The following is a 49,723-nucleotide window of genomic DNA, read 5'->3' on the forward strand; positions in this document are numbered from 1 at the left end:
CCCCCCCGCGCCAGGCCCCTGCCCAGCGCCCCGCTCCCGCACCCATGGCTCCCCCGCCGCAGCGCGCAGCCTCGGGCTTTGACGACATGGATGACGACATTCCGTTCTAAATCCGACAAGGATTGTTTTTGTTGATTCGGGCCCGCCTGCTCTTCGGAGAGGCGGGCTTTTTCTTTGCCTGTCGCATGCCGACCCCGCTGAAGCGAACCGAGACCCAGGCCGCAGCGGATGTGCCGCAGCTGTGCAAGCCAGCCAGACCTTGATCATCTCCCGTATAAAGAATAAAATATTTATCTTTGTATGAGCATTTAATATTTAAAGACAAAAATAATGAATCTTGGGCTTTACTCTTCCTCACAAATCGCGGCAGAGCTATCGTTACGGCTGCGCAAGCATCGCATCGCCCAAAAGTTCACTCAGGCGGAACTGGCTAGCCGTGTAGGCGTATCCAAGGCCACCATCGTCAACATGGAGGCAGGCAAGAACGTCTCATTCGAGACCGTGATTGCCGTTGTACAGGTGCTGGGCCTTGCCATTCAGCTTGAAGAGCTGTTTCTTTATCAACCACGCACGATTGAAGAGCTTGAAAGGATTTCAACTCTTCCTCAGCGAGTGCGTTCCCCGAAAGCTTCACATGGTTCAGAAGATTAATGTCTACTACGAAGGCTGGGGCGACAAATTCCATTGGGCTACCCTGGGTGCAGCCGACGCCAGAAGCAGCATTATTTTTGAATATACCGACGAGGCTTTTGCCAAGGGACTGGAGCTATCGCCCTACCTTTTTCCGCTTGTAAAGGGACGAGATTTCTCCAGATCTCTACCAAGACACCAATTAGGTCTACCAGGCCCTGTCTACGATTCTTTGCCGGATGGATGGGGTTTGCTCCTGATGGACAAACTATTCCAAAAGCGTGGTTTGGATCCTGCTCGGTTATCTGCGCTGGATCGATTGGCATATGTCGGTGACAGCGCATTAGGTGCAATGACATTTGCACCTGCTGATAGTTTCATGAAACAGCCTCAAGCAGATATTCCTATGGCAATGCTTGCACAAGAAGTGCAACAAGTGCTTGAGGACAAGGACACAGCTCTGCTCGCGCAACTTGCCCTGGTGGGTGGTTCGCCTCATGGGGCTCGGCCCAAGGCGCTGGTCTATCTGAATAGCGAGACACATCGCGCGAGCACCGTACCCATGGAGGGCGCTGAACCTTGGCTGGTGAAATTTCCCGCAATGAATGAACACTCCGAGGTTTGTGCCATTGAGGACCTCTACGTCAAGTCTGCCAGTGCATGCGGGCTTGAGGCGCCGCCTACCGTCAGCTTGGATTTGGGACAGGGTCTGTCTGCCTTTGGCATCAAACGCTTCGACAGAGAAGGCAAGTACCGCGTTCCTGTCCACACCTTGGCTGCATTTGTTGGCGCTGATTTCCGGGTGGCCGGGTCCATCGGCTATATCACCTTGATTCAGGCAACACGATTCCTGACCAGAGATTCAAGGGAAGTGAAAAAAGCCTTTGAACGCGCTGTGTTCAACGTGATTTTCAACAATCGGGATGACCACGGAAAGAATTTCTCCTTCAGGATGGGAAAGGATGGCCATTGGAAGCTTGCCCCGGTTTATGACATAACCTTCAATCGAGGGCCGGGCGGCTACCATCAAATGGACGTGGCAGGCGAGGCATCCATTATTAGATTGGCGCATCTGCACCAGCTCGGCAAGGAAGCTGGAGTCAGCAAAAAAGAAACAATGGAAGTCATTTCGAGAGTTGCGCAGGAGGCATCTTTATTCTCTGCACGAGTGCAGGAATACGATGGCGCCATCCGCAGGCAAACAGAACAGAATATCTCGAGAATTCTTCAAGCGAATATCAAAGCGGCCACATCATAGGCGCCGCATCCATGGCGCCTTCATGATCGGCGCGGCGCTTCCCGCCCCCCCGAACACCCACCCTCGTACAATCGCGCCCGTGATTTCAGTCCACCGGCACCGTCAACCCGAGGCTCGCCAAGCGCGCAGCCGCGATGCCGCACGCCTTCACAGCTTCACGCTGGCCCGCATCGCGCGCGGCTCGCAGAGCCGGCGCTCGGGCTGCACCCGCCTGGCGCCGCCGTAGCACGGTCGAACCGTACAAGCCGCCAGGTTGTTTCGGGCATCGCCCGACGCCCGGCATGTTCATTCCCGTCTACAAAATCCTGCCCCGCCCTGTCACATCCAGCGCGGCGGGGCTGGCCATTTCCATGTCGAAACACCCCCATCCCTTTCGCGCCGAGTGGGCGCCCAGCATTCCGCGCGAGCTCATGGCCGGCGCCGTGGCCACCTTTGCGCTGATCCCCGAGGTCATCGCCTTTTCCTTCGTGGCTGGCGTCGATCCTGCCGTCGGGCTGTTCGCCTCCTTCATCATCAGCATCGTCATCGCCTTCACGGGCGCGCGCCCGGCCATGGTGTCGGCGGCTGCGGGCTCGGTCGCCCTGGTGGCCGCTCCGCTGGTGCATGCCCATGGCGTGCAGTATCTTTTTGCGGCCGGCATTCTTGCGGGGGCCGTGCAGATCCTGTTCGGCCTGCTGCGCCTGGGCGTGCTGATGCGCTATGTGTCGGGCTCGGTGCGCACGGGCTTCGTCAATGCGCTGGCCATCCTGATCTTCTCGGCCCAGATGCCGCACCTGATCGGCGCCAATGCCGCCACCTGGGCCATGGTGGGCGCCGGCCTGCTGATCATCTACGGCCTGCCCCGGCTGACCACGGCCGTGCCCTCACCCCTGGTCTGCATCGTGGTGCTGACGGTGGCGGCGAATTGGCTGGACCTGCCCCTGAAGACGGTCGCCGACCTGGGCCTGCTGCCGGACGGCCTGCCCAGCTTCGGGCTGCCGCAGGTGCCGTGGTCGCTGGAGACGCTGCGCCTGATCGCCCTGCCCGCGCTGGCGATCGCCATGGTGGGATTGCTGGAGTCCCTGATGACGGCCAGCGTGGTCGATGAACTCACGGACACGCCCAGCTCCAAGAACCGCGAGTGCAGCGGCATCGGCGTGGCCAACATCGCGGCCAGCCTGTTCGGCGGCATTGCCGGCTGCGCCATGATCGGCCAGACCGTGGGCAATGTGCGCTACGGCGGCCGCGGCCGGCTGTCCACGCTGTTCGCGGGCGCCTTCCTGCTCATCCTGATGGTGCTGCTCAAGCCCTGGGTGTCGCAGGTGCCGGTGGCGGCGCTGGTGGCCATCATGGTGATGGTGTCGGCCTCCACGCTGGACTGGGGATCGGCCCGCGCCCTGCTCAGGCACCCCAAGCTGTCCAGCGCCGTGATGCTGGCCACCGGGGTGGTCACCGTGGCCACGGACAACCTGGCCGCCGGCGTGGGCGTCGGCGTGCTGCTCAGCGGGGTGTTCTTCACCTTCAAGGTCTCAAGGCTGCTGTCCGTCGAGAAGACGCAGGACGATGCAGGCCTGACCTACCGCGTCTCGGGCCAGGTCTTCTTTGCCTCGGCCGATCAGCTGGTCGATGCCTTCGACGTGCGGGACATCGAAGGCCGGCCCGTGCGCATCGAACTGACCAACGCCCATTTCTGGGACATCACGGCCGTCAATGCGCTGGACAAGGTCTGCCAGCGCCTGCGCAAGCACGGCAGCACGGTCGAGGTGACGGGCCTGAACGAACACGGCCGGGCACTGGTGTCGCGGCTGGATATCGGCATCGAGTAGGAAACCTGCCCCGGGCATGGTTTCCCTGCGCTGGCAGACCGCTTGCTTTCCTGGGGCAGACGCGGTCTGCTCTTTCGCAAAGAGAAATCCGTCAAATATCGAATGGGTCATTCAGAAAATTCTCTATTTCAAAGAGTTACTCTTTTGAAATAAAGATTTCAGCCCGCTCATTTAGGATCTGGACCGCTGCCACCTCCCCGAACCCGTTCCATCTCTTCCATGCGACTCAGATCCGTTATCTTGGGCCTTGTCCTCCTGGTCTTTGCCGCATCCGCATCCTGGTTGGCCGTGTATGGGTTTCTCATCTCCCAGGAGGACTACTCGCCTGAGCGGGGATCGCTCAGATATTACGTAGGCATCTCTTCCCTGATACGCAATGCGCCAGCGACAGGGACGATGGCGCAGCCCACCTACTTCGGCTCCGTCGGTGATGGCAACAAGCCACCGCAGTCCGAGATGACTTTCGAGACCAGCGCCAAGGACATCACCGAGGCCACTGCGGCCCTCACCAGCTACCTGCGCCAGAAGGATTTCCACCAGAGATCCATCGATGCCGGAAATGCCGCCGCATCGTTTGTCCCCGAGGGAGAGCGCCTTGTCCAATACGCGCAATACGCGTCATCGGCCGGCGAAGTTGCCGTACTGGCGGTCACCCAGGCAATCGCAACAGGCCTGTGCAAGGTCACGCTCACCCATTACGACTGAACATGTCCAGCAGATCCCACATACCCCGAAGACTCATCTATACCTGCAACTGCGGATGGATTGACCTGGGCCACCTCCAATCGGTCGAGAGCCATCGCAATCGCTACGCCAGTGCGGCCTATCTCTGGAAAGACATACTGCATGAGCGTGGCATCGGGATTCCCGGTCACTCCGACAGCCATCTGATTCAATACAAGCAATCCATGGGGCGCTTTGGCCTGACCCAGGAATTTGCCAAGTTCTATCTCGTCAAGAAAGGCCTGTCTCTTTCAGCGAAGCGCTCCGTGGCCCTGGCCATATTCATGGAGGTTTCCATGGGCTTCGAGAGCCTGCAGGCATCCATGTCGCTCCTCACAGACAGTGGATTCAGCCAGGAAGACCTGGTTTCCAACCTGATTGGCTTCTACATGGTCGTGCACGGGGCACTGGACTGGAAGAATCTGTGCAAGCCGGTTTCCACCGAGGCATCGCTGGCCGTCTGGGATGCCAACGGTCCCGTGGGAAGCCATAAAAACAAAGTCTTCCAGCCGCAGTTCCACGCCTGCGAGGAATGCAAGAGCAAGCACCATGTGCAGCTGCCGCGCTTTCCTTCCGCGTTTCAGTCCATACAGCCCGCATCCAAGGGTCTGCATTTCATCGAAGCATCTGATGGGCTGCCAGTGCCAAAGCACATGCTTTCGACACTGTTTCCCTGAGTCTTCCTGCCCTGCGCCAGAACGCAGGCGCCCTCACCGCTCATCGAACGACAGCACCACGCGCTCGGTCAGCGGATGCGCCTGGCAGGTCAGGACAAAGCCGCAGGCGACCTCGTTCTTGTCGAGGGCGAAGTTGCGCTCCATGCGCACCTCGCCCTCGACCACCTTGGCGCGGCAGGTGCCGCAGACGCCCGAGGTGCAGGAATAGGGCACTTCCAGCCCGGCCGAGGAGGCCGCGTCCAGGATGCTGGCCTGGCCGCGCGTGAAGGGGATCTCGCGCGAGAGGCCGTCGCGCACCAGGGTGATGCGGGCGGTGGCGGCGTCGCCGGGCTGGGCCTCGTGCACCACGGCGCCCACCGTGCCCTGGCCTGCGGCCGGCAGGGCCACGCCGAAGCGCTCGATGTGGATGCGCTCCTCGGCCACGCCGGCGGCCAGCAGGGCGGCCTCGGCCTCGTCGTTCATCTGGAAGGGTCCGCAGATGTAGACATGGTCGATGTGCGCGGCCGGCACCACGCCCTGCAGGAATTCGGCGATCTTGGCTCGGTCCATCACACCCATGTTCAGCGGCAGGTCGGTGTGCTCGTCCGAGAACACATGCTGCAGCGACAGCCGCGACATGTAGCGGTTCTTGAGGTCCTCGATCTCCTCCTTGAACATGGTGGACTGCAGCTGGCGGTTGCCGTAGATCAGCGTGAAGCGGCTGGCGGGCTCGCGCGCCAGCACGGTCTTCATGATGGACAGGATGGGCGTGATGCCGCTGCCGCCGGCGATGCCCACATGGTGGCGCGCGGCCCCGGGCTCGATGGGCACGAAGAAGCGGCCCTGGGGCGCCATGACCTGCAGCGTGTCGCCGGGGCGCAGATGCTCGTTGATCCAGTTGGAGAACTGGCCGCCGCGCACCTTGCGCACGCCCACGCGCAGCTCGCCGTCATCCACGCCTGCGCAGATGGAGTAGCTGCGGCGCAGGTCCTGGCCGTCGATCTGGTGGCGCAGGGTGAGGTACTGGCCCTGGGTGAAGCCGAAGACCTCGCGCAGCGCGGGCGGCACGTCGAAGGAGACGACCACGGCCTCGGCCGTGTCGGGCGCAATGCTGCGCACGCGCAGCGGGTGGAACATCGTGGTCGTGGTCATATCGGCTTGAAGTGTTCGAAGGGTTCGCGGCAGTCCAGGCAGCGGTGCAGGGCCTTGCAGGCCGTGGCGCCGAAGGCCGAAAGCCGCTCGGTGTGCACGCTGCCGCAGTGCGGGCAGGCAACGGGCTCGGGCACGGCAATGCCCTGGCGGCGGCGCACCAGGCGGATGGGCGAGGTGCCTTCCGGCAGGCCGGAGTCGCCACAGCGCCCGGGCGGCGCGATGCCGTACTCGCGCAGCTTGCGCCGGCCGTCGTCGCTGATCCAGTCCGTGGTCCAGGCGGGGGCGCGGCGCAGCACGGCGCGCGCGGGGCCCAGGCCCGCGGCCTCGATGGCCTCGAGCACGCTGCGCTCGATGACCTCGGTGGCCGGGCAGCCCGAGTAGGTGGGCGTGAGCACGATCTCCATGCCCTGGCCTTCGGGCAGGGCATGGACCTCGCGCACGATGCCCAGCTCGCAGACCGAGATCACGGGCACCTCGGGATCGGGCACGTCCTGCAGCGCGGCCCAGGCCAGGCGCTCGCGCTCGGCCGAGGCAGATGTGACGGCCACAAGCCGTGCGGCAGCCATCACCACACCCCGCCCGGATAGGCGCGCTGCAGGTGCTGCATCTCGGCCAGGATGAAGCCCATGTGCTCGCTGTGCACGCCGTTGCGGCCCGTGCTGCGGAAGGCGGATTCGGCCGGCATGTCCAGCGTGGCCTCCTGCAGCAGGGCGGCCATTTCGGCCTGCCAGGGCTCGCGCAGCTCGGACCAGGCCGGGCCAAGGCCGCTGGCGCGCGCGGCGGCGTCCGTGGCGTCGTCGGTGAACAGCTCGGCCGCATAGCGCCACAGCTGGGCCAGCGCTGCCTCCATGCGCTGGCGCGATTCCTCGGTGCCGTCGCCCAGGCGCACCACCCAGTCGCCCGCGTGCTGCTCGTGGTAGCGCGCTTCCTTGAGCGCCTTGGCGGCGATGGCGGCCAGCTCGGCGTCGCTGGATTGCACCAGGCGCTCCCACATCAGGCGCAGCCAGGTGGCGGCCATGGCGTTGCGCAGCACGGTGAAGGCGAAGTCGCCGCGCGGCAGCTCGGCCAGCGTGGCGTTGAAGTAGTCGCGCTCGTCGCGCAGAAAGGCGAGCTGGTCCTCGTCGTGCGCGCGGCCTTCGAGCTGGCCGGCGCGGGTGAGCAGCGCACGCGCCTGGCCGACCAGGTCCAGCGCCATGTTGGTCATGGCGATGTCCTCTTCGAGGATGGGCGCGTGGCCGCACCACTGGCCCAGGCGCTGGGCCAGGATCAGGCAGGTATCGCCCAGGCGCAGCAGGTACTGCACCTCGGGCCGGGCGTCGATGGCGATGGAGGAGGCGGAGGCATTCATGGCAGCACCCCGCTCACATGTGGTCCACCGAGGGCGGCAGCTGGTAGAAGGTCGGATGGCGGTAGACCTTGTCCTGGGCCGGATCGAAGAACATGTCCTTGTCGCCGGGGTCGCTGGCCACGATCTGGTCCGAGCGCACCACCCAGACGCTCACGCCCTCCTGGCGCCGCGTGTAGACATCGCGCGCCATCTGCAGCGCCATCTGCGGGTCGGCCGCATGCAGGCTGCCGCAGTGCTTGTGGTCCAGGCCGGCCTTGCTGCGGACGAAGACTTCCCACAGCGGCCATTCGTTGGTGATGTTCTGTTCGACGGTGGTCATGCGGCCTCCTTGCGGGTCTGGTTTCTCTGTGTCTGCTTGCGGGCATGGGCCAGGGCAGCCTCGCGCACCCAGGCGCCCTCATCCCAGGCCTTGACGCGGGCGCCCAGGCGCTCGCGGTTGCAGGGACCGTCTCCGGCGATCACGCGCCAGAACTCGTCCCAGTCGATGGGGCCATGGTCATGGGCCTGGCGGGCCTCGTTCCATTTCAGGTCGGGGTCGGGCAGGGTCACGCCCAGCACCTTGGCCTGGTCCACCGTGGCGTCGATGAACTTCTGGCGCAGCGCGTCGTTGGAGATGCGCTTGATGCCCCAGCGCATGGACTGCGCGCTGTTGGGCGACTGGTCGTCGGGCGGGCCGAACATCATGATGGACGGCCACCACCAGCGGTTGACGGCGTCCTGCACCATGGCCTTCTGCGCCTCGGTGCCCTGCTGCATCATGGTCAGCAGCGCCTCGTAGCCCTGGCGTTGGTGAAAGCTCTCCTCGCGGCAGATGCGCACCATGGCGCGCGCGTAGGGCGCATAGGAGCAGCGGCAGATGGGCACCTGGTTCATGATGGCCGCGCCGTCCACCAGCCAGCCGATGGTGCCCATGTCGGCCCAGGTCAGCGTGGGGTAGTTGAAGATGGAGCTGTATTTGGCCTTGCCCGTGTGCAGCGCGTGCAGCATCTGGTCGCGGCTGCTGCCCAGCGTCTCGGCGGCCGCGTAGAGGTACAAGCCATGGCCGCCCTCGTCCTGCACCTTGGCCAGCAGGATGGCCTTGCGCTTGAGGGTGGGCGCGCGGCTGATCCAGTTGCCCTCGGGCAGCATGCCGACGATCTCGCTGTGCGCGTGCTGGCTGATCTGGCGCAGCAGCGTCTTGCGGTAGTTGTCGGGCATCCAGTCCTTGGCCTCGATGAATTCGCCGGCATCGATGCGCTCGTCGAAGCGCTGCTGCAGGCGCATTTCGTCGGCCGAGCGCACGGCCTTGCCGCCATCGCCCGCTTCCTTGCCCATGGTGTCCATGGCCTGGGTATACATGTGCGATCTCCTTCAATGAAATGGTTGACGACGGCCGGCGGTGCCTCAACGCGGCCGCTTGTCGTACACGCGCCGGGCCTTGCCGGTCTGCGTGCGCTCGATGGTGTCGGGATCGAAGACGCGCACCGCCGTGGAAATGCCCACCAGGGTCTTGATGCGCTGCTGCACCCACTGCGCGATCTCGCTGCGTTCGGCATCGCCCAGGCCGCGCCGCTGCGGCTGCAGCTCGCAGTGCACCTCGACGGTGTCCAGCAGGCCTTCACGGCTGATGTGCATCTGGTACAGGCCCGTGAGGCTGGCATTGGCCAGCACGATTTCCTCGATCTGGGTCGGAAAGACGTTGACGCCGCGGATGATCATCATGTCGTCGCTGCGCCCCACGATCTTGCCCATGCGCCGGAAGCTGCGCGAGGTCGGCGCCAGCAGCCGCGTCAGGTCCCGCGTGCGATATCGCACGATGGGCATGGCTTCCTTGGACAGCGACGTGAAGACCAGCTCGCCCTCGCTGCCATCGGGCAGCACCTCGCCCGTGTCGGGGTCGATGATCTCGGGATAGAAATGGTCTTCCCAGATCACCGGCCCGTCCTTGCTCTCCGCGCATTCGCTGGCCACGCCCGGGCCCATGACTTCGGACAGGCCGTAGATGTCCACGGCATCCAGCCCCGCCTTGCCCTCGATCTCGCGGCGCATGGCTTCGGTCCAGGGCTCGGCGCCGAAGATGCCGATCTTGAGCGAGCTCTCGCGCGGGTCCATCCCCTGGCGCTGCATCTCCTCCACGATCACCTGCATGTAGCTGGGCGTGACCATGATGATGTCGGGCCGGAAATCCTGGATCAGCTGCACCTGCTTTTCGGTCTGCCCGCCCGACATGGGCACCACGGTGCAGCCCGCGCGCTCGGCACCGTAGTGCGCGCCCAGGCCGCCCGTGAACAGGCCGTAGCCGTAGGCCACATGCACCATGTCGCCAGGCCGCCCGCCCGCCGCGCGGATGGAGCGCGCCACCAGGTTGGCCCAGTTGTCGATGTCATTCAACGTGTAGCCCACCACGGTGGGCTTGCCCGTGGTGCCCGAGGAGGCATGCACGCGCGCCACCTTCTGGCGCGGCACGGCGAACATGCCGAACGGATAGTTCTCGCGCAGGTCCTTCTTGGTGGTGAAGGGAAAGCGGGCCAGGTCGGACAGCGTGCGCAGATCGGAGGGGTGCACGCCCTTCTCATCGAAGGCGCGGCGGTAGTGCGGCACGTTGTCGTAGGCATGCTGCAGCGACCGGCGCAGGCGCTGCAGCTGCAGCGAGGCGATCTCGTCGCGGCTGGCGGTTTCGATGGCGTCGAGGTCGCCGGGGGCGGGGCGCAGGTCTTTGTTCATCGGGGTTCTGGCGTCGTGAGGCAAGGGGTTCAGAATAATTGACCGACCGGACGGTAGGATTATAAGATGCAGCTTTCTTGAGCAACAAGGCTTGTTGTCCGGTACTAACCCTGATAGCGACGCCACATTCCAACCCAGGAGACATCCCATGCCCGCCCACGCCCTCTACGAACGCCACCGCCCCCTGCTCGACGACGCGCTGCAGGCCCTGTCCCGCCGGGGCCACTGGTCGCCCTTTCCCGAAGCGCCTTCGCCCAAGGTGTATGGCGAGACCGCCCAGGCCCAGGGCCACGCCGCCGTGCAGGCGCTGTTCGGCAAGGACTATCCGCTGCGCCAGCCCGGTGAACGCGCCCGCGTGGCCACCGAGCAATCGCCCTATGGCGTGGCCCTGGACATCCGCTACCCCGAGTGCGATGCCCAGGCGCTGGTGGATGCCGCCCAGGCGGCCGAGCCCGCATGGCAGGCGCTGGGACCCCAGGGCCGCACCGGCGTGCTGCTGGAGGCGCTGACGCGCATCCACCAGCGCAGCTTCGAGATCGCGCATGCCGTGATGCTGACCACGGGCCAGGGCGCGATGATGGCCTTCCAGGCCGGCGGCCCCCATGCCCAGGACCGCGCCCTGGAAGCCATTGCCGTGGCCTGGAAGGCCATGGCCGACGTGCCTGCCGAGGCCGTCTGGGAAAAGCCCCAGGGCAAGCATGCGCCCGCCGTGCTGCACAAGCGCTTCGAGATCGTGGGGCGTGGCGTGGCCCTGGTCATCGGCTGCGCCACCTTCCCGACCTGGAACACCTACCCGGGCCTGTTCGCCGCGCTGGCCACGGGCAACCCCGTGATCGTCAAGCCCCACCCCAACGCCGTGCTGCCGGCCGCGCTCACCGTGAGCGTGCTGCGCGATGTGCTGACCGAGCAGGGCCTGGACCCCAACCTCGTGACCCTGGCCGTGAGCGACAAGCCCGAATTGACCCAGGCCCTGGCCACGCATGCGGCCATGGCCTCCATCGACTTCACGGGCGGCAATGCCTTCGGCCAGTGGCTGCAGTCCAACGCGCCGCAGGCACGCCTGTATGCCGAGATGGCCGGCGTGAACCTGGTGGTGATCGAGTCCACCGATGCCTACGCAGGCATGCTGCGCAATCTGGCCCTGTCACTGTCGCTGTACAGCGGCCAGATGTGCACCACCACGCAGAACCTGCTGATTCCGGCCGGCGGCATAGAGACTGACCAGGGCCACAAGAGCTTCGAGCAGGTCGGCGCCGATCTGGCCGCCGCCATCGACCAGTTGCTGGCCGATCCCAAGGTGGCCTTCACCGTGCTGGGCGCCATAGGCTCTGCGCAGACCGTGGAGCGCGTGGAACAGGCGGCCACCGTGGGCCGCACCGTGCGCGCCTCGCAAAAGCTCACCCATCCCGAGTACCCGCAGGCCGAGGTGCGCACGCCCGCGCTGCGTGCGCTGGACGTGGCGGACGCCGCCATCTACGAGCGCGAATGCTTCGGCCCCGTCTCCTACCTGGTGGCCGTGCCCTCGGCCCAGGCTGCGCGCGAGCTGGCCGAGCGCAGCGTGCGCGCGCATGGCGCGATGACGCTGGGCCTGTACTCCACGGATGCGGCCTTCGTCGATGCCGTGGCGGCCTCGGCGCTGCGCTCGCGCGTGGCCCTGTCCATCAACCTCACGCAGGGCGTGATGGTCAACCAGTCGGCAGGCTTCTCGGACTTCCACGCCACGGGCGGCAATCCCGCGGCCAATGCCAGCTACACCACGCTGGCCTTCGTGGCCGACCGCTTCGTGGTCGTGCAGCGCCGGTGGTAAGGGACCGGGCCGAGCCTAGGCCTGGCGGGCCTTGCGCGGCTTCTTGCCGTCCGGCACGCTGACCGCGCGCACGCCGCCGAAGAACAGCTGGGACACCATGGTGCCTATGGCGTCATGGTCCAGCGTGCCGCCCGGCTTGAGCCAGGTGAAGGTCCAGTTGATCATGCCGAACAGCAGCATGGCCAGGGGCTTGCCCAGGGCGCTGTCGGCGGGCTCGCCGCGCACCTGGGCAATGGTCTGCGCAAAGGCGGCGACCACGCGGCGCTCCACGTCCAGGATGCGCTGCTGGTCTTCCTCGCGCAGGAAGCGCACGTCCTCGGTCAGCACGCGGTGGGCATTCTGGGCCTGGGCGTACTCCTGGCCGAAGCCGCGGATCAGCGCATGCAGGCGCTGCTCGGGATCGGCATGGGCCTGCAGGGTGTCGTTGACCAGGGCTTCGAGACGCAGCACATGCTCTTCGGCAATGCGCACGGCCAGGTCGTGCTTGTCGATCACATAGTGGTAGAGCGTGGCCTTGGAGACGCCGCAGGCCGCAGCCACCTCGTTCATGGAGGTGCCCGCATAACCGCGCTGCGCGAACAGCTGGGCGGCGTGGGAGAGGATCATTTCACGCTGGCCATCGTAGCCAGCAGGGTCACGTACGCGTGCCATGCGGCGGCGTCCTTTCGGTAGGTGTCGTTGCCAGGGTCCGCCCGTGCGGCCCGGGCCGGAATTATGGACGGCGCAGCGGCACGCGCCCCCGCGATTACCAGTTTTCAGGGATATGCAAAGATGCGGGCTTCGCCCACAGTCGGGCGGCCATCCTGCCCCTTTTTACGCCCGCCGCTGCGCACGCCTTTTCCATGCCCGCCCACCTGCTTGTCCCAGAGTCCACGCTTCCGGCCCCGGTGCTGGTGGTGGAGGACGAGCCGCTGATCCGCCAGCGGCTGCAGTCCGTGCTGGGCCAGCTGGGCTACACGCCCGATGCCCTGCTGTTCGCCGGCTCCCTGGCCCAGGCCCGCGCCTGCCTGGCCGAGCCCGTGGCGCTGGCTCTGGTGGACCTGGGCCTGCCCGACGGCAGCGGCATCGACCTGATCGCCGAGATGCGCAGCGCAGACCCGGCCGTGGGCATCCTGGTGATCTCGGCCTGGAGCACGGAGGACGCCATCCTCGCGGCGCTGCGCGCAGGCGCCACCGGCTATGTGCTCAAGGAACGCGACGACCTGGAAGTGTCGCTGTCCATCCGCAGCGTGCTGCGCGGCGGCGCGCCCATCGACCCCTTCATCGCGCGCCGCGTGATCGCCGAGCTGCAGGGCGCGGCACCGGCCACGCCGGAGAGCAGCGGCACCGAGTCCACGCTGAGCGCGCGCGAAAGCCAGATCCTGCGCCTGGTGGCCGATGGCCTGACCAACCGCGAGATTGCCGAGCAGCTGCACCTGTCGCGCTACACGGTGGAATGCCACATCAAGCACATCTACCGCAAGCTGGCCGTGTCCTCGCGCACGCGCGCCGTCAACACGGCACGCGTGCGCGGATTGCTGGGCTGACGGCCATGGGCGGGTGGCGCCGGTGGTTCGGCCCGGTGCGGCGCCTCGCCCTGGGCCAGGCCCTGGCACTGGGCCTGGCGGTCCTCCTGTGCAGTCCCTGCGCCTTGGCCCAGGCCTGCCTGCCGCAGATCCTGTCCATCCAGTCCGCCAAGGCCGCAGGCCAGGGACCGCCGCCCATCGCCAGCGCGGTACGCGACTGGCACAACGTGACCCTGCCCGACCACTGGCTGGACCGCTGGCCCGGCTACAGCGGCGCCGTCTGGTACCGCATCGACTGGCAGCGCGGCTGCGCTCACCCCCCTGCCGCTTCTGCCACCGCCGCCGCCGATCCCGTGGCGCTGGCCCTGCACTCCATGGTCATGGCCGGCGAGGTCTTCGTGAACGGCGACCTGCTGTGGCGCGACCGGCACCTGGTCGAGCCCCTGTCGCGCAGCTGGAACATGCCGCGCTTTTGGCTGCTGCCCGAATCCGCCCTGCATGCGGGTACCAACAGCGTGTGGATACGCGTGCACGGCCTGGCCGAGCAGACGCCCGGCCTGGGCGAGGTGCGCCTGGGCGAGCCCGAGGCGCTGCGCCGGTGGCACGCGCAGACCTGGTGGAACCAGCGCACGCTGTTTGCCATGAACATCGTGGTCTCGCTGGTGCTGGGCGTGCTGTTCGCCTTTGCCTGGCTGCAGCGGCGCGCCAGCAAGGCCTTTGGCTGGTACGCGCTCAATGCCTTCTGCTGGGCGCTGTTCCTGGCCAATATCCTGGCCACCGAGGCCTGGCCCTTCCCCGACACCCTGGCCGTGGCACGCGGCAACCTGCTGGTCTTTTTGCTGTTCGGCCAGAGCTTTTGCCTGTTCACCTGGCGCTTCGGAAAACTGCACCTGCCCCGGCTGGAAAAGCTGCTGTGGGCGCTGACGCTGGCCGGCATGGCCGCCGCCATCTTCGCGCCCTGGCCGCTGGTGGACGGCGTGCTGCACATCGGCCTGGTGTACTTCGGCATCTGCGTGGCCGTGTCGCTGCACTTTCCGCTGCACGCCTGGCGCACGCGCGAGCCGGGCCACCTGGTTTATGCAGCCTGCCTGCTGGTCTTCCTGTGCGCGGGCCTGCACGACATGCTGGCGCTCAAGAAGGTGATCGGCCCCGCCACGCCCTGGATGCCCTATACCGCGCCGCTGACCATGCTGGCCCTGTCCATGGTGCTGGGCCGGCAGTTCGTGCTCAGCATGCGCCGCATCGAACAGTTCAACCAGGAGCTGACCGACAGCGTGGCGCGTGCCTGCGACGAGCTCGGCGGCACGCTGGCGCGCGAGCATGCGCTGGCGCTCAGCCACTCGCGGCTGCAGGAACGGATGCAGCTGGCGCACGACCTGCACGACAGCCTGGGCGGCTCCCTGGTGCGCTCCATCGCCATGGTGGAGCAGGCGGGCACCCCCATGCACAACCGCCAGTTCCTGTCCGTGCTCAAGCTGCTGCGCGACGACCTGCGCCAGATGATCGACAGCGGCACCAGCGTCTCCGTCACCGTGCCGGACACGCCCCAGGCCTGGATCGCGCCGCTGCGCCACCGCTTTGCCAGCCTGTTCGACGCGCTGGACATGCAGTCCGACTGGCAGGTGCCGGCCGCCTGGCCGCAGCCGCCCGGTGCGCTGCAGTGCCTGGCGCTGACGCGCGTGCTGGAGGAAGCGCTGGCCAATGTGATCAAGCACAGCCGCGCCCAGTGCGTGCAGGTGCAGTTGCAGTGGCCCGAGCCGCATTGGCTGATGCTGCGCATCACCGACGACGGCGCAGGCTTTGACGTGTCCGCCGTGCAGCAGGCCGGCATGGGAGTGGGCCTGCGCAGCATGCAGGCGCGCCTGCAGCGCCTGGGCGGCCATCTGGACATGGATTCGGAGCCCGGCGCCACCGTGCTGGCCGCCTGGCTGCCCGTGCCCGGCGATCACCTGCACGACGGCACGGAGCAGGCCACCCTCAGCGCGAAAAGCGCCCTATCCCCGCACTGACGCCGGCCGGGGTCAGCACATCGTCGAAATACTCCAGCGTGAGCTGGTTGCCGTCGAACGTGGCCTTGGACAGGCTGCCCGGCGAATCGCCCTCGGGCACGAAGCTGAAGACCTCGCCATCCCAGTGGCTGAGCAGCATGCGCTGCGAACCCAGGCTGACCTGCAGCCCCCCGCCGCCCGTCTGCAGGCTGACCTGGGCCGGCCCGTAGAAGCGGTTGGCGTAGCTGCCCACATAGGCGCCCAGCGGCCGGGGCGGTCGGGGGAAAGGAGGCCGGGTCTTGCCTGCCAGCTCGCCATGCGGCTGCATGATGGGTGCCAGCCGCTTGGTCCAGATGCTCTCCCAGTCCTGGCGCTGGCGGCCCCATTCGACCTGGTCCAGGAACTGCGAGACCACGATCTCGGGCACGCCGATGGGCATGCCGTTGGTCAGCACCACGATGCCCAGCTTGAGCTCGGGCATGACGGTGAAGCTGGTCGCGCTGCCCGTGCCGAAGGCGCCCGAGTGGCTGTAGGTGGTGCGCCCCGCCTCGGACACGCCCACGTTGAAGCCGAAGCCGTAGTAGCGCGCAGGCTCGCCGTTGCCGGCCGGCGACTGCAGCATCTGCGGCGACAGCGCCGTGCGCAGCGCCTGCGCATCGACCACCTGGCGGCCCTCGAAGCGGCCTTCGTCCAGCAGCATGGTCATCCAGCGCGCCATGTCGCGCACCGTGGAGCTGACGCCGCCGGCGGCCGACTGCGCATCGGGCCGGCGCACCGGCCCCGTCTGCCACACGCCATTGACGCGCAGGTGGCCGGCCGCGCGGTTGGCGCGCGCCTCGAAATCGGCAAACAGCGAGCTGGTCTGCGTCATGCCCAGCGGGCCGTAGACGGCCTGCTGCGACAGCGCCGCCCAGGACTGGCCCGCGATGGCGGCCACCGCCTCGGCACCCGTGGTCAGGCCGAAGTTGCTGTAGGCGTACTGGGTGCCCACGGGCCGCAGCGGCAGGTAGCGCAGGCGCTCCAGGATCTGGCGCTGGCTGTAGCCCAGCTCCTCCAGCGCATCGCCGGCCTGGCCGGGCAGGCCCGAGCGGTGGGCATACATGTCGCCCACGGTGATGCGCTGGGCGGCATCTGCGTCCTCCAGCGTCCACCAGGACAGGCCCTGCTGCACGCGCGTGTCCCAGGACACGCGGCGCTGGCCCACCTGCTGCGCCACCACGGTGGCGCCCACGGATTTGGAGACGGAGGCGAGCTGGAACACCGTGTCCGCATCCACGGCCAGCGACGAGCCCAGACGGCGCACGCCCATGCCCTGGGCATAGACCAGGCGGCCTTCATGCACCACCGCCACGGCCACGCCGGGCACGCCCGTGCGCCGCATCTGCGCGCGCACCTGGCCGTCGAGTTGATCGAGCGCACGCTTGACGCGGTCCGTCACGGGCGGATCGATGGGATCGCCCCAGGACACCTCGCCGTTGCATCCGGCCGTGGCCACGGCGCCAAGGGCCGCTCCCAGAAAATGCCGGCGCGCAAGAATCGATGAAGCCATGGGGTCTCCTGTGGTGCTGTCGTGAAGAACAAAAGGAAAAAGAAAAAGGGGCGGTTGTGCCGCCCCCCGTGACGATAGCAAAACGCGACGGGCCGAATCCTGCCCGGCATCAATGCCGCATCAGTGCCGCGTCAGTGCTGCATCAGTGGGGATCCACCGCCGCGATGATGCCGCCGCCCAGGCACACGTCGCCGTCGTAGAGCACGGCCGACTGGCCGGGCGTGACGGCCCATTGCGGCTCGGGAAAATCCAGCCGGAAGCCCTCGGGCGTGGCGCCCGAGATCAGGGCCGGCGAGTCGGGCTGGCGGTAGCGCGTCTTGGAGCCGTAGGCCTTGCCCTCGGCGGGCGCGTGGCCGGCCACCCAGCTGACCTGGTCGGCCAGCAGCGACTGCGACAGCAGCCAGGGGTGGTCATGGCCCTGCACCACGCGCAGCGTGTTGGTGTCCAGCTCCTTGCGCGCCACGAACCAGGGCTCATGGTCGCCGCCGCCGCGCGGCGCGCCCTTTTCCTTGACGCCGCCGATGCCCAGGCCCGAGCGCTGGCCCAGCGTGTAGAACGACAGGCCCACATGCTTGCCCAGCTTGCGGTTGCGGTCGTCGAGGATGTTGCCGGGCTCCTTGCTGATGTAGCGGTTCAGGAAGTCGCGGAACGGCCGCTCGCCGATGAAGCAGATGCCCGTGGAGTCCTTCTTCTTCGCGTTGGGCAGGCCGATCTCCTCGGCAATGCGGCGCACCTCGGTCTTCTTCAGCTCGCCCACGGGGAACATGGCCTTGGACAGCTGGGCCTGGTTGAGGCGGTGCAGGAAGTAGCTCTGGTCCTTGGCCGGGTCCAGCCCCTTGAGCAGCTCGAACAGCTGCGTGCCGGGGTTCTGGCGCACGCGGGCGTAGTGGCCCGTGGCGATCTTCTCGGCGCCCAGGCGCATGGCGTGGTCCAGGAAGGCCTTGAACTTGATCTCGGCATTGCACAGCACATCGGGGTTGGGCGTGCGGCCGGCCTGGTACTCGCGCAGGAACTCGGCGAAGACGCGGTCCTTGTACTCGGAGGCGAAGTTCACATGCTCGATCTCGATGCCGACCACGTCGGCCACGGCGGCGGCATCGACGAAATCGACATTGGACGAGCAGTATTCGCTGTCGTCGTCATCTTCCCAGTTCTTCATGAAGATGCCGACCACTTCATGGCCCTGTTGCTTGAGGAGATGGGCCGTGACAGCGGAGTCCACACCGCCCGACAGGCCCACCACGACGCGGTGTTTAGTCATGGCATCGATTATCCCAGCGCCCTTCAAAGGCTGCGCGCCACGGGCTTTGCAGCCCTGCGCCAGCAGGAATAATGGCCCTCCTGCTCCCTAGGAAACGCCCGCATGCGCTACGACCTGACCGATCTGAAGCTGTTCATGGCCATCGCCCAGGCCGGCAATCTCTCGCGTGCCAGCCAGGCGCGGCACCTGACGCCCTCGGCCGCCAGCCAGCGCCTGCGCAATCTGGAGCAGGCCCTGGGCTGCCAGCTGTTCACGCGCGAACACAAGGGCATGCGGCTGACCGAGGAAGGCCACGCCATGCTCGAGCATGCGCGCGGCGTGTTCGCCGCCATCGACGGCATGGAGGCCGAGGCCGCCCTGCTGGGCAGCAGCCTGCAGGGCAAGGCAACGCTGGCGGCCAACAGCTCCTCGCTGCACGGCTTCATCGGCCCGCACATCGGCGAGTTCCTGACCGCCTTTCCCGAGGTGAACCTCACCCTGGTGGAGCAGACCAGCGAGACGATTGCCGCCAGCGTGGCCGAGGGCGAGGCCGACCTGGGCGTCTACGCGGGCGAGCCCATGGCGGGCGCCGTGGCCTGCGAGACCTTTGCGCTGGACCGCCTGGTGGTGATCGCCCCGCCCAGCCATCCGCTGGTGCCCCAGCCGGGCGAGAGGCAAGACGACGGCGAAGGCCCTTCCTGCCGGTTCTTCGACACCCTGTCCCATGCCTTCGTGGGCATGGCGCTGACCAGCAGCAACTACGCCTTTCTGCGCGAGCTGGCCAAGCGCCATGGCCGGCCGCTGCGCTGCCGCATCCACGTGGACGATTTCACCTCCATCGTGCGGCTGGTCTCGCAGGGCGTGGGCCTGGCCATCATTCCGCACAGCATCTACCGCAGGCTCGGCACCGCGCATGCGGTGGCCTGCCTGCCGCTGGAGGAAACCTGGGCACGGCGCCCGCTGCAGCTGGTGCGCTCCAGCGAACGGCCGCTGACGCCCACCGCGCAGCGGCTGCGCAGCTTTCTGAAAGGGCTGGCCGACAAGGCCTAGCCCGGCCCGGCCTGGGTTCAGTGCTGGGCCTGGGCCTTGGCCTGCTTGCGCTCCAGGAAGGCATTCATGTGGTGCTGCGGCTCGCCCGTGTTGAAGGCCGCGCCGAACTCGGCCACGCTGTCGGTGATTGCCGAGTCCACGCCCATGCCCTCCCAGCGGCGCAGCAGGCGCTTTTGCTGGCGCAGCGCCTCGATGCCGATCCCGCCCAGCCCCTCGGCAATCTGCGCGATGCGCGCATCGAGCTGGTCGCCGGGCACGCATTCGTTGAGCAGGCCCCATCGCTCGGCCTGCAGGGCGCCGATGTTCTCGCCCGTGAGCAGCAGCCAGCTGGCGCGCGTGCCGCCGATCTGCGCGGGCATCATGGCCGCGTGGATCACCGAGGGAATGCCGACCTTGACCTCGGGCATGCCCACCACGGCATCATCGGCCGCGATGCGCAGGTCGGCCGCCATGGCCAGCTCCAGCCCGCCGCCCAGCGTATGGCCCTGCAGCCTGGCGATCACGGGCACGGGGAAATGCCGCACCGCGTTGCACAGGTCGCGCAGCCCGCTGATGAAGGCGCGTGCCGAGGCGGCGTTGAGCGACGCCATCTCGCGGATGTCGGCCCCCGCCACGAAGGCGCGCGTGCCCGATCCGCGCAGCACCAGGCAGTGCAGATCGGGGCGCTCGGCCAGCTCGGCCAATTGCGCGGTCAGCGCGCGGATCACGGGCGTGCCCAGGATGTTCAGCGGCCCGCCGCCGGTGATGGTGAGCACGGCGGTCTGCGGGGTGGGAAAGGTCACTTGTGCATGCACGGCAGATCTCCTCAAAGTTTCTCGAATCCGATGTCGCGGATCAGCTGGGACCAGGCCCGGTTGGAGCGCTCCACCGTCTGCCTGAACTGCGCAGGCTCCTGGAAGTCCACGACGGCGCCCTGCTGCTCTATGGTCTTGATCAGCTCGGGCTTTTGCAAGGTCTTGCGCATGGCTTCGCTGAGCCTGGCAAGAATGGCGGGATCGAGCCTGGCAGGCGCGCCCAGGCCGTACCAGGACATGTCGTTCATGGGCTTGAGCCCGGCCTCGGCATAGGTGGGCACGCCGGGCAGGGCCGGCAGGCGCACGGGGCTGGACACGGCCAGCGCACGCAGCTGGCCGCCCGCGATCAGCGCACCGGAAGACGGCATGTTGTCGAACACCACATCGAGCTGCCCCGCCATCAGGTCGTTGAGCGCCGGCCCCAGGCCCTTGTAGGGCACATGGGTGAGGGTGGTGCCCGTGGTGCTGCCGAACAGCGCACCGCTCAGGTGGCTGAGCCCGCCATTGCCCGAGGAGCCGTAGTTGAGTTTGCCCGGTGCGGCGCGCGCCGCGTCGCTGACGTCCCTGGCGCTCTTGTAGGCCGAGCCTGCGCTGACCACCATCACGCCCGGCACGTTGGCGATGTTGGTGATGGGGGTGAAGTCCTTCACCGGGTCATACGCGGGCTTGGCGTAGACGTTGGGGTTCACGGCATGCGAGCTCTCCACCATCATCACCAGGGTGTAGCCGTCGGCCGGCTGCTTGGCCGCATAGGCCGAGCCCGTGCTGCCGCCCGCGCCGGGGCGGTTTTCCACCACCACGGGCTGGCCCAGCGTCTCGCCCAGGTAGCGGGCCGCCACGCGCGCGATTACATCGGTGGCGCCGCCCACCGCATAGGGCACGACCAGGCGTACGGGCCGCTCGGGATAGCTTCCTGCCCCTGCCGCCCCCGCTGCCCCCGCTGCATATGCCAGCGGCATCCCCGCCAGCGCGGCGGCTGCCACGGCGGCCTTCAGTGCTTTCATGCGTTTCGTCATCCTTGTCTCCTTCTTGGCTTGTCGATGTCTAGGGATTCAGAGGTCCTGCGGCGCCGCACCGAGCACGGGCGGCGGCGGCACCTGGGCGCCGCTGCCGGCCGGCACCATGGGGTTGCGCACCAGCTTCAGCGTGCCCAGCTGCGGGTGCTCCACCGTCTGCAGCATCTGGCGGTGCCGCACCTGCGGATGGGCGAAGACCTGCTCCATGGTGTTGATGCAGCCCCAGGGCACCTGGGCGGTGTCCAGCGCATCGGTCAGGGCCTGCAGCGGCCAGCGGCCCAGCGCCGCGCGCAGCAGCGGGCGCAGCTGCGCCTTGCCGGTCAGGCGCGCGGCATTGGTGGCAAAGCGCGCGTCCAGGTGCCAGTCCGTGCCCAGCACGGAGCACAGGGCGGCGAACTGCCCGTCATTGCCGATGGCCAGGATGAAATGCCCGTCTGCGCAGGCAAACACCTCGTAGGGCGCGCAATTGGGATGGGCGTTGCCCGTGCGGCGCGGGTTCTCGCCGCTGACCAGGTAGTTGGCCGCCTGGTTGGCATTCATGGCCACGGCCACGTCCAGCAGGGCCAGGTCGATGTGCTGGCCGCGCCCCGTGCGCTGGCGCTGCACCACGGCCGCCAGCACGGCGCTGGTGGCATACATGCCCGTCATCAGGTCCACCACGGCCACGCCCGTGCGCAGCGGGCCCGCGCCCTCCTCGCCATCGGCCACGCCCGTGTAGCCCATGAGGCCGCCCAGCCCCTGGAACACATAGTCGTAGCCGGGCTTGTGCGCAAACGGGCCGCTCTGGCCGAAGCCCGTGATCGACAGGTAGATCAGCCCGGGGTTGATGGCGGCCAGCGCCGCGTAGTCCAGCCCGTGGCGCGCCAGCGCGCCGGCCTTGTAGTTTTCCACCAGCACGTCGGCATCGCGGATCTGGCGCAGCAGCCAGGCATGCGAGGCCGGCTCGGTGAAGTCCAGCGCCACCGACTGCTTGCCACGGTTGCAGGACAGGAAGTAGGCCGACACGGCCTCGCCACCGGGGGCCTGCACGAAGGGCGGGCCCCAGGCGCGCGTGTCGTCGCCCGTGACGGGACGCTCGATCTTGAGCACCGATGCGCCCAGGTCGGCAAGGTTCTGGGTGCACCAGGGTCCCGCCAGGATGCGGGACAGGTCCACCACGCGCAGGCCGTCGAGGGCGCCGGACAGTCCATGGGTTTGTTGCATGGACTCCATGCTCGCGGCATGGCGCGCGGTGGTCCATCGGTCATTGCTTCACGCAGCGTTCGCGGAAACTGCATGCCCCGCGTAGGGGATGGCTTCCTCCACCGTTTCCCAGATGAACCGGCCCGACGGGCTTTGCTGCTCCTCCACCACATGCGCCACCAGCCCGGCCGCCCGCGAGATGACGGCAAAGCCGCGCATCACGGCCGTGGGCACGCCGATCTCGCCCAGCAGGGCGGCCACGGCCCCCGTGGCATTGATGGTGATGGGCCGGCCCGCTGCGGCGTCCACGGCGGCGGACAGGGTTTCGAGCGCGCGGATTCTGCTGCCCGCCAGTTCGGGTTCGGCACGGCCCATGTCCAGCAGCTTGTAGGCGCGCGGGTCCACGGGCTTGTGCAGGTGGTGGCCGAAGCCGGGCACGGGGCTTTTCAACGCCTTGTGGTGCCGGGCGATGGCGCGGGCCTCGGCCTCTGGGTCGGCGGCGGCGGCAATGCGGTCGAGCAGCGCGGCGCAGTTCTCCATGGTGCCCACGAAGGAGCTGCCCACGGCCAGCAGGCCGGCCGAGACGGCGCCCTGCAGGTTCTCGGGCGCGCTCATGTAGATGAGGCGCGTGGCGATGGCGCTGGGCGTGAGGCCATGCTCCATGAGCACGATGAGCACCACATCGGCGATGCGCAGGTCCACGGGGCGCGGCGTGCGGCCCAGGATCTGCATCAGCATCACCTCGGTGAATGTCTTCTTGCCCATCAGGTCCTCGACCAGGTCGGCATCGCGGTAATGCAGGCTGGTGAGGGTGTGGGTGCACAGGCGGGTGACGGGGGGTTGGGGGGTTGCCATGGCCAGGGTCTCCTTGTGATGGTGTGCGGGATCAACGGGGTGCCAGCGCAAGCTCGCGCACGGCCGTCTTGAGCAGCTTGCCCACGGGCGAGCGCGGCAGGCTGGCGTGAAAGTGGATGCGCTTGGGTGTCTGCACGGGGCCCAGGCGCTGGCGCACGAAGGCGATCAGCTCGGCCTCGCCCGGGCGCTGGTCGGGGCGCAGTTCGGCGCGCAATTGCACGGCGGCCTGCACGGCCTCGCCCCAGTGGTCGTCGGGGATGCCGAAGACCACGCACTCGTGCACGGCCGGATGCTGGCCCAGGGCGTTTTCCACATCCACGGGATAGACGTTGAAGCCGCCCGTGATGACCAGGTCCTTCAGGCGGTCCTTGAGGTGCAGGTAGCCCTGCGCATCGATCAGGCCCCGGTCCCCCGTGTGCAGCCAGCCGTTCACCAGGGTCTCGGCCGTCTTGCCGGGCAGGCGCCAGTAGCCGCTCATCAGCAGATCGCCGCGCGCCACGACCTCGCCCACCTCGCCCCGGGGCAGCAGGCGGCCGTCGGGCGCCATGATGGCCAGGTCGCTGAACCAGGTGGCCCGGCCCACGGAGGTCCACAGGCCTTCGTCCTCGAAGTCCTCGGGCCGCATGGCCGTGAGGATCTGCGGCGCCTCGGTCTGGCCATAGGTGGTGGCCAGCACGGGGCCGAAGAAGGCGCGCACCTGGCGGATTTTCTCGGGCGGCATGGCGGCGCCGCCGTAGATGAGGCGGCGCAGGGCGGGGAAGTCCGCACGGCTGGCGCCCGGCAGCGCCATCAGCATGTAGATAAGGGTGGGCGGCATGAAGCACACGGTGCCGCCGCGCAGGGCAAAGGCGCTGCGCACGGCCTCGGCACCCGCACCGTCCAGCAGCACATGGCAGCCGCCCTGCGCCAGGATGGGCAGCAGGTAGGTGGACGTGCCATGCGTGATGGGCGCGGCCATGACGTAGCGGTCATGCTCATCGAACCCCCAGGCCTGGATCTGGTTGGCAATGCCGGCCATCCAGGCGCGGCAGGGCTGCATCACGCCCTTGGGCAGGCCCGTGGTGCCGCCCGTGAACTTGATGGCCTGGATGGCATCGGCGGGCAGGTCGGGCATCACCGGCAAAGCGCCGGTCTGCGCCTGCTCCAGGGCCGCCGTGCCCTCGCCCAGCACCAGGTGGATGCCCGGCGCCCCTTGCACCAGCGCAGCGCCACCCGCATCGCACAGCACGATGGAAGGCTCGGTGGCATCGATGATGCGGCGCACCTCGGACTGCGTGCTCTTGGGATTGAGCGGCACCCAGACCTTGCCGCTGGCCATCACCGCCAGCAGGGCGGCGACATGGTCTGCGCTGTTGCCCGCGCAGATGCCCACGCGGCTTTGCACGGCGGGCTCCAGCGCCTGCAGGCCGGCCGCCAGCGCGGCCACCTTGCGGGCCAGCGCGTCATAGCGGATGCAGCCGCCCGGCGCGTCGATGGCGATGCGCTGCGGCCAGCGCTCGGCCGCGCGCCAGAAAAAATCAATGGGTTGCATGGGGGTCGTCTCCTTGTGGTGCGGTTGTGTCGAGCTTTTGCCGAACGTGTGTCGAACTACTGGGCGGTGGCGCCCGAGGCCTTGACCACCTCGCGCCAGCGCCTGATCTCCGACGCCGCAAAGCTGCGCATCTGCGCCGGGGTGCCGGGCTCGGGCGTGGCGGCCATCTCGCCCAGGCGCTGGCGCAGCTCGGGTGCGGCCAGGGCGGTGTTCAGGGCATGGTTCAGGCGCTCGATCACGGCGGGCGGCGTGCCCGCAGGGGCGGCCAGGCCGAACCACGACTGCACGTCGAAGCCCGCATAGCCCGACTCCGCCAGCGTGGGCACATCGGGCAGCAGCGCCGAGCGCCGGGCGCTGGTGATGGCGATCGCGCGCAGCTTGCCGGCCTGCACATGGGGCAGGGCCGAGGGCGCGTTGTCGAACATGGAATCCACCTGCCCGCCGAGCAGGTCGGTGATGGCCGGTGCGCTGCCCCGGTAGGGCACGTGCAGCATGCGCAGGCCCGACAGCTGCCGGAACATCTCGCCCGACAGGTGGATCGACGAGCCGCTGCCCGACGAGGCGAAGCTGATGCCCTGCGCACTCTGCCGGGCATGGCGCACATAGTCGGCCACGTTCTGTATGGGCAGGCGCGGGTTGACCACGAGGATGTTGGGAATCTTGGCGATCAGGCCGATGGGCTCGAAGTCCTTGACCGGGTCATAGCCGAGCCGGGGGTAGAGCGAGGCATTGATGGTGTTGGCAATGGTGTAGACATACAGCGTGTAGCCGTCCGCAGGCGCCCGCGCCACGGCCTCGGCGCCCACATTGCTGTTGGCGCCCGTGCGGTTGTCCACCACCACGCTCTGGCCCAGCTGCTCGCCCATCCTGGCGGCCACCAGGCGTGCGATCACGTCGGTGGCGCCACCGGCCGCATAGCCCACCACGAGCCGCACGGGCCGGGCCGGCCAGGCCGCCGGCTGCGCCAGCACGGGCGCGGGCGCCAACGCCACGGTCGCGACGGTCGCGGCGGCCATGCCGGCCAGTGCGCAGGTGAAGGAACAGGCCAGCAGGCGCCGGCGCGCCCACGGATTGAAACGGGCAGGGGTTGTCATGTCTTGTCTCCAGGTGATCGTTCTGATGTCCGCTGATGTCTGCTGATGTCCGCTCATGTCTGCCTGTGTGGGCTTTCGACGGCCTGCGGCACACTGCGCGCTGCACGCAGGCCCTTTTCTGCCCTGCCTGCAATCACCGGGAAATTCTTTTCCATGCCTTCGCGCAGCACCAATCCAAACGTCCGGCCAGCGGACATTCCAGTCTCCGCCGACGATGCCGGCAGCCGCACCCTGCGCCGTGGCCTGCAGGTGCTGGACGCCGTGCTGGCCGCTGGCCGCGAAGGCCTGCGCGTCGCCGACCTGTGCCGCGCCACGGGGCTGGAGCGCGCCACGGTGTACCGCCTGCTGTCCACCCTGGTGGACAGCGGCTATGTGGCGCACAGGGGGCGCTTCGCCTATGCGGCCGGCCACCGGCTGGCGGCCACGGCCGCCAGCGCGGGCCAGCCCAACATGGCCGTGCGGCTGCAGCCCGTGCTGGAGCGCGTGAGCGCGGGCTGCGCGGACGCGGCCTTTGCCATCGTGCGCGAAGGCGCGGCATCGCACTGCATCGCCCGCCATGTGGGCACGCATCCGGTGCAGATCCTGGTGATCCAGGTGGGCACGCGCCAGCCGCTGGGCGTGGGAGCGGCGGGCCTGGCCCTGCTGGCCGCCCTGCCCGATGCCGAGGTGCAGGCCGCGATGGCGGCCAACGCGCCCGTGCTGGAGCAGTACGGCGGCATGACGCCCGAGCGCATGGCCCTGCTGGTGAAGGCCACGCGCCAGCGCGGCTGGTCCGTCATCGGCAACCATGCCACGCGCGGCGTGCTGGCCGTGGGCATGGCGGTGCGCAATGCCGAAGGCGAGCCCGTGGCCGCCGTCAGCGTGGCCTCCACGCTGGAGCGCATGCCCGGCGAGCGCCAGAAGCTGATTGCGCGCTCGATAGGCGAGGCCCTGGCGGCCCTGCTGCCGCGCGGCATCTGAGGCCAAGCCCCCGGTGCAGCGGCCCGACCGGTCTGCACCGAGAATCTGCACCGACAATCGCCGCTGCCATCCACAAGCGCCGCCCCCATGGAACTGAGACAACTCCGCTACTTCGTCCGCATCGTCGAACTGGGCTCCATGAGCCGCGCCGCCCTGGACCTGGACATGGTCCAGTCCGCGCTGAGCCAGCAGGTCAGCCGCCTGGAAAGCGAGCTGTCCACCCGGCTGCTGCAGCGCACGCCGCGCGGCGTGGTGCCCACCGAGGCAGGCGTGGCCTTCTTCCGCGAGGCCCAGCTCACGCTGCGCCATGCCGAGCAGGCCGTGCGCAGCGCGCAGCAGGCGCGGCTATCGGGCTCGGTCAGCGTGGGCCTGGCGCCCACCACCTCGGCCATGCTGGGCCTGCCCATGATGCAGGCCATGCGCGCGCGCTACCCCGATGTGCGCCTGCACATGGTGGAGGGCATGTCAGGCCACCTGACCGACATGCTCAATGCGCGCGCGCTGGACATGGCCGTGCTGTTCGACGCCCGCCTGCACGGCGGTCAGGCCCGCGCAGGCGGGCGGCGCTGGCAGGTGCACCCGCTGATCGAGGAAGAGCTGTTCCTGATCCGCGCGCGCGGCCACCACCCCGAGCCGCTGCCGCCGCAGATGGCGCTGGCCGACCTGGCCGGCGAATCGCTGATCCTGCCCACGGGCCTGCACGGCCTGCGCAGCACGCTGGACACGGCCTTCTCGCAGGCGCGCTTCACGCCGCATCTGGTGCTGGAGGTGGACTCGCTGTCCATGGTCATGGCGGCCGTGGATGCGGGCCTGGGCAGCACGGTGCAGCCCTGGGCCTCCATGGGCCGCTATGCCGATGCCGCGCAGCGCTTCGAGTGGTCGCGTATCACGGACAAAGATGCCCTGCGCACCAACCTGCTGTGCAGCCTGTCCGAGGATGAGCTGTCGCCCGCCGCCCTGGCCGCGCGCGTGGTGCTGATCGACTGCGTGCGCCAGCTGCTGCGCGGCGGCGCCTGGGCCGGCACGGCCCTCATCCATCACGAAGACTGATACCCCCATGCCGGCGGGCCCCTGCCCGCCGCGCTGCGTTCTCCCTACATTCGCAATCCCCACGATGGCGAATGCAAGGAGAACTCCATGGACCCCGATGTCCTGGTCATAGGCGGCGGCAATGCCGCCCTGTGCGCGGCCCTGATGGCGCGCGAGGCAGGCCGCAGCGTGCTGCTGCTGGAGGCGGCGCCGCGCGACTGGCGCGGCGGCAATTCCGGCCACACGCGCAACCTGCGCTGCATGCACGACGCGCCCCAGGACGTGCTGGTCGAGGCCTACCCCGAAGAGGAGTTCTGGCAGGACCTGCTCAAGGTCACGGGCGGCATCACCAACGAGCACCTGGCGCGCATGGTGATCCGCGCCTCCTCCACCTGCCGCGACTGGATGCGCCGCCACGGCGTGCATTTCCAGCCGCCGCTGTCGGGCGCTTTGCACGTGGCGCGCACCAATGCCTTCTTCATGGGCGGCGGCAAGGCCCTGGTCAATGCCTACTACCGCAGCGCCGAACGGCTGGGCGTGCAGGTGCGCTACGCGTCGCCCGTGGACCGGCTGGAGATCGAGGGCGGCGAGTTCAAGGCCGCCTGGGTGGGCGAGCAGCGCATCACCGCAAAGACCTGCGTGCTGGCGGCGGGCGGCTTCGAGTCCAACCGCGAGTGGCTGCGCGAGGCATGGGGGCAGAACGCGCGCGGCGAGTGGCCGTCCGACAACTTCCTGATCCGCGGCACGGCCTTCAACCGCGGCGTGCTGCTGCGCCACCTGCTCGAAGACTATGGCGCCGACCGCATCGGCGACCCCACCCAGGCCCACATGGTGGCCATCGACGCGCGCGCGCCGCTGTACGACGGCGGCATCTGCACGCGCATCGACTGCGTCTCGCTGGGCGTGGTGGTCAACCGCGAGGCCGAGCGCTTCTATGACGAGGGCGAGGACTTCTGGCCCAAGCGCTATGCCATCTGGGGCCGCCTGGTGGCCCAGCAGCCGGGCCAGACCGCCTGGTCCGTCATCGACGCCAAGGCCATAGGCCGCTTCATGCCGCCGGTCTTCCCGGGCGTGCGCGCCGACTCACTGCCCGAGCTGGCACGCAAGCTGGGCCTGGACGAGGACCGCTTCATGCAGACCCTGGATGCCTACAACGGCGCCTGCCGCGTCGGCCACTTCGACCACACGGCGCTGGACGACTGCCATACCGAGGGCCTGGCCCCCGCCAAGACCCACTGGGCCCGCCCCATCGACACGGCGCCCTTCTACGGCTACCAGCTGCGCCCCGGCGTGACCTTCACCTACCTGGGCCTGGAGACCGACGATACGGCGGCCGTGCGCTTTGCCGGCCAGCCCAGCACCAACCTGTTCGTGGCCGGCGAAATGATGGCCGGCAACGTGCTGGGCAAGGGCTATACGGCCGGCGTGGGCATGTCCATCGGCACGGCCTTCGGCCGCATCGCGGGCCGCAACGCAGCCCTGGCCGCCGCCGGACAACCTGCCGTGCGCGGCGCAGTGAGATGAAGACCCCCCTGAGTCGCTGCGCGCCATCCCCCAAGGGGGACGACAGCCTCGCTGCGGGGCGGCCCTTGCTCGCTGTCCCTGGTCAGGAGCAGGCCTACTTCAAGCGCTGCGGGCGGCAAGCCAACCCCATGGACGACACATATGCAAAACACAATTAGCGCCCTGGCCCAAGAAGCCCAGGACCTGGCCGCAGGCCGGGTCATCCCCATCCTGCCGGTCTCCACCGAAACGGCCGCCGAAGGCGAGGTGGCGCGTGCCCTGCAGATCTGCAACGCCTGCCGCTACTGCGAAGGCTTTTGCGCGGTCTTCCCGGCAATGACGCGGCGCCTGGAGTTCGGCAAGGCCGATGTGCACTACCTGGCCAACCTGTGCCACAACTGCGGCGCCTGCCTGCATGCCTGCCAGTACGCGCCGCCGCATGAATTCGCCATCAACATCCCCAAGGCCATGGCCGAGGTGCGCGGCCAGACCTATGCCGACTACGCCTGGCCGCCCGCCCTGGGGCGCCTGTACCAGAGGAACGGGCTCACGCTGTCGCTGGCCCTGGCCGCAGGCCTGTCGCTGTTCCTGGTGCTGGCCGTGGCCCTGCAGGGCGGCCCGGGCCGGCTGTGGGGCGCCGACCTGGGCGCCAACTTCTACAACCTGTTCCCGCACAACCTGCTGGTGGGCATCTTCGCGCCCGTGTTCCTGTTCGTGGTGCTGGCGCTGGCCATGGGCGTGCGCCGCTTCTGGAAGGACGTCAAGCCCGCCACCGGCGGCGTGGACGTGGGCACGCCGGCGGCGGCCGAGGCCGCGCAGGACGTGCTGCGCCTCAAATACCTGGACGGCGGCCACGGCGAGGGCTGCCACAACGAGGACGATGCCTACACCCTGAGCCGCAGGCGCTTTCACCACCTGACCTTCTACGGATTCATGCTGTGCTTTGCGGCCACGGCGCTGGCCACGGTCTACCACTACGTGTTCGGCTGGGCCGCGCCCTACGAATTCCCCAGCCTGCCCAAGCTGCTGGGCGCCGTGGGCGGCACCAGCCTCATGCTGGGCACCGCAGGCCTGTGGCACCTGAACCGCAGGCGCCACCCGCTGCATGGCGACGCGCGCCAGAAACCCATGGACCTGGGCTTCATCGCCCTGCTGTTCCTGGTCGCGGCCAGCGGCATGGCGCTGTGGCTGGGCCGCGGCACGCCGGCCCTGGCCCTGCTGCTGTGCCTGCACCTGGGCGCGGTGATCGCCCTGTTCGCCACCCTGCCCTACGGCAAGTTCGCGCACGGCGTGTTCCGCACGGCGTCCCTGCTGCGCCACAACACCGAAAAGCGCCAGCCCAGCCCCATCGGGCTGGGTGCCGACTAGCCGCATCCGCCCCGATTCCCAGCCAATGACGGAGACAACCCCATGATGAACAAGCGCAACTTCCTGCACGCCAGCGCCCTGGCCGCCTCCCTGCTCGCACTGGCCGCCAGTGCGCAGGCCCAGGACTTTCCTCCCAAAAAGCCCGTGTCCCTGGTCGTGGGCTTCGCCGCCGGCGGCGCTGCCGATGCGGCCGCGCGCCTGATCGCCAAGAAGCTGGGCGAGAACATCGGCCAGAGCGTGGTGGTGGAGAACAAGGGCGGCGCGGGCGGCAACATCGCCCACCAGCAGGTGGCCAATGCGGCGGCCGACGGCTCGGTGCTGCTGTTCGGCTCGGTGGGGCCGCTGACCATTGCGCCGCACCTGATGAAGCTGCCCTACGACCCCTTCAAGGACCTGGCACCCATCTCGGGCGGCGTGAACTTTCCCAACGTGCTGGTGGTGCACAAGGGCGCGGGCGTGAAGACCCTGGCCGAGTTCGTGGCCAAGGCCAGGAAGAACCCGGGCACGGTGGACTACGCCTCGACGGGCGCGGGCTCGGCCTCCCACCTGGCAGGCGAGCTGTTCAACCAGCGCGCGGGCATCGACATGGTGCACGTGCCCTACAAGGGCGGCGCGCCCGCGCTGCAGGACCTGCTGGGTGAGCGCGTGACCAGCTACTTCGCAGCGCCGCCCACGGCCCTGCCCCACATCGAGGCCGGCAAGCTGATCCCGCTGGCCACCACGGGCCTCACGCGCCCGGCGTACATGCCTGACATCCCCACGGTGGCCGAAGCCGGCTATCCCGGCGTCGAGGCACTGAACTGGTATGCCTTCGTGGCACCGGGCAAGACGCCCAAGCCGATGCTGGACCGCTGGAACACCGAGATCGTCAAGGTACTCAATGACCCCGGCGTCAAGGACGCGCTGAACAAGCACGGCCTCACCCCCCAGCCCACCACGCGCGCCGAGTTCGCGGCCTTCATGAAGAAGGAGTACGAGCAGTGGGGCAGGCTGGTCAAGGAGCGAAAGCTCACGGCGGAGTGAGCGGCTTGCGCACGTTCAGAGCTTGATCGGCTTGCGTGCCACGGGGGCTGCAAAGCCCGCGCACAGGCGGTTCCAGACATTGATGCTGCCGATGGCATAGGTCAGCTCCACCATCTCGCGCTCGCTGAAATGCGCGCGCAGCGCCTCGAAGTCCTGCTGCTCGGGATGGGCCTGGCTCAGGCGCGTGCAGCGCTCGGCCCAGTTCAGGGCGGCGCGCTCGCGCCCGTCGTAGAAATCCACCTCGGGCCAGGTGACGATGCTGTTGATGCGCTGCAGGTCCTCGCCCCGGGACAGCAGTTCGCGCGTGTGCATGTCCACGCAGAAGGCGCAGCCGTTGATCTGCGAGACGCGCAGGAACACCAGCTCCAGCAGCTGGATGCCCAGGCTGGACTCGTGCAGCAGCGCGTTGATGCCGGCCTGGGCCTTGTACAGCTCGGGGGCCACGGCCTGGAAGTTCAGGCGCGGCGTGGGGGCGGCAAGAGGACGGGCGCCGGTGGCAGCGGAAGACGAAGCGGACATGGAAAACACTCCTTGAGGGATGTAGCAGCCGGCCGGAATGGCTGGCCCATACCTTCAAGACGCGCGGGGCGTGCGCGTTGTGACAGCGTTGGCGAAAATTTTTTCGCAGCCCCGGCCCCCTCCCCCATTCCCGCCCTGGCTGGCGCTCAGTCCGCCACGATGCGCCGCTCCGTGGCGATCTTGCGGTACAGGGCGTTCTCGGCCGCGATCTCGCGCGCGAACTCCTCGGGACGGTTGCCGATCACGCGCGAGCCCGTGTCCTCGATCTGGCGGCGCACCTCGGGGCTGGCCAGCGCGCGCTGGGCGGCCGCATGCAGGCGCGCCACGATCTCGGGCGACAGCCCCTTGGGGCCGTAGATGCCATAGAAGGCGCTGCGGTTGACCGGCTCCAGCCCCAGCTCCTTGAAGGTGGGCACCTGGGGCAGCTGGGCCAGGCGCTCGGGCGCGGCCACCGCCAGCGCGGTGAGCCGGCCCGCCTTGATGAAGGGCAGGGCCGAGGGCAGGTTGTCGAAGACGATGGGCACCTGGCCCGCCACCGCATCGTTGAGCGCCGGGCCCGAGCCCCGGTAGGGCACATGCGTGAGCGACAGCCCGGAGCGGCTGGACATCAGCTCCATCAGCATGTGGCCTATGGAGCCCGTGCCCGCCGTGCCGTAGGCATGCTTGCCGGGGTTCTTCTTCACCTCCTCCACGAAGGCCGCAAAGCTCTGCGCCTTGAAGCCCGGATGCACGGCCAGCACATTGGGCGTGGCCGCAATGTTGGTGATGGGCGTGAAATCGGTGAGCGGGTTGTAGGGCAGGCGCGGGTTGATGGCCGGATTGGTGGCCGTGGTGGACACGGTGGCCACGCCCAGCGTGTAGCCGTCGGGCTGGGCACGCGCGGCCTCGTGCGCGCCGATGGCGCCTCCGCCGCCGCCCTTGTTGTCCACCACCAGCGGCTGGCCCAGCGCCTCGGCCATGCGCGGCGCGATCGCGCGCGCCACGATGTCGGTGGTGCCGCCGGCCGCAAACGGCACGATCAGGCGCACCGGGCGCGTGGGATAGGCGCCGGCATCGGCCGCCATGGCGCCCGGTGCGGCGCCTGCGGCCAGCAGCAGGGCGCACAGGCTGCGGCGTGAAGTGAAGTGGTTCATGGGATGTCTCCTGGGAATGGCTGTGTTTTGAACGGACGGTGGAGGTTTCTGTCAGGCCGATACGCGGCGCACGATGTGCGAGCGGTCCAGCGCGCCGCAGGAGGAGGCGCCCAGCATGGCCAGGTTGCGGTCCACCTCGTCGCGCAGCAGGCCGATGGCGTGCAGCACGCCGGCCTCGCCGCCCACGGCGGCGGCATAGTTGAAGGGCCGGCCCACCAGCACCATGCGCGCGCCCAGCGCCACGGCCTTGAGCACATCGGAGCCGCGCCGAAAGCCCCCGTCGATCAGCACCGGATAGTCCGGCCCCAGGGCCGCCACCACGTCCTCAAGAATGCGCATGGCCGACACCGCGCCGTCGAGCTGGCGCCCGCCATGGTTGGACAGCACGATGCCGTCGGCCCCCACGCGCCGGGCCTGCAGCGCGTCCTCCACGCTGAGCACGCCCTTGATGACCAGCGGCCCCTGCCAGCGGCGGCGGATGGCCTCGATGTGGCGCCAGCTCAGGTGGTCGCGTGCCGAAAAATCGCGCATCACGCTGGACGACATGATGGGCGCACCGCGCGTGGCAAACGAGTTCTCGAAATGCGGCATGCCGTGGCGCAGCAGCGTGCGCAGGAAGGTGCCGGCCACCCAGCCCGGGCGCACCATGCCGTCCCAGGCCAGGCGCAGGCTGGGCTTGAGCGGCGTGGAAAAGCCGGTGCGGATGTTGTTCTCGCGGTTGGCGGAGATCGGTATGTCCACCGTCACCACCAGGGTGCGAAAGCCTGCGCGCTCCACGCGGTCGATCAGCGCGTCGATGCGGGCCTGGTCACCGGGGATATAGGCCTGGAACCAGGTGGCCGGGCTCTCGCGCGCCACCTCCTCCATGGGGATCAGCGAAGTGCCGCTCATCACCGACACAATGCCCGCGCGCTGGGCCGCGCGGGCCAGCACCAGGTCGCCCCGGTAGGTGGACAGCGCATTGATGCCCATGGGCGCAATGCCGAAGGGGCTGGCATAGCGCTCGCCGAACAGCTCCACGGCCTGCGAGCGCTGCGACACATCGGCCAGCACGCGCGTGGTCAGGCCCCATTCGCCGAACACCTCGCGGTTGTCGCGCAGCGAGGCGTTGTCCTCTGCCGCCCCGGCGATGTAGCCGAAGATGGGCCGGGGCAGCCTGCGGCGCGCGGCCTCCTCGAAATCATGCAGCGACAGCATGCGGCGCAGCACGGCCGGGGCGCGCGGCGCTGGCAGGGCGGGTGCCGAAGGCGTGGAGGCAGAGGCAGAGGAGGAAGCGATGGCGGCCATGGTGCGGACCTCGGAATGTTCAGGAACCGGCGCCACTGTAGGCCGCGCATCCATTGAATGAAAGTGGATTATTTAGAATGCACTTGTTCGCTTTTTGCCAATGACAAGCCCATGTCCACACCCTCGGTCAAGCAGCTCGAAGCCTTCTGGTGGGCCGCCACCTGCAGCAACTTCGCCACGGCCGCGCAGCGCGTGCACCTGTCCGTGTCCTCGCTGTCCAAGCGCATCACGGAACTGGAGTCCGCGCTGGGCCAGCCGCTGTTCGACCGCAGCGGCCACCGCGCCGTGCTCACCGACGCCGGCCAGCGCCTGCTGCCCGCCGCGCTGGAGGTGCTCAACGCCATGGCCGCGCTGGGCCAGGCCCTGGACACGCGCGAGGCGCTGGCCGGGCATTGCCGCTTCGGCGTGGGCGACCTGTCGGCGCTGACCTGGCTGCCGGCCTTCGTGGCCGCCGCGCGCCAGGCCCATCCGCAGCTGGTGCTGGAGCCCCATGTGGACGTGGGCGGCGTGCTGGAGCAGCGCCTGGACGACGGCGAGCTGGACTTTGCCGTCATCGCGGGCCGCTCCTCGCGCAGCAGCCTGCTGTCCCGCCCCGTGGGCGCCGCACGCTTTGCCTGGGCCGTGGCCCCCGGCCTGGCAGGCGCGGGCCGCCTGGGCGCCACGGCCCTGCTGCAGCGTCATGCGCTGGTCACCCTGCCCCCGCAGGCCGGCACCACGCGCCTGCTGGACGACTGGCTGCTCGCCCAGGGCGCCAGCGTGCGCGAGCGCATCCTGTGCAACAGCTGGGGCGCCGTGGCCGGCATGCTGCGCGCCGGCCTGGGCGTGGGCTTCCTGCCCACCGGCTGGATCGCCGCCCTGGGCCTGCGCGCCGTCGGGGGCGCCCATCCCAAGGCTGCCCTCGCTCCCCTCCACTACGCCTTCCAATGGCGGCGCGGCGACGCCCGCGCCCTGATCCCGGCCATGCAGCAACTGGCGCAGGCGCAGGTGGATTTCACGGTGATGCCGGGGTTGGTGGGTGCAGGGCCGCACGCCTCGCCGCATCACACTCGCAGCAAAGGCCATCCAGCCGAAATCGGGCAAGATGGCACTTGGAAGCAGACCTCCCGCAACCTGTACGACACAGACGAAGATGCCGCCTGCCATCGCTGAAGTCATTGAAATCCAGGGCCGCTCCGAGCAAGGCGCGCAAAAGCCGTTTCTGTGCCGGGCCGACGATGGCCAGACCTACTACGTCAAAGGACGGCAGACGGATCGGTCCAGCCTGTGCAACGAGTGGATCTGTGCGCATCTGGCCGTGCAGTTGGACCTGCCGTTGCCGCCCTTCAAGCTGCTGCATGTCAGCCAGGAACTTCTGGACGAGGCGCCCAGGCCATGGCGTGAATTGGGCTGCGGCATAGCGTTCGGCTCGCAGCGTCATCCCGGATGCACCTGGTTCGACAAAGCCCAGATCCTGCATGTACCGCAGGACCTGCAGGCCAACATCCTCGCCTTCGACTGGTGGGTACAGAACGTGGACCGCATGGACGGCAACTCCAACCTGCTGTGGGATGCGCATCGCAGCGCATTGGTGGTCATCGACCACAACCTCGCCTTCGACCCGCATCTGGACGCCGCAACCTTTATCGAGAATCACATTTTCAGAGGCTGCTGGCAGAAGACAGATCTTGTGTCGCGCGACCGGCTACAGGATCAACTTTCCGAGGCGATGGATGCCGTTTTCCGCTTTGCCTGCGACAATATTCCACCGGAATGGCATTGGAACAACCCGGAATGCGACATCCCCGCCAGGGTGGACATCAATGCCATTGCCGCGACGCTTGCGAAGTGCAAATCGCCCGACTTTTGGAGGTTCACATGAAGCCTCTTGCCTGCCGCTATTCGATAGTCCAATTTGTCCCGTATGCCGAGACCGGCGAGTTCGCCAACGTCGGCATTGTGCTGACCTGCCCGCAAAGCGGGTACTTCGGTTTTCTGCTGCAAAGCCGCAAGTCCAAGCGCGTCACCGATTTCTTCGATGCGCTTGACAGGGATTTTTACAAGAGCGCAGTCAAGGCCGTGGAGGAAGAGTTGTCGCGGCTCGAGACCCTCGCCCACAGCCTGGCGCCGCAGGCGAAGACAGATGCTTTGAGGGGGATGATGGCCGCGCTCGAGCAGCCACGCGAAGCCATTGTGCGCTTCAGCCCCGCCAGAGTGGTGCTCACCCAGGATCCGGCCCGGGAGTTGCGGCAGCAGTTCGACCACTATGTCGACCATGCTTTTGCCACGCCCGAGTACGTGGAACGCACGATGAACGAACGCCTGAGGGCTTTGCTGGGCGGCCTCGAATTGGATGCGCCGTTCAGGCCGGCGCGCATAGGCAACGAGTACGTCAGTGCCCGGTTCGACTTCGTGCAGACGGTGGGCGACAAGCCCCGCAAGATCATCAAGGCCCTGCATCTGGGCCAAAGCGATGCCAACGACATTGCTGCGCATGGCGACGTCTGGACCGGCAAGATCGCGCGACTGATCCGGCAGCGTGAATTGCCCGGAGACATCCTCGTCAATGTGAACCTGCCTCCACAGGACAAGCAGGCTCACAGGGAAGTCAGCCAGGACATCATGCGGGAGCTAGAGCACCACAAGGTGATCGTGGTGGCTGGCGAAGGCCAGTCCGCCATGCAGAGCATCAAGGAATTCGCGCAGCATTAGGCGCAGCCCTGCGGGCACAGCGCCGTCCAGCGGTCAGCCCTCCCCCCACTCCACCAACTGCGGCCGCACCTGCACCACCTGCCCCGCGCGCAGGCCTTCGCCGTCGATGGCGCGGAAGGCCTCGGCCATCAGGCCTTCGACGTTCTGGCGCACCATGTGCACCGGAAAGCGCAGGCATTCGGCATAGGGGTCCCAGTCGTAGCTGCCAAAGCTGCATTGCGCCAGTTCCGCATCGGGCAGTCCACGCAGGAAGCGGATGGCGCCTTGCAGCGTGATGCCCGATGAGAACAGCAGGGCGCGCGGCAGGCCGCCCAGGCGCTGGTAGAGCGCGGCCATGGCAAGGCGGGCCGCTTCGGGGTCGTAGCCGCAGCAGAGGATGTGCTCGTCCGCCACCGGCGTGTGGGGCGCCAGGGCTTCGCGAAAGCCGGCCAGGCGCTGCTCGGTGGCGTACTCCTTGCGGACTCCGCCCAGAAAGCAGATGGCGTCCTGCGGCGCACCTGCCGGGGGCCTGGAGCGCGCCAGCAGCAGGCGCGTGAGTTCGGCCACACCCCAGCGGTTGTCGCTGGTGACGGAGGGCGCCTTTTTCCCGGGCAGATCCACGTTGACATGGCGCACGCCGGCCTGGCGGCATTCGGCGCTGATGGCGTCGGGCCGGGTGGCGCCCGTGACGATGAGGTGCTCCACACGAAAGGCGATCAGCGAGCGCACGGTCTCCACCTCCAGCGCGCCGTCGCGCAGCGTGCTGACCACCAGCGGGCACAGGCCGCGCGCGTGGGCCATGCGCTCGAAGGCCTGGGACAGCGCGCAGAAGAAGCGGTCCTCGTGCGTGGGAATCACCATGCCGATCAGCCCCGAGCGCTGGCGGCGCAGGCCGCTGGCCTGGCGGTTCACGGCAAAGCTGTGTTCCTGGGCGAGCTGCTGCACGCGGCGCGCGGTCTCCTCGCTGATGCGCCGCGACTGCCAGCTGCCGTTGAGGATGGCGCTGACCGTCGAGGCCGAGGTGCCGGCCAGTTCGGCCAGGTCGTAGATGGTGGAGGTTCGGGGGCGGTTCACGGTGCTCTGCAGGGGTTGGGACGGGAGCGCTCGGCGGCCATCGTAGCCGCTGCGGCAGCGATTCGGGCGGACCGGAGCCGGCACGCAGCAGCGGCCCGGGAAATCCCGCATCGGCAATGGAAGTCCATCTGTCTATAGTTTGCACAATCGATTGTGCAAAACAGAGGGAGGAGCGCCATGTTCCATGGATTCAGCCGGTTCTCGAGGGCACTGTTGGCCTGCACCCTCGCGGTGCTGGCAGGCGCGGCCAGCGCCGAGGATGTGTCGGTGGTGGCCAAGGTCGGGGGCATTCCGTGGTTCAACGCCATGGAGACCGGCATCCGCAAGGCAGGCCGCGAGCTGGGCATCTCCAGCGGCATGGTCGGCCCCACCGAGGCCGATGCGGCCCAGCAGGTGCGCGCGGTCGAGGACCTGATCGCGCGCCGCAGCAAGGTCATCGCCGTGGTGCCCAACGATGCCAGGGCGCTGGAGCCCGTGTTCCGGCGTGCGCGCAGCGCAGGCATCAAGGTGCTCACGCACGAGTCGCCCGACCAGAAGGGCGCCGACTGGAACATCGAGCTGAGCAGCGTCGCGGGCTTTGGCGAGCGCCACATGGACAGCCTGGGCAAGGCCATGGGTGGCGAAGGCAAGTACGTGGTCTTCGTGGGCTCGCTGACCGTGCCGCTGCACAACGCCTGGGCCGATGCGGCCATCGCCCACCAGAAAAAGCAGTGGCCGAAGATGCAGCTGGTGTCCGAGCGCTTCGGCGTGGCCGAGAGCCTGGACGACTCCTACCGCAGCGCCCAGGACCTGATGCGCGCCCATCCCGACCTCAAGGGCTTCCTGGCCTTCGGCAGCCAGGGCCCCATTGGCGCGGGCCGCGCGGTGGCCGATGCGCGCAAAGCCGAGCGCATTGCCGTGGTGGGCTCGTTCTCGCCGGGCCAGGGCGCCAAGCTGGTGCGCGACGGCGTGATCCGCGAGGGCTTCATCTGGAACCCCGCGCTGGCCGGCGAGGTGATCGTGCATGTGGGCAAGATGCTGATCGACGGCCGCGAGCCCACGGACGGCATGGAGATACCGGGCCTGGGCAAGGTCCAGGTGGACCGCGAGCGCCGCAACATCCAGGGCCAGAAGCTGGAGCCGATCAACCGGCAGACCATAGACCGGCTGGTCGGCCTGGGCCTGTGAGCCGCGCGCTGCCATGGATGCCACCACAACGGCGCTGGTCCGCATGCAGGCGGTCACCGTGCGCTTTGGCGACGCCACCGCGCTGCATGCGCTGGACTGGGACGTGATGCCCGGCGAGGTGCACTGCCTGATGGGCAGCAACGGCAGCGGCAAGAGCACGGCGATCAAGGTGCTCAGCGGCGTGCACGCGCCGCAGCCGGGCGCGCGCATCGACATCGGCGGACAGCCGGTGCAGCGGCTGGACCCGGCGCTGGCCAAGTCCCTGGGCATCCAGGTGATCTACCAGGACCTGTCGCTGTTTCCCAACCTGAGCGTGGCCGAGAACATTGCCTTCGACCAGGCCATGGGCCGCTGGTGGGCGCCCGTGCGCCGCAGGCGCCAGCGCGAGGCGGCCCGGGCCGTGATGCAGCGCCTGGGCATTGCGCTGCCGCTGGATGCGCGGGTGGGTGACCTGCCCATTGCGGGCCGCCAGCTCGTGGCCATCTGCCGGGGCATGGCGGCCCGGGCCAGGCTGCTGTTCATGGACGAGCCCACGGCCTCGCTCACGCGTGCCGAGGTCGATGCGCTGCTGGCCGTGGTGCGCCGGCTCCAGGCCGATGGCATGGCCATCGTCTTCGTGAGCCACAAGCTGGACGAGGTCATGGAGATCGCCGACCGCGTCACCGTGCTGCGCGACGGGCGCAAGCTCGGCACCTGGCCCGCCGAGCAGTTGTCGGGCCGGCAACTGGCCGCGCTGATGACCGGGCAGGAAGTGGATGAGCGCCTGCATGCGCGCGACATGTCCGCCGCGCCCGTGCTGCTGGAAGTGCGCGGCCTGGGCCGCGACGGCGACTACGAGGACGTGAGCTTCGATGTGCGCGAGGGCGAGATCCTGGGCCTGACCGGGCTGCTGGGCGCGGGCCGCACCGAGCTGGCCCTGGGCCTGTTCGGCATGCGCCGGCCCGATCGCGGCAGCATCCGCCTGGGCGGCCGCACGTTGGTGCTGCGCAGCAACCGCGACGCCATGGCGGCGGGCATTGCCTATGTGCCGGAGGACCGCCAGTCCATCGGCCTGAACCTGCGCCAGTCCGTGCAGGACAACCTGGTGCTGGCCATGCTGCCGCGCCTGTCCGGCCCGCTGGGCTGGCTGCCCGCCCGCCGCCGCGCCGCCACTGCGGCCCAGTGGCGCGACCGCCTGCACATGCGCCTGCCCGCGCTGGACGCACCCGTGCACCAGCTGTCGGGCGGCAATGCCCAGCGCGTGGTGCTGGCCCGCTGGCTGGCGACCGCGCCACGCCTGCTGATCCTCGACTCGCCCACCGTGGGCGTGGACATCGGCAACCGCCAGGGCATCTTCGAGATCGTGCACGGGCTCGCCGCACAGGGCATGGCGGTGATCGTCATCTCGGACGAGGTGGCCGAGGTCCATGCCCACTGCGACCGCGTGCTGCACATGCGCGGCGGGCGCATGGCCGGCGAGTTCGTGCCGGGGGTGCATTCCGAAAGCCAGATCGAGGAGACCGTCCATGCCTGAACACGCACACGCGCTGCTGCACCACCCCGTCGCCCGGCTGGGCCTGGCCATTGCCGCCATGGCCCTGCTGTTCGGCGCCCTGGCGCCGGGCTTCTGGACGCTGGGCAACTGGATGGACGTGGCCGAGGGCGCATCGGTCACCGCCATCATGGCCGTGGGCCTGCTGGTGGTGCTGGTCGCGGGCGGCATCGACATCTCGTTTGCCGCCACGGCCACGGTGGCGCAGTACCTTGCGGCCCTCGCGGCCACACGCCTGGGCTGGGCACCGGCGGCCAGCATCGCGCTGGGCCTGGCCACGGGACTGGCGCTGGGCGCATTCAACGCCCTGCTCATCCACCGCCTGCGCGCCACCTCCATCATCATCACCATCTCCACGCTGAACCTGTACTTCGCGCTGCTGATGCATGGCACGGGCGGCCGGTCCATCTACGACCTGCCGTCGTGGTGGAGCGATTCCGTGGTGCTGGCCCGCTTCGCAAGCGCCGACGGCGCAGACCCCGTGCGCCTGACCCTGCCCATCGTCGTGGCCGGCGCAGCCGCCGTGCTGACCGCGCTGCTGCTGGGCCGCAGCGCGCTGGGGCGGCGCCTGTACGCCTTCGGCGGCAACCCCGAGGCCGCGCACCGCATGGGCATCGGGCTGGGCGCCATCCAGGGCGTGGCCTATGGCTGGCTCGGCATGATGGCGGCCATCGCAGGCCTGGTGCAGGCGCACCGCGTGGGCGAGTCGGTGCCCAACGCCCTGGTCGGCACGGAGCTGTTCGTGCTCGCGGCCGCCGTGTTGGGCGGCGCCAGCCTGTTCGGCGGCACGGGCAGCGTGGGCGGCGTGCTGATGGGCGTGCTGCTGCTGGCCGTGCTGCGCAACGGGCTGAACCTGATGGGCGTGTCGCCGTATTTCTTCCAGGTGCTGCTGGGCGCCGTGGTGCTGGCCTGCGCGGCCGCAACGGGACTGCGGCGCACGCAGCGACGCAACCAGCAGCGCAGCGCTGACGCCACTCCTGCAGCGCCTTTGGCGGGGGCCGCGCCATGAACCGCAGCCCTGGCGCGCCGCTGGGCCTGATCGCGCTGCTGGCGCTGCTGTGCGCCGTGTTCACGCTGCTGCTGCCCGGCAGCTTCGCCACCCTGGGCACGCTGCAATCGGTGCTGCTGCAGATCCCCGAGCTGGGCCTGCTGGCACTGGCGCAGATGCTGCCGCTGGTCAGTGGCGGCATCAACCTGGCCGTGGTCGCCAGCGCCAACATGGCGGGCCTGGCCATGGCCTGGGTGCTGGTGGGAGGCCTGTCGGCGCTGGGCCTGGACCTGTCGGGCCATGAGGGCCTGCTCATCGCCGCAGCACTGACCGTGGGCGCCCTCGCCAGCCTGCTGGTGGGACTGGCCAGCGGCTGGCTGGTGGCGCGCGTCAACGCCCATCCCATCCTCGTCACGCTGGGCACCATGTCGCTGATCAACGGCCTGTGCGTCTGGCTCACGCGCGGCAAGCCCATTGCAGGCTTTCCCGAGGCCTTCCAGGCCCTGGGCTCGGCCCAGTGGCTGGGCCTGCCGCTGCCGTTCTGGATCTTCGCGGCCGTGTGCCTGCTGGTGGGCCTGTACCTGGGCAGCACACGCCACGGGCTGGCCATCCGCATGGTCGGCTCCAATGCCGAGGCCACGCGCCATGCGGGCATCGACACGCGCCGCGTGCTGATCGGCGTCTACACCCTGTCCACGCTGCTGTGCTGGATCGCGGCCGTGCTGATGATGGCGCGCTTCAACTCGGCCAGTGCGGGCTACGCCCAGTCCTACCTGCTGGTCACGGTGCTTGCGGCCATCCTGGGCGGCACCGATCCCATGGGCGGCTTTGGCCGGGTGTCGGGGCTGTTCGTCGCCCTGCTCATCCTGCAGGTGCTGTCCAGCGGAGTGAACCTGCTGGGCGCCAATGCCCAGCTCACGCAGGCCCTGTGGGGCGCCACCATGATCGCCGCCGTGGCCGCGCGCCACCTGCTGGCGCGCTGGCGGGGCCGTGCCCGGGCACCCGCCGAACCCTCCCCTTCACTCTCTCGCAGCGTCCACCCGGAGCCCCTATGAACCCCCTCGGCATCCACGCCCTTGTCTGGGCCGGCGACCTGTCGCCGGCCTCCACCCGCCATGTGATCGAGCGGACGCGCCAGGCCGGTTACGACCTGGTCGAGCTGTCCCTGCACGGCCCACGGCTCATGGACTTGGCGCTCACGCGTGATCTGCTGCAGGAGCACGGCCTGGGCGTGGGCTGCTCGCGCGGCCTGACCGTCGAGGCCGATGTCTCCAGCGAAGACCCCGCCGTGGTCGCGCGCGGCCTGGCGCTACTGCAAGAGGGCGTGGACATCACGGCGCGCCTGGGCGGGCGCTATTTCGGCGGCATCCTCTACGGCGCCATGGCGAAATACGGTCACCCCTGCACGCCACGGGGCCGGCGCAACGCGATCGAGGCCGTGCGGCGCATTGCCGACTTCGCGGGCGAGCGCGGCGTCACGCTGGGCCTGGAGGTGGTCAACCGCTACGAAAGCAATCTGCTGAACACGGCCACGCAAGCGCTGGAGTTCATCGACGAAGTCGGCCAGCCCCATGTCTGCGTGCACCTGGACACCTACCACATGAACATCGAGGAAGCCGACCTCGCCGCGCCCGTGCTGGCCTGCGGACAGCGGCTGGGCTATGTGCACATCGGCGAGAACCACCGCGGCAACCTGGGCGCGGGCCACATCGACTTCGCGCAGTTCTTCGGTGCCCTCGCGCAGATCGGCTACCAGGGCACCGTCACCTTCGAGAGTTTCTCGTCCGCCATCGTCAACGAGCAGCTGTCGAACGCGCTGGCCATCTGGCGCCCGATGTGGGAAGACGGCATGGACCTGGCCCTGCACGCACGCGGCTTCATGGCAGACGGGCTGGCCAGCGCGCAGCAGACACGCGCATGACGGCCATCCTGCCGCCCGAAGCCCTGGCGCGTGCGCTTGCGCTGGCGCGCTCCGGCCCCCGACGCCTGCTGGGCCTGGCTGGCCCGCCCGGCGCAGGCAAAAGCACGGTCTGCGCCGCCCTGCTGCAGGCGCTGGGCCCGCAGGCGGCGGCCGTGCCCATGGACGGCTTCCACCTGGCGCAGTCCGCGCTGCAGCGCCTGGGCCGCGCGCAGCGCAAGGGCGCGCCCGACACCTTCGACTCGGCCGGCTACATGGCCCTGCTGCGCCGCCTGCGCGCGCCCGTGGCCGGTGAAACGGTCTACGCCCCCGAATTCCGGCGCGCCATCGAGGAGCCCATTGCAGGCGCCATCGCCATCGCGCCCGGCGTGCCCCTTGTCATCACCGAAGGCAATTACCTGCTGATGGATGAACAGGATGCGCCAGGCACACACTGGCATGCCGTGCGCGCGCTGCTGGACGAGGTCTGGTACGTGGACATGGACGACCGCCTTCGCATCGAACGCCTGACCCGCCGCCACGAACTCCACGGCCGCAGCCCCCAGGCCGCACGCGACTGGGTGGCGCAGGTGGACGAGCCCAATGCGCGCCGCATTGCGGCAACGCGGGGGCGGGCGGATTGGGTGTTGCGCTGGGGGTGAGGCTGCAGAACACAGCCCCCGCTCAGAACGCCACCACGCCCCCGTCCTTGCGCGGGTCCGATCCGCCGATGTAGTGGTCGCCGTCGCGCAGCACCAGCTGCGCGCCGCCGAAGGCGAAGACGCCATGGCCTTCCTCGATCGTGACTTCGTGGCCGCGTGCGCGCAGGGCGGCGACAACCTCGGCGTCGAAGGCGGGCTCCACAGCCACGCCCTTGCCGCCCGTCACGCGCCAGCGCGGTGCGTCGGCGGCGGCCTGGGGGTTCTGGCCGTAGCGCAGCACGCGCAGGGCCATCTGCAGGTGGCCCTGGCTCTGCATGGGGCCGCCCATGACGCCGAAGGCCATCTGGGGCGTGCCGTCGGCGTTCATCGCAAAGGCCGGGATGATGGTGTGCGAGGGGCGCTTGCGTGGCGCGACCTCGTTGGCATGGCCGGCTTGCGTGGTGAAGCCGTGGCCGCGGTTTTGCAGGCTGATGCCGGTGCCCGGCACGACCACGCCCGAGCCGAAGCCCATGTAGTTGGACTGGATGAACGAGACCATCATGCCGCTGGCATCGGCCGCCGCCAGGTAGACCGTGCCGCCCGGGCGCGGTGCGCCGTAGGTGGGCGCGCTGGCGCGCTCGCGGTCAATGAGCGCCGCGCGTTCGCGCAGGTAGCCGGCGTCCAGCAGATGGGCGGATTCGACGCGCATGTGGTCGCCGTCGGCGTTGTATTCGTGCAGGTCGGCCAGGGCCAGCTTCATGGCCTCGACCTGCAGGTGCACGGACTCCACGCCGTCCAGCGGCTCGGCGCCCACGCCCAGCGCGTCCAGCATGCCCAGCGCCATCAGCGCGGCAATGCCCTGGCCGTTGGGCGGGATCTCGTGGATCACCGAATCGCCAAAGGTCTGCGACACCGTGCCGACCCAGTCGGCCTGGTGGGCGGCCAGGTCGGCCTCGGTCATGGCGCCGCCGCAGGCCTTGGCGTGCTCGGCCATCGAGCGCGCCAGTGCGCCACGGTAGAAGGACTCGCCCTTGGTGGCGGCGATCTCCTCCAGCGTGCGCGCATGGGCTTCGCTGCGGAACACCTCGCCCGCCTTGGGGGCCTTGCCATCGGGCAGGAAGCACTCGGCAAAACCGGGCTGGTCGCCGAGCTTGGCGCCGCCCAGCGCCCACAGCGTGGCGATGGTGGGCGAGACCGCAAAGCCGTCACGCGCATAGCGGATGGCGGGCTGGGCCAGTTGCTCGAACGGCAGCTTGCCGAAGCGGCGCGACAGCTCCACCCAGGCCGAGACGGCACCGGGCACGGTGACGGCGTTCCAGCCCTTCTCGGGGATGCCGCCCAGCGCGGCGAAGTACTCGGGCGTCCAGGCTTCGGGCGAGCGGCCCGAGGCATTGAGGCCGTGCAATTCCTTGCCGTCCCACAGGATGCAGAAGGCATCGCTGCCCAGGCCGCAGCCCGTGGGCTCGACCACGGTCAGCGCCATGGCCGTGGCAATGGCCGCATCCACCGCATTGCCGCCGGCCAGCAGCATGGACAGGCCGGCCTGCGCGGCCAGCGGCTGCGAGGTGGAGACCATGTTGCGGCCCAGCACCGAAGAGCGGTGCGAGGCGTAGGGAAGTGTCCAGTCCGTAACAGTGCTTGTCATATCAATTTCCATAGCGCCAACGCGCCACCGATAGCTTGAGGAACCGCAGGCACGGCCCAGCTCAGGGACGCCAAGCAAGGGCCTACGCCGGCCGCGCCACCCCGCAGCAAGGGCGTCGTCCCCCTCCCGCAGGAGAGGGGGAAGCGGCAAAGCCGCTCAGGGGGGTGCTTCACTCAATCCAATGTGATTTTGTTGTCTTTGATGACCTGCGCCCAGCGCGCGCTGTCGGCCTGCACCATGGCGGCGAACTGCTCGGGCGTGCGCGGCGATGCGGCTTCCACGCCCTGCCTGGCCAGGCTGGCCACCACCTCGGGATTCTGGATGGCCTTGTTGAAGGCCTGATTGATCCGCTCGACAAGTTCGGGCTTCATGCCGGCCGGGCCATAGACGCCGAACCAGGTGACCGAAGAATAGCCAGGCAGGCCGGACTCGGCCACCGTGGGCAGGGCGGGCGCCAGCGCGCTGCGCTTGTCGCCGGTCACGGCCAGCGCGCGCAGGCGGCCGCTGGCCACATGGGGCATGCCGGTGGGAATGGAGTCGAACAGCAGGTGCACCTGGCCTGCGGACAGGTCGGTGATGGACTGCGCCGTGCCCTTGTAGGGCACATGGGTCAGCTGCAGGCCCGCGCGCGCCGCGAAGGCCGCCGCGTTCAGGTGGACGATGGTCCCGTTGCCGCTGCTGGCGTAGTTGAGGGCGCCCGGATGGGCCTTGGCGTAGGCGACCAGTTCCTTGACGCTGCGCGCGGGCAGAGAAGGCGTGACCAGCAGGATACTGGCCGCCCCGCCGATCTCGGCAATCGGCGTGAAATCCTTGTCGGCCTTGTAGGCCAGACGGGTCATCAGGTGTGGCGAGATGGCATGCGTGCTGCTGGTGGTGAACAGCAGCGTGTAGCCGTCCGGCGAGGCCTTGGCCGCCTCGCCCGTGCCGATGGTGCCGCCCGCGCCGGGGCGGTTGTCGATGACCAGCTGCTGGCCCAGGTCCTGGGACATGCGCTGCGCCACCACGCGCGCCACGAGGTCGGTGGCGCCGCTGGCCGGAAAGGGCACGACCAGGCGCACCGGGTGCGAGGGCCAGGACGCCTGGCCCTGTGCCACGGCGGGCAGGGCCATGGCGCCAGCCAGGGCACAGGCCGCAGCCACGAGGGTGCGGCGTGGAAGTAAAACGCTGGGCAATGCCTTCATGGGCACACTCCTGGTCAGAGGGTTGGACAGCTGCAGCCGCTGCTCCCTGCAACGCCGCAACAGGCCATCGTAGAACCCTCGCCCCTTTGCCGCCATCAGCAAATTTGCAAACCTGCGTTGCCTCTGCGGCAAATTGATGACAATCGGGGCGACATGCCCGACGCCCGCCACCTTCTCCTGCAGGACACCGCGCTGCGCTACTTCCATGAAGTGGCGCAATGCGGATCGCTGACCGAAGCGTCGGCGCGGCTGCATGTGGCGGCCTCGGCCATCAGCCGCCAGATCGCGGCGCTGGAGGGGCTGCTGGGCACGCCGCTGTTCGAACGCCACCCGCGCGGCATGGTGCTCAATGCGGCCGGGGAGATCCTGGCCGACCATGTGCGCCGCGCCGGCCTGGATGCCGAGCGCGCGCTGGGCGAGATCGAGGCCCTGCAGGGACTGCGCAGCGGCCGCGTGCGCATCGCCAGTTCAGACGCCTTTGCCAACGAGTTCCTGCCGCGCCTGTGCGCGGCCTTCCAGCGCGAGCACGCCGGTATCGTCTTCGAGGTCATGGTACTGCCCACGCCCGCCGTGCCCGAGGCCGTGCGCAGCGGCACGGCCGACATCGGCCTGTGCTTCAGCCGCGCGCCCGAAAAAGGCATTGCCGTGGCCTGCCGCGTGGCCGCGCCGCTGGTGGCCCTGGTCGCCCCCGGCCATGCGCTGGCGCAGGCGCGGCGCCTGTCGCTGGCCCAATTGGTGCGCCATCCGCTGGCGCTCACGCCGGCCGACACGGCCGTGCGCCAGCTGCTGGACGCCGCCTGCAGCCGCCAGGGCCTGATGCTGATGCCGGTGATGGAGAGCAACCACGGCAAGACCCTGCTGAACTTTGCAGCCCAGGGCGCCGCCGTGGCCGTGGCCAGCGAGATCGCCGCGCGCCACATGGTGGCCACAGGCGCACTGGTGGCCGTGGCGCTCAGCGACCGGGGCATGGACCTGCGCGACATCGAGGTGCAGACCCTGGCCGGCCGCACGCTGCCGCATGCGGCGCAGTCCTTCCTGGAGATGCTGCAGCTCAGGCTGCCCACCTCCTGGTAATCCGCCTGGCGCCCTGGCATGGAACGCCCAGACACAAAACACGGCAAGCCTGCTGAATTTGCAATGCATTCCAAGGTCTTGGTTACAACAACCAGATAACTCCTGTTTTTCAGCGCCGCCATGGCTCCGAAAATCCGGAAGCGACAAAAAAACCGCTCAAAGCGTCTGAAGTCTCGCTGCAGGAACGCAATGCGCTAGGACTGATCCGGATGGTGGATTCAACCGGTCAACGCAACACACTCATCAAACATTTCAGCAGGTGTTCTGAACCCCAGCGTCTTCCTGGGACGCTGGTTCAACTGCCTTGCAATCGCATCCAAGCTCTCCTGTGAGTAGCCCGACAGATCCAGGCCTTTGGGAAGGTACTGCCTGAGTAACCCGTTCGTGTTCTCGTTGGTGCCCCGTTGCCATGGATGGTGCGGGTCGCAGAAGTAGACCTGGATGTCGGTCGCCAACGTGAAGCGCTTGTGCCCCGCCATTTCCGAGCCGCGATCCCAGGTCAAGGAGCGGCGCCGCAAATGCTCCAGAAGCTCCTTCTTCAAAGCGCCCCGCGTCTGGACAAAGAGCGTGCGATAGATGGCTTCGTGGGACACCTGCATGCTCCTTTGCTCTGGGTAGGTCCGTTTGAGCCAACCGGCGATCTGCTCAGGCGACCATCGATGCTGCAGTTTGCCAGCCACTATCTGCGCCAGGGCTGGATTGCTCGCCAGCTTGCAAGGCTTGGGGCGGTGCGCACGCTCCCAGGCTGCTTCATCGGCGCGCGCAGCCCTGTAGCAACTCTTGCCACCGTTGCGGTGAAGCTCACGGCTGACAGTGGATGCAGCTCGCCCCAAGCGCGCGGCAACGCAGTGGATGGATTCGCCCGCAGCCAATGCCCGCGAGATCTCCTCGCGCTCAGCGAGAGTCAGTGCCAATCGTGATCGATGGCGCGCTGGCGGGCGGATTCCGCCGGTTGCGGCCAGGATGTTCTGAATGGAGGTATGTGGCCGATCGAACAGCTTGCCGATCTGGTGCAGGGTATCGCCCTTGCTCCAGCGATCCCACATCATCGCCTTCTGTGCTTCGGTGTAGTAGATCCGAGGTCGTTGCTTCATGGCCAGCACTCCTTGCGCCAGGTGCAGTCATTGTGTTGCATCGACCGGTTGAATTC

46 protein-coding genes are annotated in these 49,723 nt (G+C 68.6%); 24 read left to right on the forward strand and 22 right to left on the reverse strand.

All coding sequences use genetic code 11. The features are described from left to right. The first annotated feature begins 330 nt into the window (after positions 1–330). The 5 genes from GRX31_RS24485 (at position 331) to GRX31_RS24505 (ending at position 5,093) form a co-directional block, all read left to right on the forward strand. A complete protein-coding gene (locus GRX31_RS24485; protein WP_160855320.1) occupies positions 331–651 on the forward strand; it encodes a helix-turn-helix transcriptional regulator in 321 nt (106 codons plus the stop codon). Further along, positions 635–1,888: a type II toxin-antitoxin system HipA family toxin gene (locus tag GRX31_RS24490; RefSeq protein ID WP_160855322.1), complete on the forward strand. Its 1,254-nt coding sequence runs from the start codon at positions 635–637 to the stop codon at positions 1,886–1,888. The genes GRX31_RS24485 and GRX31_RS24490 overlap by 17 nt, the downstream gene beginning before the upstream one ends. 350 nt (positions 1,889–2,238) lie before the next feature. After that, positions 2,239–3,693 (forward strand): SulP family inorganic anion transporter, encoded by a 1,455-nt coding sequence (locus GRX31_RS24495; RefSeq protein WP_442874096.1) that lies wholly within the window; start codon positions 2,239–2,241, stop codon positions 3,691–3,693. A 396-nt stretch (positions 3,694–4,089) separates the two neighbouring features. Continuing rightward, complete coding sequence (locus GRX31_RS30920; RefSeq protein WP_223275368.1) at positions 4,090–4,398, forward strand: hypothetical protein; 309 nt, start codon at positions 4,090–4,092, stop codon at positions 4,396–4,398. 2 nt (positions 4,399–4,400) lie between these two features. Then, positions 4,401–5,093 (forward strand): hypothetical protein, encoded by a 693-nt coding sequence (locus tag GRX31_RS24505; RefSeq protein ID WP_016449342.1) that lies wholly within the window; start codon positions 4,401–4,403, stop codon positions 5,091–5,093. A gap of 33 nt (positions 5,094–5,126) precedes the next feature. Here GRX31_RS24505 and paaE read toward each other — a convergent pair whose 3' ends face one another. Genes paaE through paaK form a run of 6 tightly spaced genes read right to left on the reverse strand, consistent with a single transcriptional unit; the run spans position 5,127 to position 10,275 of the window. Beyond that, the gene (gene paaE, locus GRX31_RS24510; protein ID WP_065347704.1) at positions 5,127–6,224 is read right to left on the reverse strand and encodes a 1,2-phenylacetyl-CoA epoxidase subunit PaaE; all 1,098 of its coding nucleotides are present in this window, start codon (positions 6,222–6,224) and stop codon (positions 5,127–5,129) included. Beyond that, a complete protein-coding gene (gene paaD, locus GRX31_RS24515; protein ID WP_047474908.1) occupies positions 6,221–6,790 on the reverse strand; it encodes a 1,2-phenylacetyl-CoA epoxidase subunit PaaD in 570 nt (189 codons plus the stop codon). The genes paaE and paaD overlap by 4 nt, the downstream gene beginning before the upstream one ends. Next, entirely contained in the window at positions 6,790–7,572 is a 783-nt protein-coding gene (gene paaC, locus GRX31_RS24520) for a 1,2-phenylacetyl-CoA epoxidase subunit PaaC (RefSeq protein WP_160855326.1), read from the reverse strand. The genes paaD and paaC overlap by 1 nt, the downstream gene beginning before the upstream one ends. A gap of 13 nt (positions 7,573–7,585) precedes the next feature. Then, positions 7,586–7,891: a 1,2-phenylacetyl-CoA epoxidase subunit PaaB gene (gene paaB / locus GRX31_RS24525; protein WP_016454266.1), complete on the reverse strand. Its 306-nt coding sequence runs from the start codon at positions 7,889–7,891 to the stop codon at positions 7,586–7,588. Beyond that, entirely contained in the window at positions 7,888–8,910 is a 1,023-nt protein-coding gene (gene paaA, locus GRX31_RS24530) for a 1,2-phenylacetyl-CoA epoxidase subunit PaaA (RefSeq protein ID WP_012202742.1), read from the reverse strand. The genes paaB and paaA overlap by 4 nt, the downstream gene beginning before the upstream one ends. Positions 8,911–8,955: 45 nt before the next feature. Continuing rightward, a complete protein-coding gene (paaK, locus tag GRX31_RS24535; RefSeq protein WP_160855328.1) occupies positions 8,956–10,275 on the reverse strand; it encodes a phenylacetate--CoA ligase PaaK in 1,320 nt (439 codons plus the stop codon). A 148-nt stretch (positions 10,276–10,423) separates the two neighbouring features. Between paaK and paaN the strand changes: the two genes are divergently transcribed. Further along, positions 10,424–12,082, forward strand: coding sequence for a phenylacetic acid degradation protein PaaN (paaN, locus tag GRX31_RS24540; RefSeq protein WP_160855330.1), 1,659 nt, complete (start codon positions 10,424–10,426; stop codon positions 12,080–12,082). 15 nt (positions 12,083–12,097) lie between these two features. Here paaN and GRX31_RS24545 read toward each other — a convergent pair whose 3' ends face one another. Further along, on the reverse strand, positions 12,098–12,733 hold the full coding sequence (locus GRX31_RS24545) for a TetR/AcrR family transcriptional regulator (protein ID WP_034389704.1): 636 nt from the start codon (positions 12,731–12,733) through the stop codon (positions 12,098–12,100). Positions 12,734–12,924: 191 nt separating this feature from the next. Between GRX31_RS24545 and GRX31_RS24550 the strand changes: the two genes are divergently transcribed. Together GRX31_RS24550 and GRX31_RS24555 are read left to right on the forward strand one after the other, a co-directional pair. Continuing rightward, positions 12,925–13,608 carry a LuxR C-terminal-related transcriptional regulator gene (locus tag GRX31_RS24550; protein WP_013804635.1) on the forward strand — a complete coding sequence of 228 codons (684 nt, stop codon included), beginning with the start codon at positions 12,925–12,927 and terminating at the stop codon, positions 13,606–13,608. 5 nt (positions 13,609–13,613) lie between these two features. Then, the gene (locus GRX31_RS24555) at positions 13,614–15,596 is read left to right on the forward strand and encodes a sensor histidine kinase (RefSeq protein ID WP_160855332.1); all 1,983 of its coding nucleotides are present in this window, start codon (positions 13,614–13,616) and stop codon (positions 15,594–15,596) included. Here the strand turns inward: GRX31_RS24555 and GRX31_RS24560 are convergent. Together GRX31_RS24560 and mnmA are read right to left on the reverse strand one after the other, a co-directional pair. Continuing rightward, positions 15,565–17,124, reverse strand: a complete 1,560-nt coding sequence (locus GRX31_RS24560; RefSeq protein ID WP_160855334.1) for a serine hydrolase — start codon at positions 17,122–17,124, stop codon at positions 15,565–15,567. The genes GRX31_RS24555 and GRX31_RS24560 overlap by 32 nt on opposite strands. Before the next feature lie 142 nt (positions 17,125–17,266). Continuing rightward, complete coding sequence (gene mnmA, locus GRX31_RS24565; RefSeq protein ID WP_016449575.1) at positions 17,267–18,385, reverse strand: tRNA 2-thiouridine(34) synthase MnmA; 1,119 nt, start codon at positions 18,383–18,385, stop codon at positions 17,267–17,269. A gap of 102 nt (positions 18,386–18,487) precedes the next feature. Here mnmA and GRX31_RS24570 point away from each other — a divergent pair, with 102 nt between their 5' ends. Beyond that, on the forward strand, positions 18,488–19,414 hold the full coding sequence (locus tag GRX31_RS24570) for a LysR substrate-binding domain-containing protein (RefSeq protein ID WP_160855336.1): 927 nt from the start codon (positions 18,488–18,490) through the stop codon (positions 19,412–19,414). 17 nt (positions 19,415–19,431) lie between these two features. On the opposite strand, the gene GRX31_RS24575 is transcribed toward GRX31_RS24570, so the two are convergent. From GRX31_RS24575 to GRX31_RS24600, 6 genes are read right to left on the reverse strand one after another with little or no spacing between them, the layout of a single operon-like run. Continuing rightward, positions 19,432–20,208, reverse strand: a complete 777-nt coding sequence (locus tag GRX31_RS24575; protein ID WP_034366441.1) for an enoyl-CoA hydratase — start codon at positions 20,206–20,208, stop codon at positions 19,432–19,434. A gap of 11 nt (positions 20,209–20,219) precedes the next feature. Next, complete coding sequence (locus GRX31_RS24580) at positions 20,220–21,224, reverse strand: Bug family tripartite tricarboxylate transporter substrate binding protein (protein WP_047328029.1); 1,005 nt, start codon at positions 21,222–21,224, stop codon at positions 20,220–20,222. A gap of 36 nt (positions 21,225–21,260) precedes the next feature. Next, the gene (locus GRX31_RS24585; protein ID WP_202396707.1) at positions 21,261–22,427 is read right to left on the reverse strand and encodes a CaiB/BaiF CoA transferase family protein; all 1,167 of its coding nucleotides are present in this window, start codon (positions 22,425–22,427) and stop codon (positions 21,261–21,263) included. Between the two features lie 48 nt (positions 22,428–22,475). Then, on the reverse strand, positions 22,476–23,261 hold the full coding sequence (locus tag GRX31_RS24590) for a citryl-CoA lyase (RefSeq protein ID WP_043825133.1): 786 nt from the start codon (positions 23,259–23,261) through the stop codon (positions 22,476–22,478). A 31-nt stretch (positions 23,262–23,292) separates the two neighbouring features. Beyond that, complete coding sequence (locus GRX31_RS24595; protein WP_160855340.1) at positions 23,293–24,792, reverse strand: class I adenylate-forming enzyme family protein; 1,500 nt, start codon at positions 24,790–24,792, stop codon at positions 23,293–23,295. Positions 24,793–24,848: 56 nt separating this feature from the next. After that, a complete protein-coding gene (locus tag GRX31_RS24600) occupies positions 24,849–25,886 on the reverse strand; it encodes a tripartite tricarboxylate transporter substrate binding protein (RefSeq protein WP_046986853.1) in 1,038 nt (345 codons plus the stop codon). Positions 25,887–26,039: 153 nt separating this feature from the next. On the opposite strand from GRX31_RS24600, the gene GRX31_RS24605 reads away from it, so the two are divergent. From GRX31_RS24605 to GRX31_RS24625, 5 genes are all read left to right on the forward strand, one after another. After that, on the forward strand, positions 26,040–26,846 hold the full coding sequence (locus GRX31_RS24605) for an IclR family transcriptional regulator (protein WP_016449568.1): 807 nt from the start codon (positions 26,040–26,042) through the stop codon (positions 26,844–26,846). A gap of 87 nt (positions 26,847–26,933) precedes the next feature. Next, positions 26,934–27,896: a LysR substrate-binding domain-containing protein gene (locus GRX31_RS24610; RefSeq protein ID WP_012202727.1), complete on the forward strand. Its 963-nt coding sequence runs from the start codon at positions 26,934–26,936 to the stop codon at positions 27,894–27,896. Between the two features lie 87 nt (positions 27,897–27,983). Next, positions 27,984–29,399, forward strand: a complete 1,416-nt coding sequence (gene tcuA, locus GRX31_RS24615) for an FAD-dependent tricarballylate dehydrogenase TcuA (RefSeq protein WP_160855342.1) — start codon at positions 27,984–27,986, stop codon at positions 29,397–29,399. Positions 29,400–29,540: 141 nt separating this feature from the next. Continuing rightward, positions 29,541–30,746 carry a tricarballylate utilization 4Fe-4S protein TcuB gene (gene tcuB / locus GRX31_RS24620; protein WP_133072501.1) on the forward strand — a complete coding sequence of 402 codons (1,206 nt, stop codon included), beginning with the start codon at positions 29,541–29,543 and terminating at the stop codon, positions 30,744–30,746. A 42-nt stretch (positions 30,747–30,788) separates the two neighbouring features. Then, a complete protein-coding gene (locus GRX31_RS24625; RefSeq protein WP_202396708.1) occupies positions 30,789–31,769 on the forward strand; it encodes a Bug family tripartite tricarboxylate transporter substrate binding protein in 981 nt (326 codons plus the stop codon). 15 nt (positions 31,770–31,784) lie between these two features. Here the strand turns inward: GRX31_RS24625 and GRX31_RS24630 are convergent, their stop codons facing one another. The 3 genes from GRX31_RS24630 to GRX31_RS24640 form a co-directional block, all read right to left on the reverse strand. Continuing rightward, positions 31,785–32,288 carry a carboxymuconolactone decarboxylase family protein gene (locus GRX31_RS24630; protein ID WP_160855344.1) on the reverse strand — a complete coding sequence of 168 codons (504 nt, stop codon included), beginning with the start codon at positions 32,286–32,288 and terminating at the stop codon, positions 31,785–31,787. 146 nt (positions 32,289–32,434) lie between these two features. Then, positions 32,435–33,421 carry a tripartite tricarboxylate transporter substrate binding protein BugE gene (locus GRX31_RS24635; RefSeq protein WP_065347099.1) on the reverse strand — a complete coding sequence of 329 codons (987 nt, stop codon included), beginning with the start codon at positions 33,419–33,421 and terminating at the stop codon, positions 32,435–32,437. A gap of 51 nt (positions 33,422–33,472) precedes the next feature. Further along, complete coding sequence (locus tag GRX31_RS24640) at positions 33,473–34,708, reverse strand: alpha-hydroxy acid oxidase (protein ID WP_160855346.1); 1,236 nt, start codon at positions 34,706–34,708, stop codon at positions 33,473–33,475. 111 nt (positions 34,709–34,819) lie between these two features. Between GRX31_RS24640 and GRX31_RS24645 the strand changes: the two genes are divergently transcribed. The 3 genes from GRX31_RS24645 to GRX31_RS24655 are packed head-to-tail and all read left to right on the forward strand — an operon-like array spanning position 34,820 to position 37,396. After that, on the forward strand, positions 34,820–35,857 hold the full coding sequence (locus tag GRX31_RS24645) for a LysR family transcriptional regulator (protein WP_061289026.1): 1,038 nt from the start codon (positions 34,820–34,822) through the stop codon (positions 35,855–35,857). Then, on the forward strand, positions 35,838–36,566 hold the full coding sequence (locus tag GRX31_RS24650) for a HipA family kinase (RefSeq protein ID WP_160855348.1): 729 nt from the start codon (positions 35,838–35,840) through the stop codon (positions 36,564–36,566). The genes GRX31_RS24645 and GRX31_RS24650 overlap by 20 nt, the downstream gene beginning before the upstream one ends. Next, positions 36,563–37,396 (forward strand): DUF3037 domain-containing protein, encoded by an 834-nt coding sequence (locus tag GRX31_RS24655; protein ID WP_016449560.1) that lies wholly within the window; start codon positions 36,563–36,565, stop codon positions 37,394–37,396. Before GRX31_RS24650 ends, GRX31_RS24655 begins: the two co-directional genes overlap by 4 nt. 33 nt (positions 37,397–37,429) lie before the next feature. Here GRX31_RS24655 and GRX31_RS24660 read toward each other — a convergent pair whose 3' ends face one another. Then, complete coding sequence (locus GRX31_RS24660; protein WP_337193981.1) at positions 37,430–38,449, reverse strand: LacI family DNA-binding transcriptional regulator; 1,020 nt, start codon at positions 38,447–38,449, stop codon at positions 37,430–37,432. A gap of 177 nt (positions 38,450–38,626) precedes the next feature. Here GRX31_RS24660 and GRX31_RS24665 point away from each other — a divergent pair, with 177 nt between their 5' ends. Genes GRX31_RS24665 through GRX31_RS24690 form a run of 6 tightly spaced genes read left to right on the forward strand, consistent with a single transcriptional unit; the run spans position 38,627 to position 44,694 of the window. Beyond that, on the forward strand, positions 38,627–39,616 hold the full coding sequence (locus tag GRX31_RS24665; RefSeq protein WP_160855352.1) for a substrate-binding domain-containing protein: 990 nt from the start codon (positions 38,627–38,629) through the stop codon (positions 39,614–39,616). A gap of 13 nt (positions 39,617–39,629) precedes the next feature. Then, positions 39,630–41,129 (forward strand): sugar ABC transporter ATP-binding protein, encoded by a 1,500-nt coding sequence (locus tag GRX31_RS24670; protein ID WP_160855354.1) that lies wholly within the window; start codon positions 39,630–39,632, stop codon positions 41,127–41,129. Continuing rightward, positions 41,122–42,156 carry an ABC transporter permease gene (locus GRX31_RS24675; RefSeq protein ID WP_160855356.1) on the forward strand — a complete coding sequence of 345 codons (1,035 nt, stop codon included), beginning with the start codon at positions 41,122–41,124 and terminating at the stop codon, positions 42,154–42,156. Before GRX31_RS24670 ends, GRX31_RS24675 begins: the two co-directional genes overlap by 8 nt. Then, the gene (locus GRX31_RS24680) at positions 42,153–43,190 is read left to right on the forward strand and encodes an ABC transporter permease (protein WP_160855358.1); all 1,038 of its coding nucleotides are present in this window, start codon (positions 42,153–42,155) and stop codon (positions 43,188–43,190) included. The genes GRX31_RS24675 and GRX31_RS24680 overlap by 4 nt, the downstream gene beginning before the upstream one ends. Further along, complete coding sequence (locus GRX31_RS24685) at positions 43,187–44,056, forward strand: sugar phosphate isomerase/epimerase family protein (RefSeq protein WP_160855360.1); 870 nt, start codon at positions 43,187–43,189, stop codon at positions 44,054–44,056. Before GRX31_RS24680 ends, GRX31_RS24685 begins: the two co-directional genes overlap by 4 nt. Then, complete coding sequence (locus GRX31_RS24690; protein WP_160855362.1) at positions 44,053–44,694, forward strand: nucleoside/nucleotide kinase family protein; 642 nt, start codon at positions 44,053–44,055, stop codon at positions 44,692–44,694. The genes GRX31_RS24685 and GRX31_RS24690 overlap by 4 nt, the downstream gene beginning before the upstream one ends. Before the next feature lie 22 nt (positions 44,695–44,716). On the opposite strand, the gene GRX31_RS24695 is transcribed toward GRX31_RS24690, so the two are convergent. Together GRX31_RS24695 and GRX31_RS24700 are read right to left on the reverse strand one after the other, a co-directional pair. Then, complete coding sequence (locus GRX31_RS24695; protein WP_063328043.1) at positions 44,717–46,318, reverse strand: gamma-glutamyltransferase family protein; 1,602 nt, start codon at positions 46,316–46,318, stop codon at positions 44,717–44,719. Between the two features lie 173 nt (positions 46,319–46,491). Further along, positions 46,492–47,499 (reverse strand): Bug family tripartite tricarboxylate transporter substrate binding protein, encoded by a 1,008-nt coding sequence (locus tag GRX31_RS24700; protein WP_160855364.1) that lies wholly within the window; start codon positions 47,497–47,499, stop codon positions 46,492–46,494. A 153-nt stretch (positions 47,500–47,652) separates the two neighbouring features. Between GRX31_RS24700 and GRX31_RS24705 the strand changes: the two genes are divergently transcribed. Next, a complete protein-coding gene (locus GRX31_RS24705) occupies positions 47,653–48,573 on the forward strand; it encodes a LysR family transcriptional regulator (RefSeq protein ID WP_026062511.1) in 921 nt (306 codons plus the stop codon). Between the two features lie 218 nt (positions 48,574–48,791). On the opposite strand, the gene GRX31_RS24710 is transcribed toward GRX31_RS24705, so the two are convergent. Next, positions 48,792–49,667, reverse strand: a complete 876-nt coding sequence (locus GRX31_RS24710; RefSeq protein WP_160855366.1) for an IS30 family transposase — start codon at positions 49,665–49,667, stop codon at positions 48,792–48,794. Positions 49,668–49,723 lie beyond the last annotated feature (56 nt).

The sequence above is a fragment of the Delftia sp. CH05 genome (assembly GCF_009827015.1).
Taxonomy (GTDB): domain Bacteria; phylum Pseudomonadota; class Gammaproteobacteria; order Burkholderiales; family Burkholderiaceae_C; genus Comamonas; species Comamonas tsuruhatensis.

Excerpts from the sequence above, each read along its gene's own strand:
- GRX31_RS24485 (WP_160855320.1), top strand. The coding sequence starts at position 331 with ATGAATCTTGGGCTTTACTCTTCCTCACAAATCGCGGCAGAGCTATCG.
- GRX31_RS24490 (WP_160855322.1), top strand. The coding sequence starts at position 635 with ATGGTTCAGAAGATTAATGTCTACTACGAAGGCTGGGGCGACAAATTC.
- GRX31_RS24495 (WP_442874096.1), top strand. The coding sequence starts at position 2,239 with ATGTCGAAACACCCCCATCCCTTTCGCGCCGAGTGGGCGCCCAGCATT.
- GRX31_RS30920 (WP_223275368.1), top strand. The coding sequence starts at position 4,090 with ATGGCGCAGCCCACCTACTTCGGCTCCGTCGGTGATGGCAACAAGCCA.
- GRX31_RS24505 (WP_016449342.1), top strand. The coding sequence starts at position 4,401 with ATGTCCAGCAGATCCCACATACCCCGAAGACTCATCTATACCTGCAAC.
- paaE (WP_065347704.1), bottom strand. The coding sequence starts at position 6,224 with ATGACCACGACCACGATGTTCCACCCGCTGCGCGTGCGCAGCATTGCG.
- paaD (WP_047474908.1), bottom strand. The coding sequence starts at position 6,790 with ATGGCTGCCGCACGGCTTGTGGCCGTCACATCTGCCTCGGCCGAGCGC.
- paaC (WP_160855326.1), bottom strand. The coding sequence starts at position 7,572 with ATGAATGCCTCCGCCTCCTCCATCGCCATCGACGCCCGGCCCGAGGTG.
- paaB (WP_016454266.1), bottom strand. The coding sequence starts at position 7,891 with ATGACCACCGTCGAACAGAACATCACCAACGAATGGCCGCTGTGGGAA.
- paaA (WP_012202742.1), bottom strand. The coding sequence starts at position 8,910 with ATGTATACCCAGGCCATGGACACCATGGGCAAGGAAGCGGGCGATGGC.
- paaK (WP_160855328.1), bottom strand. The coding sequence starts at position 10,275 with ATGAACAAAGACCTGCGCCCCGCCCCCGGCGACCTCGACGCCATCGAA.
- paaN (WP_160855330.1), top strand. The coding sequence starts at position 10,424 with ATGCCCGCCCACGCCCTCTACGAACGCCACCGCCCCCTGCTCGACGAC.
- GRX31_RS24545 (WP_034389704.1), bottom strand. The coding sequence starts at position 12,733 with ATGGCACGCGTACGTGACCCTGCTGGCTACGATGGCCAGCGTGAAATG.
- GRX31_RS24550 (WP_013804635.1), top strand. The coding sequence starts at position 12,925 with ATGCCCGCCCACCTGCTTGTCCCAGAGTCCACGCTTCCGGCCCCGGTG.
- GRX31_RS24555 (WP_160855332.1), top strand. The coding sequence starts at position 13,614 with ATGGGCGGGTGGCGCCGGTGGTTCGGCCCGGTGCGGCGCCTCGCCCTG.
- GRX31_RS24560 (WP_160855334.1), bottom strand. The coding sequence starts at position 17,124 with ATGGCTTCATCGATTCTTGCGCGCCGGCATTTTCTGGGAGCGGCCCTT.
- mnmA (WP_016449575.1), bottom strand. The coding sequence starts at position 18,385 with ATGACTAAACACCGCGTCGTGGTGGGCCTGTCGGGCGGTGTGGACTCC.
- GRX31_RS24570 (WP_160855336.1), top strand. The coding sequence starts at position 18,488 with ATGCGCTACGACCTGACCGATCTGAAGCTGTTCATGGCCATCGCCCAG.
- GRX31_RS24580 (WP_047328029.1), bottom strand. The coding sequence starts at position 21,224 with ATGACGAAACGCATGAAAGCACTGAAGGCCGCCGTGGCAGCCGCCGCG.
- GRX31_RS24585 (WP_202396707.1), bottom strand. The coding sequence starts at position 22,427 with ATGCAACAAACCCATGGACTGTCCGGCGCCCTCGACGGCCTGCGCGTG.
- GRX31_RS24590 (WP_043825133.1), bottom strand. The coding sequence starts at position 23,261 with ATGGCAACCCCCCAACCCCCCGTCACCCGCCTGTGCACCCACACCCTC.
- GRX31_RS24595 (WP_160855340.1), bottom strand. The coding sequence starts at position 24,792 with ATGCAACCCATTGATTTTTTCTGGCGCGCGGCCGAGCGCTGGCCGCAG.
- GRX31_RS24600 (WP_046986853.1), bottom strand. The coding sequence starts at position 25,886 with ATGACAACCCCTGCCCGTTTCAATCCGTGGGCGCGCCGGCGCCTGCTG.
- GRX31_RS24605 (WP_016449568.1), top strand. The coding sequence starts at position 26,040 with ATGCCTTCGCGCAGCACCAATCCAAACGTCCGGCCAGCGGACATTCCA.
- GRX31_RS24610 (WP_012202727.1), top strand. The coding sequence starts at position 26,934 with ATGGAACTGAGACAACTCCGCTACTTCGTCCGCATCGTCGAACTGGGC.
- tcuA (WP_160855342.1), top strand. The coding sequence starts at position 27,984 with ATGGACCCCGATGTCCTGGTCATAGGCGGCGGCAATGCCGCCCTGTGC.
- tcuB (WP_133072501.1), top strand. The coding sequence starts at position 29,541 with ATGCAAAACACAATTAGCGCCCTGGCCCAAGAAGCCCAGGACCTGGCC.
- GRX31_RS24625 (WP_202396708.1), top strand. The coding sequence starts at position 30,789 with ATGATGAACAAGCGCAACTTCCTGCACGCCAGCGCCCTGGCCGCCTCC.
- GRX31_RS24630 (WP_160855344.1), bottom strand. The coding sequence starts at position 32,288 with ATGTCCGCTTCGTCTTCCGCTGCCACCGGCGCCCGTCCTCTTGCCGCC.
- GRX31_RS24635 (WP_065347099.1), bottom strand. The coding sequence starts at position 33,421 with ATGAACCACTTCACTTCACGCCGCAGCCTGTGCGCCCTGCTGCTGGCC.
- GRX31_RS24640 (WP_160855346.1), bottom strand. The coding sequence starts at position 34,708 with ATGGCCGCCATCGCTTCCTCCTCTGCCTCTGCCTCCACGCCTTCGGCA.
- GRX31_RS24645 (WP_061289026.1), top strand. The coding sequence starts at position 34,820 with ATGTCCACACCCTCGGTCAAGCAGCTCGAAGCCTTCTGGTGGGCCGCC.
- GRX31_RS24650 (WP_160855348.1), top strand. The coding sequence starts at position 35,838 with ATGCCGCCTGCCATCGCTGAAGTCATTGAAATCCAGGGCCGCTCCGAG.
- GRX31_RS24655 (WP_016449560.1), top strand. The coding sequence starts at position 36,563 with ATGAAGCCTCTTGCCTGCCGCTATTCGATAGTCCAATTTGTCCCGTAT.
- GRX31_RS24665 (WP_160855352.1), top strand. The coding sequence starts at position 38,627 with ATGTTCCATGGATTCAGCCGGTTCTCGAGGGCACTGTTGGCCTGCACC.
- GRX31_RS24670 (WP_160855354.1), top strand. The coding sequence starts at position 39,630 with ATGGATGCCACCACAACGGCGCTGGTCCGCATGCAGGCGGTCACCGTG.
- GRX31_RS24675 (WP_160855356.1), top strand. The coding sequence starts at position 41,122 with ATGCCTGAACACGCACACGCGCTGCTGCACCACCCCGTCGCCCGGCTG.
- GRX31_RS24680 (WP_160855358.1), top strand. The coding sequence starts at position 42,153 with ATGAACCGCAGCCCTGGCGCGCCGCTGGGCCTGATCGCGCTGCTGGCG.
- GRX31_RS24685 (WP_160855360.1), top strand. The coding sequence starts at position 43,187 with ATGAACCCCCTCGGCATCCACGCCCTTGTCTGGGCCGGCGACCTGTCG.
- GRX31_RS24690 (WP_160855362.1), top strand. The coding sequence starts at position 44,053 with ATGACGGCCATCCTGCCGCCCGAAGCCCTGGCGCGTGCGCTTGCGCTG.
- GRX31_RS24695 (WP_063328043.1), bottom strand. The coding sequence starts at position 46,318 with ATGACAAGCACTGTTACGGACTGGACACTTCCCTACGCCTCGCACCGC.
- GRX31_RS24700 (WP_160855364.1), bottom strand. The coding sequence starts at position 47,499 with ATGAAGGCATTGCCCAGCGTTTTACTTCCACGCCGCACCCTCGTGGCT.
- GRX31_RS24705 (WP_026062511.1), top strand. The coding sequence starts at position 47,653 with ATGCCCGACGCCCGCCACCTTCTCCTGCAGGACACCGCGCTGCGCTAC.
- GRX31_RS24710 (WP_160855366.1), bottom strand. The coding sequence starts at position 49,667 with ATGAAGCAACGACCTCGGATCTACTACACCGAAGCACAGAAGGCGATG.